The organism is Cupriavidus sp. H19C3 (assembly GCF_049393815.1).
In the GTDB taxonomy this organism is placed as follows: domain Bacteria; phylum Pseudomonadota; class Gammaproteobacteria; order Burkholderiales; family Burkholderiaceae; genus Cupriavidus.
Genome location: NZ_CP184985.1, coordinates 3657065 through 3713640 on the forward strand (window position 1 = coordinate 3657065; position 56576 = coordinate 3713640).

Annotated in this window: 50 protein-coding genes and 2 pseudogenes (1 of these 52 cut by a window edge); 30 read left to right on the forward strand and 22 right to left on the reverse strand. The window is 67.3% G+C overall.

The genetic code is table 11. The annotated features are described in order from the left end of the window. Positions 1 to 126 precede the first annotated feature (126 nt). Entirely contained in the window at positions 127 to 1107 is a 981-nt protein-coding gene (thiL, locus tag DFLDMN_RS16935) for a thiamine-phosphate kinase (protein ID WP_423196028.1), read from the reverse strand. Between the two features lie 235 nt (positions 1108 to 1342). On the opposite strand from thiL, the gene DFLDMN_RS16940 reads away from it, so the two are divergent. The 3 genes from DFLDMN_RS16940 (at position 1343) to DFLDMN_RS16950 (ending at position 5069) form a co-directional block, all read left to right on the forward strand. Continuing rightward, positions 1343 to 3667 carry an NADP-dependent malic enzyme gene (locus tag DFLDMN_RS16940; RefSeq protein ID WP_423196029.1) on the forward strand — a complete coding sequence of 775 codons (2325 nt, stop codon included), beginning with the start codon at positions 1343 to 1345 and terminating at the stop codon, positions 3665 to 3667. 383 nt (positions 3668 to 4050) lie between these two features. Further along, complete coding sequence (locus tag DFLDMN_RS16945; RefSeq protein WP_423196030.1) at positions 4051 to 4464, forward strand: ribonuclease; 414 nt, start codon at positions 4051 to 4053, stop codon at positions 4462 to 4464. Then, a complete protein-coding gene (locus DFLDMN_RS16950) occupies positions 4461 to 5069 on the forward strand; it encodes a barstar family protein (RefSeq protein ID WP_423196031.1) in 609 nt (202 codons plus the stop codon). The genes DFLDMN_RS16945 and DFLDMN_RS16950 overlap by 4 nt, the downstream gene beginning before the upstream one ends. Before the next feature lie 167 nt (positions 5070 to 5236). Here DFLDMN_RS16950 and DFLDMN_RS16955 read toward each other — a convergent pair whose 3' ends face one another. The 4 genes from DFLDMN_RS16955 to DFLDMN_RS16970 all read right to left on the reverse strand — a co-directional run bounded on the left by DFLDMN_RS16955 (position 5237) and on the right by DFLDMN_RS16970 (position 8106). Then, positions 5237 to 5869: a YidB family protein gene (locus DFLDMN_RS16955; protein WP_423196032.1), complete on the reverse strand. Its 633-nt coding sequence runs from the start codon at positions 5867 to 5869 to the stop codon at positions 5237 to 5239. Positions 5870 to 5898: 29 nt separating this feature from the next. Beyond that, the gene (locus tag DFLDMN_RS16960; protein WP_423196033.1) at positions 5899 to 6642 is read right to left on the reverse strand and encodes a 16S rRNA (uracil(1498)-N(3))-methyltransferase; all 744 of its coding nucleotides are present in this window, start codon (positions 6640 to 6642) and stop codon (positions 5899 to 5901) included. Beyond that, positions 6642 to 7064, reverse strand: coding sequence for a VOC family protein (locus DFLDMN_RS16965; protein ID WP_423196034.1), 423 nt, complete (start codon positions 7062 to 7064; stop codon positions 6642 to 6644). The genes DFLDMN_RS16960 and DFLDMN_RS16965 overlap by 1 nt, the downstream gene beginning before the upstream one ends. 175 nt (positions 7065 to 7239) lie before the next feature. After that, on the reverse strand, positions 7240 to 8106 hold the full coding sequence (locus tag DFLDMN_RS16970) for a spermidine synthase (protein WP_423196035.1): 867 nt from the start codon (positions 8104 to 8106) through the stop codon (positions 7240 to 7242). Between the two features lie 109 nt (positions 8107 to 8215). Here DFLDMN_RS16970 and tkt point away from each other — a divergent pair, with 109 nt between their 5' ends. Continuing rightward, positions 8216 to 10252 (forward strand): transketolase, encoded by a 2037-nt coding sequence (gene tkt, locus DFLDMN_RS16975; protein WP_423196036.1) that lies wholly within the window; start codon positions 8216 to 8218, stop codon positions 10250 to 10252. A 75-nt stretch (positions 10253 to 10327) separates the two neighbouring features. Then, complete coding sequence (gap, locus tag DFLDMN_RS16980) at positions 10328 to 11329, forward strand: type I glyceraldehyde-3-phosphate dehydrogenase (protein ID WP_423196037.1); 1002 nt, start codon at positions 10328 to 10330, stop codon at positions 11327 to 11329. A gap of 133 nt (positions 11330 to 11462) precedes the next feature. On the opposite strand, the gene DFLDMN_RS16985 is transcribed toward gap, so the two are convergent. After that, positions 11463 to 12086 (reverse strand): flavin reductase family protein, encoded by a 624-nt coding sequence (locus tag DFLDMN_RS16985; protein ID WP_423196038.1) that lies wholly within the window; start codon positions 12084 to 12086, stop codon positions 11463 to 11465. A gap of 282 nt (positions 12087 to 12368) precedes the next feature. On the opposite strand from DFLDMN_RS16985, the gene DFLDMN_RS16990 reads away from it, so the two are divergent. Then, positions 12369 to 13361: a LysR family transcriptional regulator gene (locus DFLDMN_RS16990; protein WP_423196039.1), complete on the forward strand. Its 993-nt coding sequence runs from the start codon at positions 12369 to 12371 to the stop codon at positions 13359 to 13361. Between the two features lie 127 nt (positions 13362 to 13488). Here the strand turns inward: DFLDMN_RS16990 and fur are convergent, their stop codons facing one another. Next, entirely contained in the window at positions 13489 to 13920 is a 432-nt protein-coding gene (fur, locus tag DFLDMN_RS16995) for a ferric iron uptake transcriptional regulator (RefSeq protein ID WP_423196040.1), read from the reverse strand. A gap of 245 nt (positions 13921 to 14165) precedes the next feature. Between fur and DFLDMN_RS17000 the strand changes: the two genes are divergently transcribed. The 9 genes from DFLDMN_RS17000 to DFLDMN_RS17040 all read left to right on the forward strand — a co-directional run bounded on the left by DFLDMN_RS17000 (position 14166) and on the right by DFLDMN_RS17040 (position 24277). Next, positions 14166 to 14897 carry an outer membrane protein assembly factor BamE gene (locus tag DFLDMN_RS17000; RefSeq protein ID WP_423196041.1) on the forward strand — a complete coding sequence of 244 codons (732 nt, stop codon included), beginning with the start codon at positions 14166 to 14168 and terminating at the stop codon, positions 14895 to 14897. Between the two features lie 135 nt (positions 14898 to 15032). After that, complete coding sequence (dapB, locus tag DFLDMN_RS17005) at positions 15033 to 15830, forward strand: 4-hydroxy-tetrahydrodipicolinate reductase (RefSeq protein ID WP_423196042.1); 798 nt, start codon at positions 15033 to 15035, stop codon at positions 15828 to 15830. Positions 15831 to 16011: 181 nt separating this feature from the next. Continuing rightward, a complete protein-coding gene (gene leuS / locus DFLDMN_RS17010; protein WP_423196043.1) occupies positions 16012 to 18633 on the forward strand; it encodes a leucine--tRNA ligase in 2622 nt (873 codons plus the stop codon). Positions 18634 to 18691: 58 nt separating this feature from the next. After that, a complete protein-coding gene (gene lptE / locus DFLDMN_RS17015; RefSeq protein WP_423196044.1) occupies positions 18692 to 19198 on the forward strand; it encodes an LPS assembly lipoprotein LptE in 507 nt (168 codons plus the stop codon). A gap of 8 nt (positions 19199 to 19206) precedes the next feature. Then, a complete protein-coding gene (holA, locus tag DFLDMN_RS17020) occupies positions 19207 to 20265 on the forward strand; it encodes a DNA polymerase III subunit delta (protein ID WP_423196045.1) in 1059 nt (352 codons plus the stop codon). Between the two features lie 151 nt (positions 20266 to 20416). Further along, positions 20417 to 21697 (forward strand): glutamate-5-semialdehyde dehydrogenase, encoded by a 1281-nt coding sequence (locus tag DFLDMN_RS17025; RefSeq protein WP_423198453.1) that lies wholly within the window; start codon positions 20417 to 20419, stop codon positions 21695 to 21697. A gap of 47 nt (positions 21698 to 21744) precedes the next feature. Next, complete coding sequence (locus DFLDMN_RS17030; protein ID WP_423196046.1) at positions 21745 to 22167, forward strand: CopD family protein; 423 nt, start codon at positions 21745 to 21747, stop codon at positions 22165 to 22167. Positions 22168 to 22174: 7 nt separating this feature from the next. Beyond that, the gene (locus DFLDMN_RS17035; protein ID WP_423196047.1) at positions 22175 to 22780 is read left to right on the forward strand and encodes a 2-hydroxychromene-2-carboxylate isomerase; all 606 of its coding nucleotides are present in this window, start codon (positions 22175 to 22177) and stop codon (positions 22778 to 22780) included. 141 nt (positions 22781 to 22921) lie between these two features. Beyond that, complete coding sequence (locus DFLDMN_RS17040; protein WP_423196048.1) at positions 22922 to 24277, forward strand: THUMP domain-containing class I SAM-dependent RNA methyltransferase; 1356 nt, start codon at positions 22922 to 22924, stop codon at positions 24275 to 24277. Here DFLDMN_RS17040 and DFLDMN_RS17045 read toward each other — a convergent pair whose 3' ends face one another. From DFLDMN_RS17045 to DFLDMN_RS17065, 5 genes are all read right to left on the reverse strand, one after another. Next, on the reverse strand, positions 24278 to 25321 hold the full coding sequence (locus tag DFLDMN_RS17045; RefSeq protein ID WP_423196049.1) for a response regulator: 1044 nt from the start codon (positions 25319 to 25321) through the stop codon (positions 24278 to 24280). Positions 25322 to 25635: 314 nt separating this feature from the next. After that, positions 25636 to 27105: an NAD(P)(+) transhydrogenase (Re/Si-specific) subunit beta gene (locus DFLDMN_RS17050; protein WP_423196050.1), complete on the reverse strand. Its 1470-nt coding sequence runs from the start codon at positions 27103 to 27105 to the stop codon at positions 25636 to 25638. Next, positions 27105 to 27431 carry an NAD(P) transhydrogenase subunit alpha gene (locus DFLDMN_RS17055; RefSeq protein ID WP_423196051.1) on the reverse strand — a complete coding sequence of 109 codons (327 nt, stop codon included), beginning with the start codon at positions 27429 to 27431 and terminating at the stop codon, positions 27105 to 27107. Before DFLDMN_RS17055 ends, DFLDMN_RS17050 begins: the two co-directional genes overlap by 1 nt. A gap of 114 nt (positions 27432 to 27545) precedes the next feature. Then, on the reverse strand, positions 27546 to 27908 hold the full coding sequence (gene panD, locus DFLDMN_RS17060) for an aspartate 1-decarboxylase (protein ID WP_423196052.1): 363 nt from the start codon (positions 27906 to 27908) through the stop codon (positions 27546 to 27548). 142 nt (positions 27909 to 28050) lie between these two features. Beyond that, positions 28051 to 29172, reverse strand: coding sequence for a Re/Si-specific NAD(P)(+) transhydrogenase subunit alpha (locus DFLDMN_RS17065; RefSeq protein WP_423196053.1), 1122 nt, complete (start codon positions 29170 to 29172; stop codon positions 28051 to 28053). A 326-nt stretch (positions 29173 to 29498) separates the two neighbouring features. Here DFLDMN_RS17065 and DFLDMN_RS17070 point away from each other — a divergent pair, with 326 nt between their 5' ends. The 5 genes and pseudogenes from DFLDMN_RS17070 (at position 29499) to mnmA (ending at position 33609) form a co-directional block, all read left to right on the forward strand. After that, on the forward strand, positions 29499 to 30368 hold the full coding sequence (locus DFLDMN_RS17070; protein ID WP_423196054.1) for a TorF family putative porin: 870 nt from the start codon (positions 29499 to 29501) through the stop codon (positions 30366 to 30368). 194 nt (positions 30369 to 30562) lie between these two features. Continuing rightward, entirely contained in the window at positions 30563 to 30946 is a 384-nt protein-coding gene (locus DFLDMN_RS17075; RefSeq protein WP_423196055.1) for a hypothetical protein, read from the forward strand. Continuing rightward, positions 30933 to 32021 (forward strand): 4-hydroxy-tetrahydrodipicolinate synthase, encoded by a 1089-nt coding sequence (dapA, locus tag DFLDMN_RS17080; protein WP_423196056.1) that lies wholly within the window; start codon positions 30933 to 30935, stop codon positions 32019 to 32021. The genes DFLDMN_RS17075 and dapA overlap by 14 nt, the downstream gene beginning before the upstream one ends. Further along, positions 32002 to 32533 (forward strand): annotated as a pseudogene (locus tag DFLDMN_RS17085) (NUDIX hydrolase). The gene dapA and the pseudogene DFLDMN_RS17085 overlap by 20 nt, the downstream one beginning before the upstream one ends. Beyond that, positions 32530 to 33609, forward strand: coding sequence for a tRNA 2-thiouridine(34) synthase MnmA (gene mnmA / locus DFLDMN_RS17090; RefSeq protein ID WP_423196057.1), 1080 nt, complete (start codon positions 32530 to 32532; stop codon positions 33607 to 33609). Before DFLDMN_RS17085 ends, mnmA begins: the two are co-directional and overlap by 4 nt. Before the next feature lie 17 nt (positions 33610 to 33626). Here the strand turns inward: mnmA and DFLDMN_RS17095 are convergent, their stop codons facing one another. Next, positions 33627 to 34241, reverse strand: coding sequence for a glutathione S-transferase family protein (locus DFLDMN_RS17095; protein WP_423196058.1), 615 nt, complete (start codon positions 34239 to 34241; stop codon positions 33627 to 33629). A gap of 538 nt (positions 34242 to 34779) precedes the next feature. On the opposite strand from DFLDMN_RS17095, the gene purB reads away from it, so the two are divergent. Both purB and DFLDMN_RS17105 read left to right on the forward strand, forming a co-directional pair. After that, a complete protein-coding gene (purB, locus tag DFLDMN_RS17100) occupies positions 34780 to 36156 on the forward strand; it encodes an adenylosuccinate lyase (RefSeq protein WP_423196059.1) in 1377 nt (458 codons plus the stop codon). Positions 36157 to 36420: 264 nt separating this feature from the next. Then, the gene (locus DFLDMN_RS17105; RefSeq protein ID WP_423196060.1) at positions 36421 to 37173 is read left to right on the forward strand and encodes a GntR family transcriptional regulator; all 753 of its coding nucleotides are present in this window, start codon (positions 36421 to 36423) and stop codon (positions 37171 to 37173) included. A gap of 68 nt (positions 37174 to 37241) precedes the next feature. On the opposite strand, the gene DFLDMN_RS17110 is transcribed toward DFLDMN_RS17105, so the two are convergent. From DFLDMN_RS17110 to DFLDMN_RS17125, 4 genes are all read right to left on the reverse strand, one after another. Continuing rightward, positions 37242 to 38690 (reverse strand): CoA transferase, encoded by a 1449-nt coding sequence (locus tag DFLDMN_RS17110; RefSeq protein ID WP_423196061.1) that lies wholly within the window; start codon positions 38688 to 38690, stop codon positions 37242 to 37244. A 19-nt stretch (positions 38691 to 38709) separates the two neighbouring features. Continuing rightward, positions 38710 to 39630, reverse strand: a complete 921-nt coding sequence (locus DFLDMN_RS17115) for an SMP-30/gluconolactonase/LRE family protein (RefSeq protein WP_423196062.1) — start codon at positions 39628 to 39630, stop codon at positions 38710 to 38712. Positions 39631 to 39645: 15 nt separating this feature from the next. Continuing rightward, positions 39646 to 40632 (reverse strand): Bug family tripartite tricarboxylate transporter substrate binding protein, encoded by a 987-nt coding sequence (locus tag DFLDMN_RS17120; RefSeq protein WP_423196063.1) that lies wholly within the window; start codon positions 40630 to 40632, stop codon positions 39646 to 39648. A gap of 82 nt (positions 40633 to 40714) precedes the next feature. Continuing rightward, positions 40715 to 41494, reverse strand: a complete 780-nt coding sequence (locus DFLDMN_RS17125; RefSeq protein WP_423196064.1) for an enoyl-CoA hydratase/isomerase family protein — start codon at positions 41492 to 41494, stop codon at positions 40715 to 40717. Positions 41495 to 41839: 345 nt separating this feature from the next. Between DFLDMN_RS17125 and DFLDMN_RS17130 the strand changes: the two genes are divergently transcribed. The 7 genes from DFLDMN_RS17130 (at position 41840) to DFLDMN_RS17160 (ending at position 49043) form a co-directional block, all read left to right on the forward strand. Continuing rightward, positions 41840 to 42430 carry a cytochrome b gene (locus DFLDMN_RS17130; RefSeq protein ID WP_423196065.1) on the forward strand — a complete coding sequence of 197 codons (591 nt, stop codon included), beginning with the start codon at positions 41840 to 41842 and terminating at the stop codon, positions 42428 to 42430. Positions 42431 to 42615: 185 nt separating this feature from the next. Continuing rightward, the gene (locus DFLDMN_RS17135; protein WP_423198454.1) at positions 42616 to 43128 is read left to right on the forward strand and encodes a YceI family protein; all 513 of its coding nucleotides are present in this window, start codon (positions 42616 to 42618) and stop codon (positions 43126 to 43128) included. A gap of 66 nt (positions 43129 to 43194) precedes the next feature. Then, entirely contained in the window at positions 43195 to 43791 is a 597-nt protein-coding gene (locus tag DFLDMN_RS17140; protein WP_423196066.1) for a YceI family protein, read from the forward strand. A gap of 349 nt (positions 43792 to 44140) precedes the next feature. After that, on the forward strand, positions 44141 to 45532 hold the full coding sequence (locus tag DFLDMN_RS17145; RefSeq protein ID WP_423196067.1) for a class I SAM-dependent methyltransferase: 1392 nt from the start codon (positions 44141 to 44143) through the stop codon (positions 45530 to 45532). 25 nt (positions 45533 to 45557) lie between these two features. Continuing rightward, entirely contained in the window at positions 45558 to 46889 is a 1332-nt protein-coding gene (locus tag DFLDMN_RS17150) for a sensor histidine kinase (protein WP_423196068.1), read from the forward strand. A gap of 7 nt (positions 46890 to 46896) precedes the next feature. Continuing rightward, positions 46897 to 48039, forward strand: coding sequence for an ATP-binding protein (locus tag DFLDMN_RS17155; RefSeq protein ID WP_423196069.1), 1143 nt, complete (start codon positions 46897 to 46899; stop codon positions 48037 to 48039). Beyond that, the gene (locus tag DFLDMN_RS17160) at positions 48036 to 49043 is read left to right on the forward strand and encodes a response regulator (protein ID WP_423196070.1); all 1008 of its coding nucleotides are present in this window, start codon (positions 48036 to 48038) and stop codon (positions 49041 to 49043) included. Before DFLDMN_RS17155 ends, DFLDMN_RS17160 begins: the two co-directional genes overlap by 4 nt. A gap of 145 nt (positions 49044 to 49188) precedes the next feature. Here the strand turns inward: DFLDMN_RS17160 and secF are convergent, their stop codons facing one another. The 5 genes from secF to queA all read right to left on the reverse strand — a co-directional run bounded on the left by secF (position 49189) and on the right by queA (position 54991). Then, positions 49189 to 50160, reverse strand: a complete 972-nt coding sequence (secF, locus tag DFLDMN_RS17165) for a protein translocase subunit SecF (protein WP_423196071.1) — start codon at positions 50158 to 50160, stop codon at positions 49189 to 49191. 24 nt (positions 50161 to 50184) lie between these two features. Next, positions 50185 to 52053, reverse strand: a complete 1869-nt coding sequence (gene secD, locus DFLDMN_RS17170) for a protein translocase subunit SecD (protein WP_423196072.1) — start codon at positions 52051 to 52053, stop codon at positions 50185 to 50187. A 182-nt stretch (positions 52054 to 52235) separates the two neighbouring features. Next, positions 52236 to 52562 (reverse strand): preprotein translocase subunit YajC, encoded by a 327-nt coding sequence (yajC, locus tag DFLDMN_RS17175; protein WP_423196073.1) that lies wholly within the window; start codon positions 52560 to 52562, stop codon positions 52236 to 52238. A gap of 213 nt (positions 52563 to 52775) precedes the next feature. Continuing rightward, positions 52776 to 53906, reverse strand: a complete 1131-nt coding sequence (gene tgt / locus DFLDMN_RS17180) for a tRNA guanosine(34) transglycosylase Tgt (protein WP_423196074.1) — start codon at positions 53904 to 53906, stop codon at positions 52776 to 52778. Between the two features lie 32 nt (positions 53907 to 53938). Further along, positions 53939 to 54991, reverse strand: a complete 1053-nt coding sequence (gene queA / locus DFLDMN_RS17185) for a tRNA preQ1(34) S-adenosylmethionine ribosyltransferase-isomerase QueA (protein ID WP_423196075.1) — start codon at positions 54989 to 54991, stop codon at positions 53939 to 53941. Between the two features lie 197 nt (positions 54992 to 55188). Here queA and recG point away from each other — a divergent pair. Further along, positions 55189 to 56576: pseudogene (gene recG / locus DFLDMN_RS17190) on the forward strand (ATP-dependent DNA helicase RecG); it runs 912 nt beyond the window's last position.

A 56576-nucleotide genomic window follows, 5' to 3' on the forward strand; every position in this document is an offset into this window, starting at 1 on the left:
ATTTCTCGGTACGGCTTCGGTGGTTCCGTGTTCTTGTCGTGGCGCGGCGGACGCTGGGCCAGCCACGCATGGCGGCATCATGACACGGCTCGCGCCGGCGTGTCAGTCAGACTTGTCGGGGAGGACTCAAGGCGTGGCGAAATGATCGAAGCCGGCGCCTTCGAAGCGGAACGGGTTGCCGTCCCGGTCGACCAGCCGCAGGCCCGCTTCCGGAGTGATGGCGCCGACACGCGCAAGCGGCAGGCCAAGCCGCTCGCCGATCGCGGCGATGGCCTCGCGGGCCGTGGCCGGCGCCGTAAAGCAGAGTTCGTAGTCGTCGCCGCCGGTCAGCACGCAGGTGTGCTGGCAGGCCAGCGGCTGGCTGGCGAGGATGGCCGAGCGCGGCAGCGCATCGACGTCGATCCAGGCGCCGGTCGCCGAGCGCGTCAGGATATGGCCGAGGTCGCCAAGCAGGCCGTCGGACACGTCGAGCGCCGCATGCGCGACGCCGCGCAGCGCCATGCCAAGCGCCACGCGCGGGGTCGGGGTGTCCATGCGCGGCCGCACCGCGCTGAAGTCGGGTTCGGGCAGGAGCCATTCGCCGCGGCAGTCGCCGAGCGCCAGGCGCGCATCGCCGAGCGTGCCCGAGATCCAGATATCGTCGCCGGGCCGGGCGGAATCGCGGCGCAGCGCCTGGCGCGGCGGCACGTCGCCGAACACCGTCAGCGAGAGCGTGAGCGGGCCGCGCGTGGTGTCGCCGCCGATCAGCTCGCAGCCATGCGCGTCCGCCAGCGCCAGCATGCCGGCGGCAAACGCCTCCAGCCACAGCGGGTCGGCCTCGGGCAGCGCCAGCGCGAGCGTAAAGGCACGCGGCTCGGCGCCCATCGCGGCGAGGTCGGACAGATTCACGGCCAGCGCCTTGTGGCCCAGCGCCTCGGGCGGCACGTCGGGAAAGAAATGCCGGCCGGATACCAGCATGTCGGTACTGATGGCCAGCTGCTGGCCAGGGCGGCCCTCGATCAGCGCGCAGTCGTCGCCCACGCCGAGCGCGGCCTTGCGCACCGGGCGCGTGAAGAAACGGCGGATCAGGTCGAATTCGGAGAGGGCGGCAGGCGCGGGAGCTGACATCGGAGGGGGCGGCAGGGCGGGAGCAGGTAGGACGGATCAACCCCGGCTGGTCAAGCCCACCGGCATGCGGCATATTGTACCGAAACGCAAAGCTGCCCCGCGCAAAACGCTTATTGTGAAATAATATTTCACAATATAAAATGCGGGGCTCCATTCAGAGAGACAGCGGGTACGGAGCCGGCCCGCCTCGGTCCCGTTACGTCCAGAGCGGCTCCACCGATCGGAAGATGCGCAGATGACAAGTCCTCAGCAGTCCCCGTCCCAAGACGACCTGAAACAACAGCAGCGTGAGGCGCTGCGCAAGGCCGCGCTCGAGTATCACGAGTTTCCGACGCCGGGCAAGATTTCCGTTACCCCCACCAAGCCGCTTTCCAACCAGCGCGACCTCGCGCTGGCGTATTCGCCGGGCGTTGCCGCCGCGTGCGAGGAAATCGTCGCCAACCCCGCCGACTCGTTCCGCTACACCGCGCGTGGCAACCTCGTGGCCGTGATCACCAACGGTACCGCGGTGCTGGGCCTCGGCGATATCGGCGCGGCCGCGTCGAAGCCGGTGATGGAAGGCAAGGCAGGTCTGTTCAAGAAGTTCGCCGGCATCGATGTGTTCGACATCGAAGTCGACGAGAAGGACCCCGAGAAGCTGGTCGACATCATCGCCTCGCTGGAGCCGACCTTCGGCGGCATCAACCTCGAGGACATCAAGGCGCCCGAGTGCTTCTACGTGGAGCGCAAGCTGCGCGAGCGCATGAAGATTCCGGTCTTCCACGATGACCAGCACGGCACCGCGATCGTGGTCGGCGCGGCCGTGATCAACGGCCTCAAGGTGGTCGGCAAGGACATCTCGAAGGTCAAGCTGGTGGCATCCGGCGCCGGCGCCGCGGCACTGGCCTGCCTGGACCTGCTGGTGGACATGGGCCTGCGGCTCGAGAACATCTGGGTGACCGATATCGCCGGTGTGGTCTACGAAGGCCGCGCCGAACTGATGGACCCGGAGAAGGCACGCTTTGCGCAGAAGACCGACAAGCGCAAGCTGGCCGAAGTGATCGGCGGCGCCGACATCTTCCTGGGTCTGTCCGCCGCGGGTGTGCTCAAGCCCGAGATGGTCAAGGAGATGGCCGACAAGCCGCTGGTGCTGGCGCTGGCCAACCCGAATCCGGAAATCATGCCGGAACTGTGCAAGGAGGTGCGCCCGGACGCGGTGATCGCCACCGGCCGTACCGACTACCCGAACCAGGTCAACAACGTCCTGTGCTTCCCGTTCATCTTCCGCGGCGCGCTCGACTGCGGCGCGACCACCATCACGCGCGAGATGGAGATCGCCGCGGCCAACGCCGTGGCGGAACTGGCGCGGCAGGAACAGAGCGACGTGGTGGCGACCGCGTACGGCATCCAGGACCTTTCGTTCGGCCCTGAATACCTGATCCCCAAGCCGTTCGATCCGCGCCTGATCGTCACCATCGCGCCGGCGGTGGCCGAGGCTGCCGCCAAGGGCGGCGTGGCCGCGCGTCCGATCGAGGACATGGACGCGTACCGCCTGCAGCTGCAGCAGTTCGTCTACCACTCGGGCACGCTGATGAAGCCGATCTATGCGGCTGCGCGCAAGGTGGACATGGAGAAGAAGCGCATCGTCTTTGCCGAGGGCGAGGAAGAGCGCGTGCTGCGCGCGGTGCAGGTGATCGTCGACGAAAAGCTGGCCAACCCGATCCTGATCGGTCGCCCCGCCGTGCTCGCGCACCGCATCGAACGCTTCGGCCTGCGCCTGCGCATGGGCGTCGACTTCACGGTGGTCAACCCCGAGCACGACGAGCGCTTCCGCGACTATTCGGATACGTACTACAGGATGATGGCCCGCCAGGGCATCACCCCGCAGTACGCCAAGCTGGAGATGCGCCGCCGCACCACGCTGATCGGCGCCATGCTGATCCGCAAGGGCGAGGCCGACGGCATGATCTGCGGCACCGTGAGCAACACGGCGGCGCACCTGCGGTATATCGATCAGGTGCTGGGCGGCACGCACTGCGTCTACGCGGCGATGAACGGCCTGGTGCTGCCGGGCCGCCAGATCTTCCTGGTGGATACGCACGTCAATATCGATCCGAGCGCGGCCGAACTCGCCGAGATCACCATCATGGCGGCCGAGGAGCTCAAGCGCTTCGGCATCGAGCCGAAGGTGGCGCTGCTGTCGCACTCGAACTTCGGTTCGTCGGATTCGCCGTCGGCGATCAAGATGCGCGAGACGCTGAAGATCCTGCGCGACCGCGCGCCGGACCTCGAGGTGGATGGCGAGATGCATGGCGACAGCGCGCTCGACCAGAAGCTGCGCGATACGCTGGTGCCCGATGGCGCGCTGAGCGGCGAGGCCAACCTGCTGGTGTGCCCGAACATCGACGCCGCCAATATCTCGTACAACCTGCTCAAGGTGGCGGCGGGCAACAACGTGGCGATCGGGCCGATCCTGCTGGGCGTCAATGCGCCCGTGCATATCCTCACGCCGTCGGCTACGGTGCGCCGTATCGTCAACATGACGGCGCTGGTGGTGGTCGACGCCGCGGCCAAACGTTAAGCCGGCGCCATCTGCGGCAATTGCCGTCATTGAGTCAGCCGTATGAAAAAGCCGGGTCCGCCCGGCTTTTTTATTGCGCCTCGCGCAGATAGTAAGTATGCGCACACATCGCAATAACATGTTGAAACAATTGAGGAATTCGGGCTGGCCTGAGAGCGGGGATTGATTAATTGGCGGCAGACGCGTAACCTTACGCCTTTGAATGCAGACGTTCGTCACCGGGCGTCATACGCTGCTCTTCCTTCCAACCTTATTCAAGCAACGTGGGTCACCAGAAATCCCCGAGCCAGTCACAGCGGCAGCCCCTACGGAAGTCCCTGAGCCTGGCCCGGCGTCTGGCTGGTGGACTGCCCCGCATCCTGCCCCGGGTCCTGGGCAGCGGGATGGCCGGCGTGGCGATCGGCATGACCGTCGCCGCCACCATGGCGATGGCGCCACACGACGCACTGGGCAGACAGGCGCCGTCGTATGCCGAAGGCGCTGTCCAGGGATCGGGCGCGGCAAAGGGCATGGCGGGAACCATCGCCGTGCCGCAGTTGCCAAACGAGGCGCAACGTACGCTGGAGCGCATTCAATCCGGCGGGCCTTACCCGTATGAGAAGGACGGATCGCGATTCGGCAACTACGAACGCATCCTGCCGCAGCAGCCACGCGGCTATTACCGCGAATACACCGTAAAAACAAATAGCCGGAATCGGGGAGCAAGGCGGATCGTATGCGGTGGTGATCAACGCGCCGCCAACGACTGCTACTACACGGAAGACCACTACAACAGCTTCAAACGGATAACCAAATGACGACTGACATTTTCGGACTGGGCGACGCCCTTGCCGCCCGCGAGGAGCGCGGCGCCGGAGATGGCTGGCACCGGGCACACCATCAGGCCCAGAACCTTTACGACAATGTGCTGATGATGCCGCGCCAAGAGCTCACGCACAGACTACCGCCCGCATGTGCGCCGATCGTGGTGCCCGGGTCCGAAGACGGCACCAACGAGGGAGCCATGAACCTGTTCAAGACGGTGCGCCCGAACATCGTCCAGTCGATCCGCGCGTTCCGCGTCCGTGAACTGGCCCAGGCGGCCGCCGCGCTCGACCAGCATTTTCTGTATGCAAACTGCGCGCATTGCCAGAGCAAGGCGGAAATCCTGGATACCATCGCCACCGAGTTCCTGTTCCCGAAGCACTTCGGCAAGAACTTCGACGCACTGTCCGATTGCCTGACCGACATGATTCACAAGGCCGGCCCGCAGCCGGGTTTCGTGATCGTGCTGGAAGGCCTGCCGATCGCGCAGAAGTTCGACAAGGAAGCGCGCGAGGTCCTGCTCGATGTATTCCGCGATGCGGCCGAGTTCTGGGCCGAGCGCAAGGTCCAGTTCCGCGTGTTCTACTCGTTTGCATGAGTTGACCTCACGAGTTTGCCCTCATGCGGTCGACCCCACGAGTTTGACTTCATGAGTTTGACCCCGCAGTGAAATCACCGCGGCACCAGGCCACAAACAGCGACGCCCGCATCCAGCGGGCGTCGCTGTTTTCAGCGTCATGTTGAGCGCCACGCGACGGCGCTGGCTTACTCCGCGCCCGGTACCCGCCCCTGGGGCGTAAGCCGGTCGATCAACTCGGGCAGTCCTTCGCTGAGGCTTGCGGCCACGTCCTCGTGCGTCATCCCGGTGGTCTCGGCGAGCGAGTCGAGGGCGCCGCTGCCGCCCAGCGCGGTGGACAGTTGCGCGGGGCTGACCGGCTCGTTGGCACCGGTGCCGATCCACGAGTCCACCTGCTGCCCCAGGCCCGCCTGAGCCAGCACCTCGCGCAAGGCGCCAATCCCGCCCGCGGCGGCACCCATGGCCTGCGCGCTGCCCGCCGCCTCGCCCTGGCCACCGAGCAGCCCGCCCAGCAGCGAACCCAGATCGAGCCCGCCCGGCGCCGGTGCGCTGCCGCCGCCGAGCATCCCGCCCAGTACGCCACCCAGGCCACCCAGGCCACCCAGGCCACCCAGGCCGCCTGCGCTGTCGGGCGCGCCCGCATCATCGGCACCGGTTGCTGGCGCACCGTGGCCACCCTTGTTGCGCATGGCAAGCATCGCCAGCAGTCCCAGCGCCATCATGAGCTTGGGATTGAGGCCGCCGGCCGCGGCCTGCCCATCCTGCTGCTGGCCGCCGAGTTGGCCGAGCACACCGCCCAGCATGCTATCCAGTAGTCCCATGGTCGCTCCTTCAAAAAGGGGTAAGGCTGTCAGAATCCGCCGAGTACGGCGTTCAAGGTCGCCAGGCATGCCAGCCCGGCGGTTTCGGTACGAAGGATGCGCGGGCCGAGTGACACCGCGGTAAAGCCGGCCCGCAGCGCGGCATCTTCCTCGTCGGGCGCGAGGCCGCCCTCGGGTCCGATCAGCAGCGTGATGCCGGTGTCGAGCCAGGCGTCGCGCCGCGCCGCCGCCAGCGCCGGCAACGACACCGTGGCGCGCGGCGATACCAGCAGCCCGGCGCCGGCAGTCGGCGCGCTGGCCAGCCACGTTTCCAAGGTAGCCACCGGCGCCAGCGCCGGCAAGCGGTTGCGCCCGCACTGCTCGCACGCGGCCGCGATCAGCGCCTGCCAGTGCGCCTCGCGCCTGGCCGCGCGCTCGCCGGACAGGCGCACCACCGAGCGCTGTGCCTGCAGCGGCTGGATGGCCGCCACGCCAAGCTCCACTGCCTTCTCGACCAGCCAGTCCATCTTGTCGCCCCCGGCCAGGCCCTGCGCGAGGGTGACCCGGAACGGCGGTTCGGCCTCGCTGGCATCGTGCGCGCCGATCTGCGCCAGCGCATGGCGCTTGCCGAGTTCGACCAGCGTGGCGGCATGGCTGCCGCCACGGCCGTCGAACAGCGTGATGGCATCGCCGGGACCCAGGCGCAGGACCTGCGCATGGCGTACCACGGTGTCGGGCAATTCCAGAATGGCGTCGGCGGCGAGGGCCGCTTCGACGTAGAAACGCGGGGGCATCAGGGAGCGGTGGGTTTGTCGAGAGATTTGCCGAAGCCCCAACGGTAACCGTCGGGATCCTGCACCATGCAATACCGGTCGCCCCAGAACTGGTCGGCGGGCGGCATCAGGCTGGTCGCGCCGGCGCCGAGCGCGCGCGCATACATGGCGTCGACGTCGTCGCAATATACATAGAAGGTCTGCGGCGCTTCCACGCCGAGCGAGCGCGGCGTGCGCGCCGTGCTGCCCCACGCGCCCTCGGGCGCGAACATCACCACCAGTTGGCCCTGGTAGTGCATCTCGGCGTGGGTGGGCACGCCGTTCTCGTCGACCACATGGCCGGCGGTGAAGCCGAATGCGCGGCTATAGAAGTCCAGCGCGGCACGTCCGCTGGCGACCGTCAGGTAGGGGGTGAGCCAGGGAGTGTTGGGCGGTCTGCTCATGTCGTTCTCCGCATGCGGGTCGGTCGCGAACCTGTTGCGAATTGTCGCGAACCGGCCGCGCGTCTGTGGCGAGTCTGTGGCGAGTCTGTGGTGAATCTGTGGTGAATCTGTGGTGAATCCGTGGTGAAGCTGTCGGGCGGCTGCCGGCAGTGCGCTGCCCGGCAAGCGTGTCAGTTTAAGCGGCAGCGCCGGTGCTGTCGAAAATCGCCTCGATATGCCGAGGCTGCACGAACAGCGAGGGGTGCAGCGCGGCGTGATAGCAGCGCAGCGCGCCCGCAAGCCGCCACTGCTCGAGGCGTGCCGCGATCAGCGCGGCCGGGCAGGCGGCGATATCGAGCATGTCGCTCGCGAGCGCGATGCCCCAGAGCGCGCCATAGGCCGGCACGAACACGGTTAGCGGACTCACGTGGGCAAACTGCCGGCGCAGGCGGCCGAGCAGCAGGCGCGCCGTGTGCGGCCGGTGCAGCGGGGGGCCGAGATGCAGCGAGAGGGCTCCGCCCGGCGCCAGGCAGCGGCGCGCAATCTGCAGCCCGTGCGCGGAGAAGAGGGCGGCCGCGGGGCTGCCATCGTCGGCGTCGGTGAGATCGAACACGATCAGGTCGAACTGCCGTCCGGAGCGGGCGCAGGCTTCCATGAAGCCGAGCGCGTCGCCGATGGCAAGGTGCAGCCGCGCATCGCCGGGCTCGTCGAGGGCGCCGCAATGGATGCCGCGCAGCCATTCGCGCGCCAGGCGCACCACCTCGGCATCGAGCTCGGCCACCACGACCTCGCGCATGGTGGGGATGCGCAGCAGCTCGAACGCGGAGCCACCGTCGCCGCCGCCCACCACGAGCGCGCTGCGCGGCGCGCCATGGGCCGCCGCGAGCGGGTGCACCATCAGCTCGTGCTGGATGAAGGCGTCGGCTTCCGTGCTCATGATGCGGCCATCGAGGCGAAAAATGCGCCCAAATTGCGCGTTCTCGCCGATTTCCACCTGCTGGTGGGGCGAGCAGGCGGCCGCCACCAGCGCAATGTCGCCGAGCGTGGTGCCGATCCCGGGCACCAGCCATTCGGTCCATGTCTGTGTGCCGCGCCGGTTCGCCTCGGCGCGGTCAGGAATACCGCCTCCTTCTGCTAAAATTGCGGTTTTCCCGCCGTCAGGTTCTCGCCGCATGTCTGCCCTCGCCCATCCCGCCACAAGTCCATATGCTTCCCAGCCTGCATCGCTGATGGCCAACGCGATCCGCGTGCTCGCCATGGATGCCGTCCAGCAGGCCAATTCCGGCCACCCAGGCATGCCGATGGGCATGGCGGATATCGCCGTCGCGTTGTGGAGCCGCCACCTCAAGCATAACCCGGCGAATCCGCACTGGGCCGACCGCGACCGCTTCGTGCTGTCCAACGGCCACGGCTCGATGCTGCTCTACGCGCTGCTGCACCTGACCGGCTACGACCTCCCGATCGGCGAGCTCAAGAACTTCCGCCAGCTCCACAGCAAGACCGCCGGCCACCCCGAATACGGCATTACCCCGGGCGTGGAAACCACCACCGGCCCGCTGGGCCAGGGCATCACCAACGCGGTAGGCATGGCACTGGCCGAACGCCTGCTGGGCGAGGAATTCAACCGCCCCGGCTTCGACATTGTCAATCACCATACCTTCGTCTTCATGGGCGACGGCTGCCTGATGGAAGGCATCAGCCACGAGGCCTGCTCGCTGGCCGGCACGCTGAAGCTCAACAAGCTGATCGCGCTGTGGGACGACAATGGCATCTCGATCGACGGCGACGTGGTGCACTGGTTTGCCGACGACACGCCCAAGCGGTTCGAAGCCTACGGCTGGAACGTGATCCGCGCGGTCGACGGCCATGACGCCAACGCGGTCGACGCCGCCATCGCACGCGCCAAAGCCAGCGACAAGCCGACCCTGATCTGCTGCCGCACGGTCATCGGCAAGGGCGCGCCCAACAAGGCCGGCGGCCACGACGTCCACGGCGCGCCGCTGGGCGGCCAGGAAATCCTCGCCACGCGCGAGGCGCTGGGCTGGACCCACGCCCCGTTCGAACTGCCGGAAGAGGTCTACGCGGCATGGGATGCCAAGGCCAACGGCGGCGCGCTCGAGAAGGCCTGGAACGCACTGTTCGACGCCTACGCCGAAGTCCACCCGTACGAAGCCGGCGAATTCCGCCGCCGCATGCGCGGGGAGCTGCCCGACAGCTTCGACGCATGCGTGAATGCCTTTATCGCCAAGTGCGAGGAAAAGGCCGAGACCATCGCCACGCGCAAGGCCAGCCAGAACACGATCGAGGCCTTCGGCCCGGTGCTGCCGGAGTTCCTCGGCGGCTCGGCCGACCTGACCGGCTCGAACCTGACCAACTGGTCGGGCAGCAAGGCGGTGCGCGGCGACGCGTGGGGCAACCACATCAACTACGGTGTGCGCGAGTTCGGCATGAGCGCGATCATGAACGGCATCGCGCTCCATGGCGGCTACATTCCGTACGGTGCCACCTTCCTGACGTTCTCGGACTACAGCCGCAATGCGCTGCGCATGGCGGCGCTGATGAAGATCCGCTCGCTGTTCGTGTTCACCCACGACTCGATCGGCCTCGGCGAGGACGGCCCGACGCACCAGTCGATCGAGCATGTCGCCAGCCTGCGCCTGATCCCCAACATGGATGTCTGGCGTACCGCCGACACCACCGAGACCGCCGTGGCCTGGGCCGAGGCGATCCGCCGCGAGGACGGCCCGAGCTGCCTGATTTTCAGCCGCCAGAACCTGCCGTTCCAGCGCCGCGACGACGCCACGCGCGCCAGTATCGCGCGCGGCGGCTACGTGCTGCGCGATGGCACCAACCCGCGTACCAGGCGTCCCGACGCCGTGATCCTGGCCACCGGCTCGGAAGTCGGCCTGGCGGTCGGCGCGGCCGAGCAGCTGGCCGCCGACGGCCTCCACGTGCGCGTGGTATCGGTCCCCGCCACGACGGTGTTCGACAAGCAGGACGCCGCCTACAAGGCGAGCGTGCTGCCGGCCGGCGTGCCGCGCGTCGCGGTCGAGGCGGGCGTGACGGACTTCTGGTGGAAGTACCAGGTCCAGGCCGTGGTCGGCATCGACACGTTCGGCGAGTCGGCCCCCGCCGGCGTGCTGTTCAAGCATTTTGGTTTTACCGTGGACAACGTCGCCAACACGGTGCGTGCCACGCTGGCCCAGTAATTCTCCCGCCCGGCAGCCGGTGCGACGCGCCGGCCGCCGGCGGCCCCGGTTTCAACGAGTCACTAGGAGATAGACATGACCATCAAGATCGGCATCAACGGCTTCGGCCGTATCGGACGCATGGTGTTCCGCGCCGCCGTCGCCAATTTCAAGGACGTCGAAGTCGTCGGCATCAACGACCTGCTGGAGCCGGACTACCTGGCCTACATGCTGAAGTACGACTCGGTGCACGGCCGCTTCGACGGTGAAGTCTCGGTGGATGGCAATACGCTGGTCGTCAACGGCAAGAAGATCCGCCTGACCGCGGTCAAGGATCCCGCCGAACTGAAGTGGGGCGAGCTGGGCGTGGACGTGGTGGTCGAGTCGACCGGCATCTTCCTGACCAAGGAAGGCGCGCAGAAGCACATCGACGCGGGCGCCCGGAAGGTGATCATGTCGGCGCCGTCGAAGGACGACACCCCGATGTTCGTGTACGGCGTGAACCACGACACGTATGCCGGCGAAGCGATCGTCTCGAACGCCAGCTGCACCACCAACTGCCTGGCACCGATCGCCAAGGTGCTCAACGACAAGTGGGGCATCAAGCGTGGCCTGATGACCACCGTGCATGCCACCACGGCAACGCAGAAGACCGTCGACGGCCCGTCCAACAAGGACTGGCGCGGTGGCCGCGGCATCCTGGAAAACATCATCCCGTCCTCGACCGGCGCCGCCAAGGCCGTGGGCAAGGTGATCCCGGTGCTGAACAAGAAGCTGACCGGCATGTCGTTCCGCGTGCCGACCTCCGACGTGTCGGTGGTCGACCTGACCGTCGAGCTCGACAAGCCCGCCACCTACGAGGAAATCTGCGCCGAGATGAAGTCGCAGAGCCAGGGCGCGCTCAAGGGCATCCTGGGCTATACCGAGGACAAGGTGGTGGCCACCGATTTCCGCGGTGATGCACGCACCTCGATTTTCGACGCCGAAGCTGGTATCGCGCTGGACTCGACCTTTATCAAGGTCGTGAGCTGGTACGACAACGAATGGGGCTACTCGAACAAGGTGCTCGAGATGGCCCGCGTGGTAGCCAAGAAGTAAGCGCTTCCGCTATCTTGCTGTGTCCGCCCCGGTGCCAGGCGCTGGGGCGGGGCGCTTTTCACTGAGCGTCCCCCGTCGTTTCCTGCCGTCTCCTGCCGTCTCTGCCATCTCTGCCGCCATCTCTGCCGCCTGCTCAGGCGCCATCGGTGCCATCGGTGCCATCAGGTGTCAGCGGCCTGGCGTCGATGGCGTCGCCATCGACCAGAAAGTGGCCCCCGGCCACATGATGAATCGTCCGTAGTGCGTCCTGGCCCTCGAAGTGCCAGCGGCCTGCGCTGAACACCCGCGTATCCGCGTGTGCGGCGACCACCTCCCCAAGAAACAGATCATACGATTGCTGAATGCCGGCCTCCGGCAGCAAGCGGCATTCGAGCCATGCGGCACAGCCTTCCAGCAACGGCGCGCCGACCACCTGCCCGGCAAACGTCTGCAAGCCATAGGCGGCGAACTTGTCGATTCCCTGCTGCTCCGTGAGCGCGAGCCCCGAGCTCGACCCCAGCGCCTGGGTCAGGTCGACCTGGCTGACGGTGGGGACGTGCAGCGCGAACTCGCCGCTGGCTTCGAGCAGCTGGCGCGTCCAGGTCGATTTGTCGAGCACCACCGCCACCTTGGGCGGTGCGAAATCGAGCGGCATGGCCCACGCCGCCGCCATGATGTTGCGCCGGCCACCGTGGGCGGCGCTGACCAGAACGGTCGGACCGTGGTTCAAAAGGCGGTAAGCTTTTTCCAGTTCGACGGGAGCGCGAAAAGTAGTCATGACGGTCGGAAAGTTCGGGGCCGGGTCGCCCCTCTAAAGCAGGGCGTTTACTATAGCCACCAGACAAAAACCGCGTCATAAAGCAGGTCTCGGACATTATCTGTCGCGATAAAGTCTAATTCAGATCAAAATGCGCCCAGACAGAGTGCAAGAAATGCTGAATTTGCTTTCCGAGGTAGTTTTTTCCTCTTACACTAGAAGAATCTGTTGACATCTGATGTGCAGCCAGTGCAAGTGGTGGGGCCATCGACGAAGCACGTAAAAAACTGACCGGGCCTGATCATGGTGAACGTGGATACCAAGCTGCTCGTGATTTTCACCGAGCTGCTAAGCAAGCGAAACGCCACATACGTGGCGGAAAAGATGCACATGACGGCGCCCGCGGTCTCGCACTCGCTGGGCCGCCTGCGCGAGATCTTCGACGATCCGCTCTTTATCCGTGTGCCGCATGGCCTGACGCCGACGCCGCGCGCGCTCGAACTGGGGCCGAAGATCCGCGACATGCTGGACCTGTGGTCGTCCATTAATGAGGGCGACGCCGACAATTTCGATCCGGCCGTCGCCACCGGCACGCTCAATATCGGTTTTGCCGCGGAGCTCGGCGATACGGTGTTCAACCGTTTCGTGCTTCGCATCAAGCAGCTCGCGCCCGACCTGCATATCCGCCTGCTCGAGTCCCATTCGTGGGAAGCGGATGTGGCATCGATGCGCGCCAACGAGCTGGACCTCGCGTTCTCGCCGTTCCCGACCCGCCATCCCGAGATCGTCGAGGAGATGGTGACGTCGTTGAACCTGTGGGTGTGCGCGCGCAAGAGCCACCCGGTGCTGCAGGCGGAATGCACGCTCGAACAGTATCTCGATTGCAGCCATATCTTCATGGCCCACTCCGGCGGCGCAGGCCGGCCGGCGCCGGCGCTGATTCCGCTCGACTACGCGCTGCAGCAGCGCGGCCTCAAGCGCAACGCCACCCTGACCGTGCATTCGTGGCGCGCGCAGGCCGAGCTGGCGGCGCAGACCGACATGATCTTCACGGTCAACGCGCTGACCAAGGACATGGCGTGCGAAACCTATGGCCTCAAGGCGTTTCCGCTGCCGGGCGAGCTCAATACGATGCTGGGCCTCAACATGTTCTGGCACCGCAGCCGCAATACCCATCCGATGCTGGTATGGGCGCGCGGCCTGTTCCGTCAGGTCGTGGGGGAGTTCGTCGGGCTACCGCAGGTTTCGCGCGCGCAGCGGGCGATGATCGAGCAGGACATCGTCGAGGAACCCTGAGCGGGGCGGCTTCGCACGGAAGCGACAAGGGCCGACGCGGGACCTACGTTCTCGGCCATGAAAAAACCGGCGCCATGGCGCCGGTTTTTTTATGGCGGGGCCGCCCGGCTGTGGCCGGGGGCAGCGCTTATCGTTTGGGTTTGTGGGGACACTCGTGCTTGGTGCAGTTGCCATAGAGCGACAACGCGTGTTCCTGCAGCGCAAAGCCGCGCTCGCGCGCGATGCTCTGCTGGCGATGCTCGATCTCGGAATCGAAGAACTCCTCGACGCGGCCGCAATCGAGGCACACCAGGTGATCGTGGTGCTTGCCCTCGTTGAGCTCGAAGATGGCCTTGCCCGATTCGAAGTTGTTGCGCGACAGCAGGCCGGCCTGTTCGAACTGGGTCAGCACGCGATAGACCGTGGCAAGACCGATATCCATATGCTCGTTGAGCAGGATACGGTAGACGTCTTCCGCGCTCAGGTGGCGCTGCTCGCTGGTCTGGAAGATCTCGAGGATCTTCAGGCGGGGGACGGTCGCCTTGAGGCCGATATTTTTGAGGTCCGCCGGACTCGGCATGGGCGTGACTCCCTAGAGTACAATGTCTGGATAGCTGAATCATAAGGGTTTTGGCGACAAAAGTCGCCTTGGTACCCGGCCGGCCCCGGCAGGCCCCTGCGGGATCCCGTAGCCGCGTACCGTGCCGAACCCGCCGCTTCCGCCGCGCCCCCAGGCCGTCTATCGGCCGCCCGGGGAAACCTCGGCTGGACCACTCGGCGCGGACTCCGGACAATGCCTACCCCTCCTTTTTTGAAGCGAGAGACATGCGTTCAAACCGTTCGACCGCCATGCGCCCGGCGCTGGTGACTTCCCTGCTGGCAGCCGCACTGCTGGCCGGCGCCTGCTCGGCTTACGACAGCACCTCGCGCAAGGTGGCCAACGCCATCACGCCGTACCGTATCAATATCGTGCAAGGCAACTTCGTCTCGCGTGAAGCCGCCTCGCAATTGCGGGAAGGCATGACGCGCGACCAGGTGCGCTTCCTGCTCGGCACGCCGCTGCTGACCGACGTGTTCCACGCCAATCGCTGGGATTATGTGTTCTCGTTCCGCCGCGGCAGCACGCCGGTGGTGCAGCAACGCCGCTTTACCGTATTCTTTGACGGCGACAAGCTGGCCAGGTTTGGCGGCGACGAACTGCCGTCCGAGTATGAGCTGATCGCCGAAATCGACGGTTTCAAGGCGGTGCAGAAGAACCAGACCGCGACCAAGATCCTGACCGGCACCAACGACGATGTGCCGAAGACGCAGCCGGCGGCAGCCAGCGCGCCCGCCAGCGCGCCCGCCGCCGCGCCGGCCAGCGCTGCGACCGCCACCCAGCAGGCCTCGGCGTCCCCGACCCCGACCGCGGCGACGTCCGCCACGTCCGCCCCCGCGCCGGCCGCGGATGCCTCGGCGCCGGCGGCCACCCCCGCCGCCCCGGCTGCCGCCGCGCCGCAGACGCCGGAGGCCCCCGCTGCCGAGGCGCCCGCCCCGACGGTCAAACCGGTCAATTGACCTGCGCGGACCTGCGCGCGCCGACGGATCCACGCCGGCCAATCCGCGCCACCCGCTTCGCACGATCTGATTCCCGCTTCCGGGCCGGCCCGTTGCGGATCGGCCCCGTTACCTTCCACCACGACTGATACCGACATGAACATCGCCATCGCAGGCGCTTCCGGCCGCATGGGCCGCATGCTGATCGAATACATCCTCGATACCGACGGCGTCACGCTGGCGGGCGCGCTCGACGTGCCGGGCGCGATGGCACTGGGCCAGGACGCGGGGCTGTTCCTCGGCCGGCAGACCGGCGTGACGATCACCGCGGATCTGGAGGCGGGCCTGAGCGGTGTGGATTGCCTGATCGACTTCACCCGTCCGGCGGGCACGCTGGCCCACCTGGCCGTGGCGCGCCGCATGGGCGTGAAGATGGTGATCGGCACCACGGGCTTCGACGCCGCCGGCAAGGCCGCGCTCACCGAGGCGGCGCAGGATGTCGGCATCGTCTTCGCGTCCAACATGAGCGTGGGCGTGAACGCGACGTTCAAGCTGCTGGAAGTGGCGGCCAAGCTGCTGTCGACGGGCTATGACGTCGAGATCATCGAGGCGCACCATCGCCACAAGGTCGATGCGCCGTCCGGCACCGCGCTGACCATGGGCGAGGTGGTGGCCAAGGCACTGGGGCGCGACCTGGACCAGTGCGCGGTCTATGCACGCGAGGGCCATACCGGCGAGCGCGATCCGCAGTCGATCGGCTTTGCCACGGTGCGCGGCGGCGATATCGTCGGCGATCACACCGTCATGTTCGCGGGCATCGGCGAACGCATCGAGATCAGCCACAAGTCGTCGAGCCGCCGGTCCTACGCCGACGGCGCCGTGCGCGCGGCGCGCTTCCTGGCCGGCAAGCCGAACGGCCTGTACGACATGCAGGACGTGCTGGGCCTCAAGTAAGCCGTCCGGAACCGTATAATCGTTGCTTTGGCTTCACCCATCGTGGCGGTGGCCGGCGCGCACGCTCTGGTGTTGGCGCGCGCCGGGCTGCCGACCGGCCGCGGCCCTGAACCCGCGGTCCTGAAGCTGCCATCCCGAATCGCCGTCCTCTGAATCGCTGTCCTGAATCGCTGTCCTGATCATGCAAGACAAATACCTTCCGTCCGCCGTTGAACAAGCCGCCCAGCAGCACTGGCAAGCCACCGATGCCTATCGGGTATCGGAGCATGCGGCCGGACCCGACGGCAAGGAGAAGGCCAAGTTCTACGCCTGCTCGATGCTGCCGTATCCGTCGGGCAAGCTGCATATGGGACACGTGCGCAACTACACCATCAACGACGTGATGGCGCGCTACCTGCGCATGAACGGTCATAACGTGCTGATGCCGATGGGTTGGGACGCGTTCGGCATGCCGGCCGAGAATGCGGCCATCAACAATGGCGTGGCGCCCGCCGCATGGACCTACGACAACATCGCTTACATGAAGAAGCAGATGCAGTCGATGGGCCTGGCGATCGACTGGTCGCGCGAGGTCGCGACCTGCAGCCCCGACTACTATCGCTGGAACCAGTGGCTGTTCCTCAAGATGCTGGAGCGCGGCATCGCCTATCGCAAGACCGGCACCGTGAACTGGGACCCGGTGGACCAGACCGTGCTGGCCAACGAGCAGGTCATCGACGGCCGCGGCTGGCGCTCGGGTGCGATCGTCGAGAAGCGCGAAATCCCGATGTACTACCTGCGCATCACCGATTACGCGGAGGAGCTGCTGGGCGACCTCGACGGCCTCGGCTGGCCCGAGCGCGTCAAGGTGATGCAGCAGAACTGGATCGGCAAGAGTGTGGGCGTGCGCTTTGCCTTCCCGCACAAGATTGCCGGTGCCGACGGCCAGCCGATCCAGGACGGCAAGCTGTATGTGTTCACCACGCGTGCCGACACCATCATGGGCGTGACGTTCTGCGCGGTAGCGGCCGAGCACCCGCTGGCCACGCATGCGGCCGCGTCGAACCCGGCGCTGGCGGCGTTCATCGAGGAATGCAAGCAGGGCTCGGTCATGGAAGCCGACATGGCGACCATGGAGAAGAAGGGCATGCCGACGGGGCTCAAGGTCACGCATCCGCTGACCGGCGACGAGGTCGAGGTGTGGGTCGGCAACTACGTGCTGATGACCTATGGCGACGGCGCCGTGATGGGCGTGCCCGCGCACGACGAGCGCGACTTCGCGTTCGCGCGCAAGTACGGCCTGCCGATCCGCCAGGTGGTGGACGTCAAGGGCCAGCCGTACGACACCGATGCCTGGCAGGAGTGGTATGCCGACAAGGAACACGGCGTCTGCATCCATAGCGGCAAGTACGACGGACTGGGCTACCAGGCCGCGGTGGAGGCGATTGCCGCCGATATCGGCGCGCTTGGCCTGGGCGAGAAGAAGACCACCTGGCGCCTGCGCGACTGGGGGATTTCGCGTCAGCGCTACTGGGGCACGCCGATCCCGCTGATCCATTGCGACAGCTGCGGCGTGGTGCCGGTGCCCGAGCAGGACCTGCCCGTGGTGCTGCCCGAGGACCTGGTGCCGGACGGCAGCGGCAACCCGCTGGCCAAGGACCCGCGCTTCCTGAACTGCACGTGCCCGTCGTGCGGCAAGCCCGCGCGCCGCGAGACCGACACGATGGATACGTTCATCGACTCGTGCTGGTACTACATGCGCTATACGTGCCCGGACGCCGCCAGCATGGTCGACGCGCGCAACGATTACTGGATGCCGATGGACCAGTACATCGGCGGCATCGAACACGCGATCCTGCACCTGCTGTATGCGCGCTTCTGGACCAAGGTCATGCGCGACCTGGGCCTGGTCAAATTCGACGAGCCGTTCACCAACCTGCTCACGCAGGGCATGGTGCTCAACGAGACGTACTATCGCGAGGACGCCAGCGGCAAGAAGACGTGGTACAACCCGGCCGAGGTCGATGTGAAAACCGACGAGCGCGGCCGCCCGGTGGGCGCGACGCTCAAGGCCGATGGCCAGCCGGTGGTGATCGGCGGCGTCGAGAAGATGTCGAAGTCCAAGAACAATGGCATCGACCCGCAGGCGCTGATCGACCAGTACGGTGCCGATACCGCGCGCCTGTTCGTGATGTTTGCCGCGCCGCCCGAGCAGCAGCTCGAGTGGAGCGGTTCGGGCGTGGAGGGCGCGTCGCGCTTCCTGCGCCGCGTGTGGGCCTATGGCCATGCCAACGCCGACGCCATCCGCGACGGCGCCGGCACCGCGCCGGTGGCCGACGATGCCGCGCTGCGCCGCGAGCTGCATGGCGTGCTCAAGCAGGCCAACTACGATTACCAGCGCATCCAGTACAACACCGTGGTGTCCGCCACCATGAAGATGCTGAACGCGCTGGAAGACGCCAAGGGCGCGTCGCCGGCCGCGCGCCGCGAGGGCTTCGGCATCCTGCTGCGCGTGCTGTATCCGGTGGTGCCGCATATCGCGCACGGCCTGTGGCAGGCGCTCGGCTATGCCGCCGAAGCGGGCGAACTGCTCGACGCGCCGTGGCCGCAGGTCGACGACGCCGCGCTCGTGCGCAGCGAGATCGAACTGGTGCTGCAGGTGAACGGCAAGGTGCGCGGCAGCCTGACCGTGCCGGCCGATGCCGACCGCGCTGCAATCGAGGCGATGGCCGCCGCCAGCGAGACGGTGGCGAAGTTTGCCGCCGGGGCCACGCCCAAGAAGATCGTGGTGGTGCCCGGACGCCTCGTCAACGTCGTGGTGTAACCCTGGCACACCCACTGTATCGCCCGTCTAGCCCGTATAGCAGAGGACCCCAGCAGCCATGACCCGACCGAACCTGCGCCGCCGCACGGTACTTGCCACGATGCTGGCCGCCGGCCTGCTGGCGGGCTGCGGCTTTCACATGCGCGGCACCGCCGACTTCGCGTTCAAGAAACTCTATATCGGCATGCCGGCCAACTCGCTGATGGGGGCCGACCTGCGCCGTACGGTGCGCGGCGGCTCCGATACGGTGGTGGTCGAGGACCCGAAACAGGCCGACGCGCTGCTCGACGTACTCGGCGACACCCGTGGCCGTTCGATCCTGTCGATCACGACCGAGGGCGTGGTGCGCGAATACCGCCTGACCCAGCGCTTTACCTTCCGCCTGCGCAATGCCGCGGGCAAGGAACTGATTCCGCCGTCGACCATGGTCCTGACGCGCGATATCACGTACAACGAGTCCGCCACGCTGGCCAAGGACTACGAGGAACAGCAGCTCTATCGCGACATGCAGCGCGATATCGTGCAGCAGCTGATGCGTCGCCTGTCCGCGGTCAAGGCGGTCTGACGCACGCCATGCAGCTGCGGCTCGATGGCCTCGACGCACACCTGAAGCAGGCCCAGGCCAAGGGCCTGGCGCCGCTCTATGTGGTGCACGGCGACGAGCACCTGCTGGTGCTGGAGGCCGTGGACCGGCTGCGCCGCGCCGCGCGCGAGGCCGGCTTTACCGAGCGCGACGTGCTGGTGGCCGAGCGCGGCTTTCACTGGAGCCAGCTGGTCGAGGCGCAGCAGTCGATGTCGCTGTTCGGCGACCGCAAGATCGTCGAGGTTCGCATTCCCACCGGCAAGCCCGGCAAGGACGGCGGCGAGGCGCTGCGTGCCGTGGCGGCGCAGCCGTCGCCCGACGTGCTGATGCTGGTGACGCTGCCGCGGCTCGACTTTGCCACCGCCAAGTCGGCCTGGTTCCAGGCGCTCGAAGGTGCGGGCGTCTCGATCAAGGTCGATACGGTGGACCGCACGCGCCTGCCGGCGTGGGTGGGCGAGCGGCTGGCGCTGCAGCAGCAGCGGGTGGAGGCGGGCGAGCCGGGCCGCCGCGCGCTGCAGTTCATTGCCGACAAGGTGGAGGGCAATCTGCTGGCGGCGCACCAGGAAATCCAGAAGCTCGGATTGCTCTATCCGCCCGGTGCACTGAGTTTCGACCAGGTCCATGACGCGGTGCTCAACGTGGCCCGCTACGATGTATTCAAGCTGTCCGAGGCGATGCTGGCCGGCGATGTGCCGCGGCTCGTGCGCATGCTGGCAGGACTGCGCGGCGAGGGCGAGGCCACGGTACTGGTGCTGTGGGCGCTGACCGAGGAAATTCGCGTATTATCCAAGGTCCGGCAAGGGCTGGCCGAAGGCAAGCCGGCACCGGTGCTGATGCGTGAGTTGCGGGTCTGGGGACCGCGCGAGCGGCTGGTGCCGCAGGCCGCGCAGCGGCTGTCGACGGCGCAGCTCGAGGCCGCGCTGGCCCTGGCCGCGCGGCTGGACCGGCAGGTCAAGGGCCTGGGCGATTTGCCGGGGCCGTCCGGCATGCCACTGCCCGCCGAGCCCTGGGATGGCCTGCAGCAGCTGGCGCTGACGATCGCGCGTTAGTGGTGCGCAGCAGCGAACCGCATCGGCCATCGGCGGCTTTGACCGGCGGCGGACCGGCACCGGACCGGCACCGAACCGGCACCGGACCGGCACCGAACGCCACCGGCCCCACAAGACAGCAAGCATGCCGGGACGCTTCCCGGCCACGATCATGACCGAGTTCGACCTCAACCAGTACATGGACCGCGTCGGCCAGCAGGCCCGCGCGGCTTCGCGCGCGATGGCGCGTGCCTCCACCGCCGACAAGAACCGCGCGCTGCTGACCATTGCCGCCGCCATCCGCCGCGACGCCGACCGGCTCAAGGCCGTCAACGCGCGCGATGTCGAGCGTGCCCGCGCCAACGGGCAGGACGCCGCCTTCGTCGACCGCCTGACGCTGTCGGACAAGGCCATCGCCACCATGGCCGCCGGCCTCGAACAGATTGCCGCGCTGCCCGACCCGATCGGCGAGATCACCAACATGAAGTTCCGCCCGACCGGCATCCAGGTCGGACAGATGCGCGTGCCGCTCGGCGTGATCGGCATCATCTACGAATCGCGCCCCAACGTGACCATCGACGCGGCGGCGCTGTGCCTGAAGTCGGGCAATGCGACCATCCTGCGCGGCGGCTCGGAGGCGATCGAGTCGAATACCGCGCTGGCTGCACTGGTGGCCGAAGGGCTGGCCGACGCGGGGCTGCCGGCGCAAGCCGTGCAGGTCATCGAGACCACCGACCGCGCCGCCGTGGGACGCCTGATCACGATGACCCAGTATGTCGACGTGATCGTGCCGCGTGGCGGCAAGAGCCTGATCGCGCGACTGATGGAAGAGGCGCGCGTGCCGATGATCAAGCATCTGGACGGGATCTGCCACGTCTACGTGGACGACGACGCCGATCTCGACAAGGCGGTGCGCGTGTGCGACAACGCCAAGACGCAGCGCTACGCGCCGTGCAATACGATGGAAACGCTGCTGGTGGCCCGCGGCATCGCCGCGCAGGTGTTGCCGCCGCTGTGCCGCATCTACCAGGAGAAGGGTGTCGAGCTGCGCGTCTGCGCCGACACGCGCGCCACGCTGGAGGCGGCCGGCTTCCGCGGCCTCGTCGATGCCAACGAGGAGGACTGGCGCCTGGAATACCTGGCTCCGGTGCTGGCGATCCGCACGGTCGACGGCCTCGATGCGGCCATCGCCCATATCAACACCTACGGTTCGGCGCATACCGATTCCATCATCACCGAGAACTACTCCACCGGCATGCGCTTCCTGCGCGAGGTCGATTCGGCCAGCGTGATGATCAATGCGTCGACGCGCTTTGCCGACGGCTTCGAATACGGCCTTGGCGCGGAGATCGGCATCTCCAACGACAAGCTCCACGCGCGCGGGCCGGTCGGGCTGGAAGGGCTGACCTCGCTCAAGTATGTGGTGTTCGGGCACGGCGAGATCCGTACCTGAATCCGGCCGCTGCCTTCCGACACATAAATCGATCACAATCGTCCGCCATGCTCTGGATCAAGTCGCTGCATATCGTCTTTGTGGTTTCGTGGTTCGCCGGGCTGTTCTATCTGCCGCGCATCTTCGTCAATCTGGCGATGGAGACCGATACGGCGGCCACGCAGCGGCTGCTGCTGATGGCGCGCAAGCTGTTCCGCTTCATGACGATACTGGCGGTGCCGGCCGTGGTGTTCGGCCTGTGGCTGTTTCTCGGCTACGGCATCGGACGCGGGCCGGGACAGGGGTGGATGCATGCGAAGCTCGCGCTGGTGGTGGTGCTGATCGGCTATCACCATGGCTGCGGCGTATTGCTGCGCAAGTTCGAAGCGGGCCGTAATACGCGCTCGCACACGTTTTATCGCTGGTTCAACGAGATGCCGGTACTGGTACTGCTGGCAATCGTGATCCTGGTGGTGGTCAAACCGTTCTGAGGAAAAGATGAGCAAGCAGGTCGAATATTTCCTGGCGCCCCAGTCCCCGTTCGTCTATCTGGGGCATGCGCGCTTCGTGGAGATCGCGGCGCGCCACAACGCGCAGGTCCTCCTCAAGCCGTGCGATCTCGGCAAGGTCTTCTCGGTTTCGGGCGGTCTGCCGCTCGCGCAACGCCCGCCGCAGCGGCAGGCGTACCGGCTGGTGGAGATCGTGCGCTGGGGCGAATACCTGGGCGTGCCGATCCACCCGCAGCCGACCTTCTTTCCGGTCTCCGGCGACGCCGCCGCGCGCCTGATCATTGCCGCGCAACTGGCCCACGGCACGGCGCGCGCGCTGGTGCTGACCGGCGCCATCTGCCGTGCCGTGTGGGCCGAGCAGCGCAATATCGCCGACGCGGCCACGCTGGCCCAGATCGCGGACGAGAACGGCTTTGACGGCGCGAGCCTGCTCAAGGCCAGCGAGGCGCAGGCGGTGCAGGCGGCCTATGCGCAGAACACGCAGGACGCGATGTCTGCGGGCGTGTTCGGCGCGCCGTGGTTCGTGGTGGATGGCGAGTCGTTCTGGGGCCAGGACCGGCTTGAATTTGTCGACCGCGCGCTGGCGGCGCGCTGAGGCCGGCACGATCGTATCGCGGTATCCCGTCCGCCACGGCGGACGTTTTTGTTTGCGGCGGCGGCTTTGCCCGTAGCCGCCTGTGTGGTCCGCTTGTTGCCCCTTTGTTGTCCCCTTGTTGTCTCATTGTTGCCCGATGCCATGACCGAAGCCTTCTTTGCCCCTTGCCCGCGCGGCCTCGAGAGCGCGCTTGCCGAAGAGCTGCGCGAGATCGCCCAGATGCCGGTGGTGGTCGCCACGGCGCCGTTCAATGTCCATGGCGAGATGCCGGGCGGCGTGCCGTTCTCGGGCGGCATGGCGGCCGCCTATGCGGTCAACCTCCATTCGCGCATTGCCAGCCGCGTGCTGCTGCGCGTGGCGCAGAAGGGTTGCCGGCATGAGGACGATGTCTACGCGCTGGCACGCGCGCAGCGCTGGGAGACCTGGTTCTCGCCCGACGAGTCGTTGCGTATCGATGTCACCTCGCACAAGTCGCCGCTGCGCAGCCTCAACTTTGCCGCGCTGCGCGTCAAGGACGGTATCTGCGACGCCATGCGCGAGCGGCTCGGTGCGCGGCCGAGCGTGGATACGGTCAGCCCCGATGTGCGCGTGTACGCGCACCTGACCGAGTTCGACTGCACGCTCTACCTCGATACCACCGGCGAGCCGTTGTTCAAGCGCGGCTGGCGCATGGAAAAGGGCGAGGCGCCGCTCAAGGAGAACCTTGCCGCCGGCATCCTGCGGCTGGCGGGCTGGGTGCCCGGGCACACCGCGCGGCCGTTCTACGACCCGATGTGTGGCAGCGGCACCTTCCTGGTGGAGGCGGCCCAGGTCGCGCTGGGCATGGCGCCGGGCGCGGGCCGCACGTTTGCGTTCGAATGGCTCAAGGGCGCCGACACACGGGCCTGGCAGACGCTGCGCAGCGACGCCCAGCGCGCGCGCGAACTGGCCCAGGCGGCCAATCCCGATACGCTGCGGGTGGCAGGCTCCGATATTTCGACGGACATGCTGGCCAAGGCGCAGGCCAACTGGCAGCGCGCGGGCCTGCCGGGCGAAGCGCGCCTCAAGCAGGTCGATGCGCGCTTTGTCCAGCCGCCATCGTTTGCGGACGTGGGTGCCGAGGCGGGGGCGGGTACGGCGGAGTCGGCCGAGCCGGGCATGCTGTTGATGAATCCGCCCTACGGCGAGCGTATCGTCGTGCGCGGCGAGCGGCGCCAGCCAGCCGAGGCCGCGCCGCGCGACGAAGCCGAGGAGGCCGCCGCCAACCAGTTTGCGAGCGCGTTTGCCACCACGCTCAAGCAGCATTTCGCGGGCTGGCAGGCGTGGGTCTTCACGGGCGACATGACCATGCCCCGGCGCATGCGGCTCAAGGAATCGCGGCGCACGCCGCTCTACAACGGCAATATCGAATGCCGGCTGTTCCGCTTTGACATGGTGCGTGGCGGCAACCGGCCTGCCGCGGACCGTTCGTCGGACACCAGCCCGGGCACCGCGCCGGACACCGGTCCGGCGGCCTGATCAGGCCTTGCGGTGGGTGAGCGCCTCGCGATTGCGGGCGAACTCGCTCAGGAAGCTCTGCAGACTGACCACCGGCTCCTGCAGCAGATGGCGCGGCAGGTCGAACAGGGCATAGAAATATTCCTCGCGGCCTTCGCAGCGCTCCGCCGGCAGGCAGTACTGCTCCCAGTCGATGCAGGCCGGCGTGTACATGCCGTTGCCGGGCCAGAAGAACGGCACGATGCGGCCCTCGCGCAGGCCTTCGATCAACGCGGCCGGCGCCTCGTAAGCTTCCGCCGATTCCACCTGGTTCATCAGCCCGGCGCGGGTCTCGATCACCATCAGGGTGGCGTGGCCTTGTGCCGTCAGCAGCAGGATGCCGACCGGATTCGGGTAGAGGTAGTACTCGACGAAGTTGTAGCGCGCGGCGGTCTGGCGCACCCGTTCCGCCATGACCGGATCGGACAGGAACGAGTACGAATGGCGCGTCAGCAGGTCGCGCAGCGTGCGTGACAGCGTGGCGAAGTACTGTTGCTGCAGTGCGTCGATCTCCTGATCGAGGCGCGCCACCATGTTGGGGTCGTGCTTCTTGACGTAGCGGTCGATCAGCCCGTTGTTGAAACCCTGGATCGCGATGCTCTCGTCGGCGGTGCCGGTCAGCAGGATGGTCTTGCAGGGCAGGTCCGACAACGCCTGGCAGAACTCGAGGCCGTCCATCTGCGGCATCGAATAGTCGACCACGATCACGCCCGGCTGGAGAAAGCGCTGCACGTCGTGAATCTGGCGGTGAATGCGGTCGACGTCGAGCTGCACCGTGCGCCGCTCGCTGAGGAAGGTCAGGTCGTCGTGCGTCACGCGGACCGGCAGGAAGCCCGGGTAGCGCGTGTCGTACGACTGGCGGATCCAGGTCAGTGCCTCGCGCGGATCGGTAAAGCTGACCACCGCGCGCGACGCATCCATCTGGAAGGCCAGACTATCGATGAACGACTTGCTGTCATCCACAAGCACCGTCAGGATGGGGTGATGGAAGACCGACAGGCTTCTGTCGTGCGGGCTGAAAGTCATGATGCGTTCGGATCGGCAGCGGACGGTGAATGAGTCTCGGGTGCGGGGCGGATACGTCGAAGGCGGCGGCGCGTAGGTGCCACAGTGCGACAGTGGCACAGTGCCACAGTGCCACATGGGCTGCCACGCCGGCTGGCTGTCGCCACGCTTTGGCTCTCGCGTGGCGCCAAGGTTCGGGGCCAGTATAGCGCGCCAACGGGGCCGCGCAAGCCGCGCGCCGCAAAGCAAACGGCCGGCGTTGTCCGCTGGCCGCATGACTTCGAAAACTTTGATTTCAGGTATTCACCGCACTTTATTCGGCGCCCGATCTGCCGTTATTCAACGGCCTTGACCATGTCTTCGACCACCTTCTTGGCGTCGCCGAACACCATCATCGTCTTGTCCATGTAGAACAGTTCGTTGTCGAGTCCAGCATAGCCGGCCGCCATCGAACGCTTGTTGACGATAATGGTCTTGGCCTTGTAGGCCTCGAGGATCGGCATGCCGGCGATCGGCGATTTCGGATCGGTCTTGGCGGCCGGGTTGACCACGTCGTTGGCACCCAGCACCAGCACCACGTCGGCCTGCCCGAATTCGCTGTTGATGTCCTCCATCTCGAACACCTGGTCGTACGGTACCTCGGCCTCGGCCAGCAGCACGTTCATGTGCCCGGGCATGCGGCCCGCCACCGGATGGATCGCGTACTTCACGGTCACCCCGGCGTCGGTCAGCTTCTCGGTCAGCTCCTTGAGCGCATGCTGCGCGCGCGCGACCGCCAGGCCGTAGCCCGGCACGATGATCACGGTCTCGGCATTGCCCATCAGGAACGCGGCGTCGTCGGCCGAACCCGACTTGACGTTGCGCTGGGCCTGCGTGCCCGCGCTGGCGCCGCCGGCCTCGCCGCCAAAGCCGCCCAGGATCACGTTGAAGAACGAGCGGTTCATCGCCCGGCACATGATGTACGAGAGGATGGCACCGGACGAACCCACCAGCGAGCCCGCGATGATCAGCATCGGGTTGTTGAGCGAGAAGCCGATACCGGCCGCGGCCCAGCCCGAGTACGAGTTCAGCATCGACACCACCACCGGCATGTCGGCGCCGCCGATCGGGATGATGATCAGCACGCCGAGCACGAAGGCGATCGCGAGCATGATCAGGAACGGCAGCCACGCCTGCGTCAGGAAGAAGATGATGCCGAAGCCGACCATCGCGATGGCCAGCAGCAGGTTCAGCCAGTGCTGGCCGGCAAACACCACCGGCGCGCCCTGGAACAGGCGGAACTTGTAGCGGCCGGCCAGCTTGCCGAACGCGATGACCGAACCCGAGAACGTGATCGCCCCGACGAAGCAGCCGATGAACAGTTCCACGCGGTTGCCGGTCGGGATCAGGTGCGAACCCGGGGCCGAGATGCCGAAGGCGTCCGGCTCCGCCACCGCAGCCACCGCGATGAACACGGCGGCAAGACCGATCAGCGAGTGCATCGCGGCCACCAGTTCCGGCATCTTGGTCATCTCGACCTTGCGCGCCACATAGGCGCCGATGCCGCCGCCGACCACCAGCGCGGCAAGGATCAGGCCGATGCCGGTACCGACCGATTCCTGCGCCACGCCGGCCGCGAGAAATTCGTTCTTGAGCTTGACGATCAGGACCAGCGTGGTCACCACGGCGAGGGCCATGCCGATCATGCCGAACGCGTTGCCCTTGCGCGCGGAGGCCGGGTGCGACAGGCCCTTGAGCGCCTGGATGAAGCAGATCGAGGCCACCAGGTAGAGCAGGGTGACGAGGTTCATGCTGATGAGCGCCATTACGCAGCCTCCTTCGCAGCCTCGGTCCTGGCCTTCGGTTCCTTCTTCTTGAACATCTCCAGCATGCGCTGGGTCACGAGGAAGCCGCCGAACACATTGACCGCCGCGAGTGCCACCGCGAGCGTACCCATCACGCGGCCCACGCCGCCTTCGGTGAGGCCGGCCGCGAGCATCGCGCCGACGATGATGATGGCCGAGATCGCATTGGTCACGGCCATCAGGGGGGTGTGCAGCGCCGGTGTGACCGTCCACACCACGTGGTAGCCCACGTATATCGCCAGCACGAAGATGATCAGGTTGATCACCGTGTGGTTCACCATCTCCATCGACTTCTCCTCCGTTGCTTGAATCCTGTGATTCCGGTAACCGGGTCGACTTCCCTGCAAACCTGCGCCATGTCCGTGCCGCGCGGCACGGGCATGGTACCTCCTCCCGGGAGGTCAGAGCTGTTTGATTTCCTTGATGCCGTTATTGCCATCCACCAGGATGATCTTCGGCTTGTACGTGCGGATTTCCTCGTCGCTCATCGGCGCGTAGGTGCAGATGATGAGCTGGTCGCCCAGATGCGCGCGGCGCGCCGCGGCGCCGTTGAGCGAGATCTCGCCGCTGCCGCGCACGCCCTTGATGATGTACGTGGAAAAGCGCTCGCCATTGTTCACGTTGTAGAGCTCGATCTTCTCGAACTCCTTCATGTCGGCGGCTTCGAGCAGGTTCTCGTCGATGCCGCACGAGCCCTCGTAGTTCAGGTCCGCCTGTGTCACGGTGACACGGTGGAGCTTGGCGCGAAGCATGATGCGTTGCATGGGTAATACGTCCTTCAGGAATAAAACGTGCGGCGCCGGTGCGAAGCCGGCGCCGTCGGTGGGTAAAGCTGGCAAAGCGGACCAAGCGGACCAAGCGGACCAGGCGGACCAGGCGGACCAAGCGGGTACACCGCGCCCGGCGTCAGGCGGCCTGCCTGATGAGCTGGCCGTCGCGGCACATCAGGCACGCAGCCACGATGTCGTCCTCGAGGTTCAGCGTGTAGCGCGCGTCCTTGTCGACGATCAGCTTGAGGAAGTCGAGCACGTTGCGCGCGTAGAGCGCCGACGCATCGGCGGCCACCATGCTGGCAAGGTTGGTATGGCCGACGAAGATCACGCCGTGCCGCTCCACCACTTCGTCGGCGACGGTCAGCGGACAGTTGCCGCCCTGCGCGGCGGCAAGGTCCACCACCACCGAGCCCGGCTTCATCTGGCGCACCGTGTCTTCCTGCAGCAGGACCGGTGCCTTGCGGCCCGGGATCAGCGCGGTGGTGATGACGATATCGGCCTGGCGCGCGCGCTCGTGCACGAGCTCGGCCTGGCGGCGCATCCAGTCGGGCGGCATCGGGCGCGCATAGCCGCCCACGCCTTGCGCGATCTCGCGCTCCTCGTCGGTGATGAACGGCACGTCGAGGAACTTGGCGCCGAGCGATTCGATCTGCTCCTTGACCGCGGGGCGCACGTCCGACGCCTCGATCACGGCGCCCAGGCGCTTGGCCGTGGCGATCGCCTGCAGGCCAGCCACGCCGGCGCCGAGGATCAGCACGCGCGCGGCTTTCACCGTGCCGGCCGCGGTCATCAGCATGGGCATGAAGCGCTGGTAGTGGTGCGCGGCGATCAGCACGGCCTTGTAGCCGGCGATATTGGCCTGCGACGACAGCACGTCCATGCTTTGCGCGCGCGTGGTTCGCGGGGCGGCCTCGAGCGCGAAAGCGGTGATCGAGGCGGCGGCCATGCGCGCGTTGTTCTCGACATCAAAAGGATTGAGCATGCCCACCAGGATCGAGCCGGGCTTCATCTGGGCGCGCTCGGCGTCGTCCGGGGCGCGCACCTTGAGCACCAGCTCGGCGCCAAGCGCGTCGGCAGCGCTGCCGATGCGCGCGCCGACCGCCTCGTAGGCCGAGTCCGGTTGGCTCGCCCGTACGCCCGCGCCCGTCTGCACCGTGACCTGATGGCCCTGGGCGACATACTTCTTGACGGTCTCGGGGGTGGCGGCGACGCGAGTTTCGCCTGCCCGCGTTTCCTGCGGGATGCCGATATGCATCGTCAATTTCTCCTTTTGATGGCGTCGTTACTCACATTTTGTATTTGGGCCGGGCGGACGTCTGCGCCCGTGGGGAACCCGTCCGGATACCCCAAGTTTTGTGCAGCTTACCCGAATATCCTGGCGCATGGTGACCATGCGGTCGGCTTTTGTGCCGTCGGGCGCCACTTATTTTGAGCGCGCATGAAAGGCGAGATTTGATGCGCGAGCCCCGCTTCTTGACACCGATTTGATGCCCCGCTCCGTATCGTGGCGGGCACGCCGCATCCGGGCCACCCGCATCCCAGGGGGCCCGGGTGCGATCCTCCACCCAGTCAAGAACCGCCATGATCGCTTTACGTCCGACGACGTCCGTACTGTCCCGTCTTCCCTCCTGCCTGCCCTCGCTACGCGCGCTGCTGCCGGCCGCGGTCCTGCTGGCCGCGCCCGGCGCCGCCGTGCTGGCCCAGCAGGCGCCGGACGCGCCTTCGTCCGCCAGCGCAAACGCGAACGCAAACGCAACGGCGTCCGCGGCGTCGCCTCATAGCTTCACCGCCAACCTCACGCTCGCCACCGAGTACCGCTATCGCGGCCTGATGCAGACCAATCGCCGCCCGGCCATCCAGGGCGGATTCGACTACTCGCACGAGAGCGGGCTCTACCTCGGCAACTGGAACTCGAACATCAGCTGGCTCTCCGACAGCAACGCGCAGGTGTCGGCGCCGATCGAGATGGATTTCTACGGTGGCTTCCGCAACCGCGTCGACGTGGCGGGGGCGGAGATCAACTACGACGTGGGCGTGCTCGAGTACTACTATCCGGGCGACTATCCCACCGGCTTCACGCGGCCATATACCACCGAGATCTATGCGGGCGTGGGCTATGGTCCGGTCTTTCTCAAGTACTCGCATGCGCTGACCAACCTGTTCGGTTTTGCCGACAGCAGGAACAGCTACTACATCGACCTCTCGGCCAATGTCCCGCTCAACGTGTGGGACCTGACCTTCAACGCGCATGTGGGCTACCAGGGCGTGGCGCACTTCAGCGAGGCCTCGTACACCGACTGGAAGGCCGGTCTGACCAAGGACTTCGGCCACGGCCTGACGGTGTCGCTGGCCTATCTCGACACCAATGCCGCGCGCGGCGTCTACACCAACGCGCATGGGCGCTACATGGGCAAGGCCACCGCGTTCGCATCGGTCACCAGGACGTTCTGAGGCGCCGGCATACGGCGGGGCGGGGCGGCGTCGTTGACGCGCTTTTGATGTCCGGGCCCCGCTTTGCTGCATCAAATTGAGGCGCGCGTCCCTAGCATGTTCACATGTTCCACAGACGACCCGCCGCGCGCGGGTCCACCTTCATGAGACCGTCCAGCCTTGCCCTCGCCTTTGCAGCCGTGCCCCGACGTCGGATGGCCCGTGCACGATCGGCGCCGCCGCGCGGCGCGGGGAACGCCGCGCTGGCCCTCGCCCCTGCCGCCGGTCCCGTCGGCGCCCGACGCGGCGAGGCCGTGGTGCGGCCGCACGCGGGCAGCGGCGCGGGTCACTGGATCCGGCTCCGGCTGGCGGTGGCCTCGGCCCAGGTATTCGCGCTGCGGCAGACGTTGCATCGCGCGCTGGGCGAGGTGGCACGCATCTACGTGGTGGAGGTCGATCACCGTCACGGCGAAACCATCCTCCATATCGAAGTGGCCCGCGGTGGCCGCGATGCGGCCATGCACGCGATCATGCGCGCGCTGCCCGCCGCCGAGTTCGGCGTGACGACGTTGCTCGGGAGCGAGCATGGCACGCACTGACGCGCTGGCCGGTGCGCGCAACCCGCGCGGGCGCGGCATGGCCACCGTGGGCACCGTCGGCAGCATGGACACCGGCGCGGTGGCGCGCGCCGCAATCGGGCCCGGCCTGTGGCTGCCGCTGGTGACGCCGATGCGCGCCGGCGCCCCCGATCTCGCCGTGCTGCAACGCCTGGCCGCGTGGTACGCGGACGCCGGGGTGGACGGGCTCATCGGGCTGGGCACCACGGGCGAGGGCGGCCTGCTGACCGATGCGGAACGGCTCGCGGTGATCGCGGCCGTGACGGAAGCCGTGCATGGCAAGGTGCCCGTGATGGCGGGCGTAGGCGCGGTCGATACGCGCGCCGTGTGCGAACAGGTACGCCGGCTCGAACGCCACGACCTCGCCGGCTACCTGGTGCCGCCGCCCTACTATCTGCGCGTGTCGGACGAAGGCATCGCCTGGCATGTGCGCCGCGTGGCCAGCCAGACCGCGCGGCCGCTCATGCTCTATAACGTGCCGCGCCGCACCGGCGCGACCATTTCGCCGGACCTCGCGCTGCGGCTGGCCGCGCAGGGGCAGGTGTGCGCCATCAAGGAGTGCGATCCGGCCGGCATGCGGGCGCTGGCCGGGCAGGACGGCATCGCGGTGTATTGCGGCGACGATGCGTCGATGTTGGACCATCTGCTGGCCGGCGGTGCCGGGGTGGTGCCGGCCGCCGCGCATGTGCGGCCCGATCTGTTCGTGCAACTGCTGCGGCGGGTACGCGCCGGCGACGAGGCCGGTGCCCGCGCGCTGTTTGCGCGGCTGGTGCCGTTGATCGCGCTGCTGTTCGCTGAGCCGAACCCGGCGCCGGTCAAGGCGGCGCTGGCGCTGTGCGGCCTCGCGCGCGACGAGGTACGCCTGCCGTTGACGCCGGCCAGCGCCGCGCTGGTGGCCCGGCTCGAGATGACGCTGGCGCGGCTGCCGCCGCCGGTCGCCGCGCCAGCGGGGGCGCCGGCCTTGCCGCCCGTGCCGGGCGCGCGTAACGCGATGCACGATCGGGCCGCAGCCGGTAAAATGCCGGATTGCCTAAAAAATGTGCATCATGTCACGTGACTGGAACGCCAGCGTCACCGTCGCCGCCGTCATCGAACGCGGCGGCCGCTTCCTGCTGGTCGAAGAGGAAACCCCCGGACGGCCTGCGGCTCAACCAGCCCGCGGGCCACCTGGAAGCGGGCGAGAGCCTGATCCGCGCCGTCATCCGCGAAACGCTGGAGGAAACCGCGCACACCTTCGAGCCGCGCGCGCTGCTCGGCTGCTATATGAGCCGCGGCCGGTCCTCGCGCGACCATGGCGATACCACCTATGTCCGTTTTGCCTTTACCGGCGACCTCGGCGCGCTCGACGAGGGCCGCCAGCTCGATACCGGCATCGTGCGCACGGTATGGATGGGCGCGGACGAGTTGCGGGCCTGTCCCGAGCGCCATCGCACGCCGCTGCTGATGGCGTGCGTCGACGACTATCTGGCGGGCAAGCGCTTTGCGCTCGATGTCCTCTACACCCACCCGAACGCGCTGGCGCAGCCGGCGGCGGACGCCATCCCGGCCGACGCGGAGGGCCAGCCATGAGCGGGCGCCGCGTGGTGGTCGGCATGTCGGGCGGCGTGGACTCGTCGGTCACCGCCTGGCTGCTCAAGCAGCAGGGGTACGAGGTGATCGGCCTGTTCATGAAGAACTGGGAGGATGACGACGACAGCGAGTACTGCTCGACGCGCCAGGACTGGCTCGACGTGGCCTCGGTGGCCGATGTGATCGGCGTCGACGTGGAAGCCGTCAATTTTGCCGCCGAGTACAAGGACCGCGTGTTTGCCGACTTCCTGCGCGAATACTCGGCCGGCCGCACCCCCAACCCCGACGTGCTGTGCAATGCCGAGATCAAGTTCAAGGCGTTTCTCGACCACGCGATGTCGCTCGGCGCGGACCTGATCGCCACCGGCCACTATGCGCGCGTGCGGCAGGGCGCCGACGGGCGTTTCGAGTTGCTGAAGGCGCTCGACCCGACCAAGGACCAGAGCTACTTCCTGCACCGGCTGAACCAGGCGCAGCTGTCGCGCACGCTGTTTCCGCTGGGCGACATGCCGAAGACGCGCGTGCGCGAGATCGCGGCCGAGATCGGTCTGCCCAACGCGAAGAAGAAGGATTCCACCGGTATCTGCTTTATCGGCGAGCGGCCGTTCCGCGACTTCCTGAACCGCTATCTGCCGACCCACCCGGGGCCGATGAAGACCGACGACGGCAAGGTGGTGGGCGAGCATATCGGGCTGGCGTTCTATACGCTGGGCCAGCGCAAGGGAATCGGGCTGGGCGGCAGCCGCGAGGGCAGCGGCGATGCCTGGTACGTGGCGCGCAAGGACATGGCGAGCAACACGCTATACGTGGTGCAGGGCCACGATCATCCGTGGCTGCTGTCGTCCACGCTGGACGCGGCCGATCTGTCGTGGGTCGCCGGTGAAGCGCCGGCGCGCGGGCTCGAGATTGCCGCCAAGACGCGCTATCGGCAGAGCGATGCCGCCTGCCGCGTGGACCAGGCCGACGGCGATGCGCTGGCGCTGGCGTTTGCCGAGGCACAATGGGCGGTGACGCCCGGCCAGTCGGCCGTGCTCTACGACGGCGACGTCTGCCTGGGCGGCGGCATCATCCAGTAAGGGCGGCGCTTACGCGCTTACGCCTTGGGAATCTGCGTATCGACAAACGACTGGCGCTTCTCGATCTTTTCCTGGAACGCGGCGAGGTTGGGATGCCGTGTGCGCCATGGAATCTCGGGGAAGCGGAAGTCGAGGTAGGCCAGCGCGCAGCCCATCGCCACGTCGGCCAGCGTGTAATGGATGCCGGTGCACCACGGGCGGTCGCCGAGGCCGTTGGCCATCGCCACCAGCGCCGCATCGATCTTGCCGCGCTGGCGTTCGACCCAGCTCTGGCTGCGCTCGTTCTCGGTGCGCAGGGTGTGCTCCATGCGCACCAGCAAGGCCGCGTCGAGCAGGCCGTCGGCGAGCGCTTCCCAGCAACGGACTTCCAGGCGCTCGCGACCGCTTTGCGGAATCAGCCGGCTGACCGGCGAGAGCGTGTCGGCATACTCGACGATGACACGCGAATCGAATACCGCGCCGCCGTCTTCCATGACCAGGCAAGGCACCTTGCCGAGCGGATTGAATTGGCCGATGCGAGTGTCCGGCGAATAGACGTTCTCCTCGATCATCTGGTAGTCGATCTTCTTTTCCGCCAGCACGACGCGCACCTTGCGCGCGTACGGGCTGGTCAGCGATACATACAGCTTCATATTCTCCCCTTGAGCTTGTTATGAAGTGCATCGGCGCTCCGTGGCAGGCGGCTGGCGCAGGCTGGGCGCGGCCTCCATGCCCGATGCACTTCATAACAGGCTACCGGAAGGGCGTGCGCGAGTATACCCGCGCCAACGCCCGAATGCCGCCCCATTGCGGGCTTGCGCACGGATGCGCGGGGCCGTCGGCCGATGCCCCGCACAGGGCCGGGGCGCGATGGTAAAATCGCGCGTTACGCGATGCCAGACCGCCTGCCGAGGTGCCTGTGACATCCCTGCGGACGATCCCGGAGGACGGTCCCCCGAGGACCATCCCCAAGGACCATCCTCGAGGATGATCCCCGAGGACCGTCTCCGCAGACGATTTGCGGGCAGCAGGCAGGCAGGCAGGCAGGTCCGGGCCGTGCGGCGCATTGGTCGCATCTGCGGTCCGACGCCCCGATGTCGTCGATGTCGTCGATGCCGCCGACGCCGTCGATGCCCGGTTTCCTCCATCGCATTCCCTTTCTTCGTTGCTTATTTCCTCCCGGTTGCCAGCATGTCCACGCCACTCCTATCGCCGCTTACCGCCTTGTCCCCGATCGACGGCCGCTACGCCTCCAAGGCCGATGCGCTGCGCGAATGGCTCTCCGAAGCGGCCTTCATGCGCAACCGCGTCAAGGTCGAGGTCCACTGGCTGATCGCGCTGTCCCAGGCCGGCCTGCCCGACATACCGAAGTTCTCGGCCGACTCCGAGGCCAGGCTGCTGGCGCTGGTGGACAACTTCAGCGAAGCCGACGCCGCGCGCATCAAGGACATCGAGGCCGTGACCAATCACGACGTCAAGGCCGTCGAGTACTGGCTCAAGGAGCAGGTCAAGGGCAACGCCGAACTCGAGGCCGCCAGCGAATTCATTCACTTCGCCTGCACCTCGGAAGACATCAACAACACCTCGCACGGCATGATGCTCAAGGGCGCGCGCGAGGCCGTGATCGTGCCGACGCTGCGCCGCGTGCAGGCGCGCCTGGTGGAGCTGGCCAAGGCCAACGCGCGCCAGCCGATGCTGTCGCGCACGCACGGCCAGCCCGCCAGCCCGACCACGCTCGGCAAGGAAATGGCCAACGTGGCCGCGCGCCTGGCACGTGCCATCGAGCGCATCGAGCGCGTCGAACTGCTCGGCAAGATGAACGGCGCGGTCGGCAACTTCAACGCGCACCTGTCGGCGTATCCGGCGTTCGACTGGGAGTCGTTCTCGAAGCAGGTCATCGAGACCCGCCTGGGCCTGACCTTCAATCCGTACACGATCCAGATCGAGCCGCACGATTACATGGCCGAGCTGTTCGATGCGGTGGCGCGGGCCAACACGATCCTGCTCGACCTGGACCGCGATGTGTGGGGCTACATCTCGCTCGGCTACTTCAAGCAGAAGACCAAGGCCGGTGAAATCGGCTCGTCGACCATGCCGCACAAGGTCAACCCGATCGACTTCGAGAACTCCGAAGGCAACCTCGGCCTGGCCAATGCCGTGCTGCGCCACCTGTCGGAGAAGCTGCCGGTGTCGCGCTGGCAGCGCGACTTGACCGACTCGACCGTGCTGCGCAATATCGGCGTGGCGTTCGGCTACAGCCTGCTCGCCTACGAAGCCTGCCTGCGCGGCCTCGGCAAGCTGGAGACCAATCCCGAGCGCCTCAACGAGGATCTCGACAACTGCTGGGAAGTGCTGGCCGAACCGGTGCAGACCGTGATGCGCCGCTTTGGCGTGCCCAACCCGTACGAGCAGCTCAAGGAGCTGACGCGCGGCAAGGGCATCTCGCGCGAGGCGCTGCAGACCTTCGTGGCCGGGCTGGCAATTCCCGACGACGCCAGGCAGCTGCTGCTCCAGATGACGCCGGCCAGCTATATCGGCAAGGCCGTGGAACTGGCCGAGAAGATCTGACCGGGAAGATCTGACTCTCATCGCCGCGGGTTGGCGCCAGGCAGTTCAATGGTGCGAACCAATCGGCGCCGCTACCCAGGCACGAAGTGGGGCGCGGATTGGGCTCAAAGCGGGGCTCAAAGCGGGCCTCAAAGCGGGCCGCATGGCAAGCCCCGCTGTGGCACGGATGCGGCACGGATGAGGGTTTATCTTGGCCTGCGCGCCGAAATCGCTCAAGTACAATCCTACCCACTGGTAACCGGACTGACTGGGGCGAGGAGACATATGGAAGCGCGCTACGCGACACTGGCCAGGCAGATCGTCAGCGATATATCTTCGGGCAGGATCGCAGTGGGGGCGCAGTTGCCGAGCGAGGTGGAGCTCGCCAGCCAGTACGAGGTGAGCCGCGCCACGGTGCGCTCGGCACTGGATGTGGTGGAAGAGCTCGGACTGATCTCGCGCAAGCGCCGCGCGGGCACGCGCGTGGAAAGCGCAAAGCCGACGCGCGACTATACCGGCTCGGTGATGACGGTCGGCGAGCTGATGCAGTACGCGGCGGAGACCGAGCGCCATGTGCGGCAGGTCGAGGACATCGTCTGCAGCGCCGCGCTGGCGCGGCAGCTCGGTTGTGCACCGGGCAAGGCGTGGACCAACGTGCAGATGCTGCGTACCGAGCCGTCACCGGAGGGCACGCGCGGCGGCCGGCCGATCTGCTGGACCGACGTTTACCTTGAGCCCGACATCGGCCACGCCATCGGCGACCGGGTGCATGTCTCGCACGGCCTGATCTGCGAAATGATCGAGCAACAGTGCGGCCGCTTTATCTTCGAGGTCAAGCAGAGCATTCGTGCGGTGCTGCTGCCCGAGCCGCTGGCCGACGCGCTCGGCGCCGCTGCCGGCACCGCGGCGCTCGAAATCACGCGGCGCTATCTCGATCGGCTCGGCGGCATGGTGCAGGCATCGGTCAGCGTGCATCCGGCCGACCGCTTTACCTATCAGTTTTCACTGCGCCGCGACGGACCCGCGCACGCGGGCTGAACGCGAGTACGCTCGCTCGCCCGCCGGGCCGGTGCGCTGGCCGCCGGCGCATGGCGCCGGCGGCGTCCTCACCGTGCCAGCCACGCGGCCGCGTCGCCGCCCAGCCTGGGCGTCGGCCGCTGCCACCGGGGCGGCGTTTCCGACAGGCCCAGTGCCGGGCCGAGCGTACGCAGTTCGCCGTACACGCTGGACTCCTGCACCAGCCATGGCCGCAGCGTGTCTTCGTCGAGCCGTCCCGGCGCGGCGGCAAATCCTTCCACCATCCCCTGGCGCTGCACCAGCATGGCCGCACCGGCGAGCGCAGTCCGCACGCGATAGCCGCCGCCGGTGCCGGCGCGGCGCGCCAGCGCGAGCAAGGTGCCATACGCGGCGAGATATCCGGTGGTGTAGTCGCACACGGGCGCGAACACCAGCCTGGGCTGGCCCGCGCCGAGCGCGCGGCCCTGCGTCTCGCACACCCCGGTCACCGCCTGCGCCACCTGCTCCCAGCCCGCACGGTCCGCCCACGGACCGCCCGCACCGAAACAGCTCACCGACACATGCACGAGGTCCGGCCGCAGCCGCCGCAGCGTGGCGTCGTCGAACCCCAGCGCGGCAAGCCGGCCGGGACGATAGCCGTCGACCAGGACATCGGCCTCCGCGATCAGCGCGCGCATGCGGCGCGCATCGTCGGCCTGGCGCAGGTCCAGAAAGCAGCTGCGCTTGCCATGGCTGGTATCGCGGACATGCTCGGGGGTCTGCGGCAGATGCGGGGCGGTGACCATCAGCACATCGGCGCCGAGCTCGGCCAGCGTGCGGCCGGCTACCGGGCCGGCCAGGATACGCGTGAGATCGAGCACGCGGATGCCGGCCAGCGGCTGCGCGGCGTGCGGGGTCCATGCCGGCGCGGGCGCGTCGCCGCTGCGGTCGACCTCGACCACCGGACGGCTGGCCAGGTACCGGCCCTGCGGATGCGCAAGCCATTCCTCGCGCGTGCGGATCTTGCCGCCGCAGGCGCGCGCGGCCGCGATGGCGTCTTCGAGCGCGTCGGCATCCCATTGCGCCACCGCGGCGCGCACCGCGTCGGGCGTGCTGTCGCATTGCAGGACGTCGAGCACGCGCCGCGACAGGTGCGGCAGGTTCAGGTGCGGCAGGAACCAGCGGCCGTCGCGCGTGGGCCAGGGCTGCGTGACGGTGAGCATATGCGCCATCGCCGGCGGGATCGGTACGTGCTCGAAGCCGCCTGCGGCATCGCGGGCGCGTGTGTAGTCGACGGTGCGGACCGTCGCGGCGGCGTGCCGCACGTCGACGGTCACCTGCTGACGCCGGCCGGTGCGCATCTGCCAGATATCGTTGGCCGCCACGCCCACCGCCGCGAGCACCGCCGCCGTGGTCTCGCCGACGCGGAACGGCGTCGGGTGAAACGGATCGTGGCCGGCGATCGATACCTCGCCGCCGGCGACGGCGTCGCGGCCGCGCAAGGTCATCATTTCATCGAACGCGCGCGGTGCCGTCGGCGGGGCGGCAGGCGGTTGCATGGGCGGGGTCGGCATGACTTCAGGCATGCGAGTAGAGCGGCGCGCCCGCTGCCGGCAGCTCCGCTTCCAGCACCGTGCCGCTGGCCGATTCGGTCAGCACCAGCTGGCGCGTGCCGGGCCGGAATGCGACGTTGGTGACCGTGCCGCCCAGCGGGCTGCGGACAAAATGCGTGCACCAGCCATGCGCGTCGAGCACGAAGGCCCCGCCCAGGCTGGCGTGCGCGACCACCAGGCGGCCCTCGGTGTCCATCGCGAGCCCATCGGGGCCGCTGGTCCCGAAGAAGGTCTGGAACGCGCCGGCCTTCGACACCGAACCGTCGGGCAGCAGCGGCATGCGCCAGACCGCGTTGGCGCGCGTGGCCGCCACCAGCAGGAAACGCTGCGCGGGGTCGAGCACGACGCCGTTGGGACTCGGCACGTTGGCCAGCAGCAGGTCGAGCTGGCCCGACGGCCGCAGCCGGTAGACGCGTCCGGTGGGATCGTGCAGCCCGGTCTGGCCCTGGTCCGTGAAGTACAGGTTGCCCTCGCCGTCGAACGTCAGGTCGTTGAGTCCGCGGAAGCTCTCGGAGTTGCGATGCCCGCGCACGACTTCCACGTCGCCGCAATCCGGCTCGATGCGCAGCAGGCCGCAGCGGTAATCGGCCACCCACAGGCTGCCGTCGCGATGCAGCGCGATGCCATTGGGCCAGCCCGCGGTCTCGGCAAACGGCTCCCAGCGCAGGTCCGGCGTAATGCGGAAGATGCGGCCATGCGGAATGTCCGTGACGTAGAGATTGCCGGCCCGGTCGAAGGTCGGCCCCTCCAGGAAGCTATCGACGATCTGTCCGGGTTTGTTGGCGTCGGCCCACTCGCTGCGGCGGGCGATACGCAGTGCCGCGGGCATGCGCGTGAGCACGCGGGCCTCGATGATCTGCGGCGGCGTGAAATTGACGTTCCACATACGTTGTCCTGTGCCTCAATCAGCCTTGATGCCCGCTGCCTTGATCACCGCGCCCCAGCGCTGGATCTCGTCGTTGAGCAGTCTGGTTGCCTGCGCCGGCGTGCTACCCACGGGGTCGAGGCCCTGGTCCTGCAGGCTCTTGCGGATCTCCGGCGTGTTGACGGTATCGACCATCTCCTTGTTGAGCTTGTCGACGACCGGCTGCGGCGTGCCGGCCGGCACCGAGAAGCCGACCCAGAATTTCATCACCATGCTGGGCATGCCGACCTCGGGCGCGGCGGGTACGTCGGGCAGCACCGGCGAGCGCACATCGTTGGCGAGCATCAGTGCGCGCAGCTTGCCGGTCTTGATATAGGGCAGGGCGGTCGGCAACGAGGTGATCAGGGCCTGTACCTGGCCACCCAGCAGATCCTGCAGCGCGGCGCCGGCGCCGCGATACGGCACGTGCACCAGGTTGACGCCGGCCAGGCTGTTGAACAGCGCGCCGCCGAGGTGGGTGTTGGTGCCGTTGCCGCCCGAGCCGTAGTAGTACTTGCCGGGATTGGCCTTGGCGAGCGCGATGAACTCCTGCACGGTCCTGGCCGGCACGCTCGGGTTGACCACGAGCACGTGTGGCATCGACGCGGCCACCGTCACCATCTGGAAGCTTTTCTTCGGGTCGAACGGCAGCTTGGGCAGCAGCGTGGCCGCGATCGCGTACGACATCTCCGTCGTCAGCATGGTGTAGCCGTCGGGCGTGGCGCGCGCCACCGTACCCCAGCCGATCACGCCGCCGCCGCCGGTGCGGTTGTCCACCAGCGCGCTGGTGCCGCGCGCGCTCATGCCGGTGGCGACCAGGCGTGCCACGAGGTCGGTGGAGCCGCCCACCGAGAACGGCACGATGATGGTGATCGGCTTGGACGGGAAGGCGTCGGCCGCCAGCGCGGGCGCGACCGGACCGGCGGCGAGGGTGGCGGCGGGGATCAGTGCGGCAAGGGTGCGAAGAACGGTACGGCGTTGCATGGTGTCTCCTGATGCGATATGGACGGGCAAGGCATGCTCTGCGGCATGTCGGGACGGGAAGGGCGCGGCACGCGCACGGTACTCAGGCGCCCTGGCCCGGATGGCGGCCGCCGGCGGCAAAGCGGGCCAGACCCGCCGCGGCTGCATCGGTACGCGCGCGAATCCGGGCGTTGACGGTCTGGCCAAAGGCCATGGCCGCGCGCGGCTGCGTGATCTCGGCGGGAATCTTCTCCAGCGCGGCCTTGGTCTCGGCCAGCGCGGCGGCGTCGAAGCCGGCCAGTCGCGCCGCCAGCTCGGCCGCGCGCGCGGCGAGCCGCTCCGGCGCCACCACCTCGTTGACGAGGCCCCAGCGCTCGGCCGTGGCGGCGTCGATGCGCTCGGCGGTCAGCAGCATCCAGGCCGCCCGCTTGCGCGTGAGCAGCAACTGCGAGGTGGGACCGGCCATGCTGGCGTAGGTGGCAAAGCCGATCTCCGGGCAGCCCAGCGCGGCGGTGGTGGCCGCGATGGCGAGGTCGCACATATTGACGAGCGTGACGCCGCCGCCGAGCGCCAGTCCGTTGACGGCGGCAATGAAGATGGCGGGGTGCGCGCGCATGGCCAGGTTGAGTTCGATGGCTTCCTCGCCCGCCGTATCGGGCCGGCCCGCGGCCCGCTCGGCCTCGCGTTCCCTGATATCGAGGCCGGCGCAGAAGCTGGCGCCGCTGCCGGTCAGCACGATCGCGCGGGCGTGCTCGCGCAGCGCGTCGAAGGCTTCGCGCAACGCCTGCCGGGTGGCGCGATCGAGCGCATTGCGCCTGGCTTCGCGCGCGATGCGGACCTCGGCCCAGCCGTCGTGGCGGGTCACCTGGACGGTACTGTCCATCGTGTGTCTCCTGCTGCCGGACGCCGGTGGTCCGGCGCGCTATGCTTGGTAGTCGTTCTATAAGTCAGAACGTTGTTCTAATTATCATCCGGTTGGCCGCTACGATTGTCAAGCCCGGGCGTGCGCAATGGCCGGGCAACGGCGCCGGGCGACACCGTGCCCTGCGGGCATCGGGTCACTTCAAATGTTTTGAACGACTTCATTAAGATCGGCTCCGCATCGCGCACATTGGTCCCTCAATAATGCGAGAATCGGATGCCATGCAGGAAGCCGGTCGGTCAGCCTGGCCCGCTCGTGCGCGTGCATCGCCTCCAGACAGAACCAGCGTGAAGGAATAGGAACGACATGACATCGCCAGGGACTTCGCGGACCCGTTTTGCGTCCGGCACCCCGGCCGCCTGCCCGGCCACCTACACGGCTACCGCCATCGGCCTGCACTGGCTGATCGCGTTCGGCATTTTCGCGGCCTTCGGCCTGGGTCTCTATATGACCGGCATTCCGGGCCTGACGCCGACCAAGCTCAAGCTGTTCTCGTGGCACAAGTGGCTCGGCGTGACGATCTTCGCGTTCGCGCTGCTGCGCGTGCTGTGGCGCGTCACCCATGCGGCGCCGCCGGTCGCGGCGGGCACGCCCGCGTGGCAGGCGCGTGCCGCCGCGGGCGTGCACCATCTGCTCTACGTGCTGATCCTGGTGGTGCCGGTGACCGGCTACCTCTATAGCTGCGCGGCCGGTGTGCCGGTGGTCTACCTCGGCCTGTGGAAGCTGCCGATGCTGATCGGACCCGACGACACCGCGCGCGACATCCTCAAGGTCACCCATATCTGGCTCAACTATGCGATGGCCGCCATCGTGGTGATGCACGCGCTGGCCGCACTCAAGCACCAGCTGGTCGACCGCGACGGCACGCTGGCGCGCATGGTGCCGTTCCTGCGCTGACGGCGGCCGCGCGTTGTGATGGTGCACGCGCGCCGGGCCACGGACATGCCATCCCGGGCCCATGCCCGGACAACAACAGTACCGATCTCTCCAAGGAGTCTCTGATGACAAGCAAATTCCGTCGCGGCCCGCGGCCGCTCGCTACCGCCGTGGCGGTCCTGGCCAGCGCGGCCGCGCTGGCCGGCATGGCCAATCTCGCCTGGGCCCAGGTGGATGCGGGCAAGAGTTCGGTCACGGCTACCGCGCGCCAGATCGGCGTGCCGATGGAAGGCAAGTTCAGGAAGTTCGATGCCACCGTCGACTTCGATCCCGCCAGGCTGGCGAGCTCGTCGGCCAAGGTCGAGATCGACGTGGCCAGCTTCGAGATCGGCGATGCCGAGACGACCCGCGAAGTCAGGGGCAAGGACTGGTTCGACGCCGCGAAGTTTCCCAAGGCGGTGTTCCAGTCGACCAGCATCCGCAGCGGTGCCGCCGGCAAGTTCGAGGTGGCCGGCAAGCTGACCATCAAGGGCAAGACCGTGGATGTGGTGGTGCCGGCGACCTATCGCCAGGACGCCGCCGGACAGGTGTTCGATGGCGTGCTGCCGATCAAGCGGACCGCCTTCAACATCGGCGAGGGCGAGTGGAAGGACACTTCCGTCGTCGCCGACGATGTGCAAATCAAGTTCCATATCGTCACCGCGGCGAAGAAGGGCTAGCAGGGCCGAGGCCCGCCGCCCCCTGCGAATGACGAATTCCTTTTCCAACCTTTCGTGAGATTTCCCATGCAAATGCGTCACCTGCTCGCCACCGCCGCCGCCCTGGTCGCGGCCTCCGCCACGTTTGCCGGCGCCGCCTCGGCCGCCGTCAGCACCTACAACCTCGACCCGACCCATACGTATCCGAGCTTCGAGGCCGACCACCTGGGCGGCCTGTCGGTGTGGCGCGGCAAGTTCGACAAGTCGAGCGGCGTGGTGACGCTGGACCGCGCGGCCAGGACCGGCACCATCGACGTGAAGATCGACCCGGCCTCGGTGGACTTCGGCAACGCCAAGCTGAACGAGCACGTCAAGGGTCCGGACATGTTCGACGTGCAGGCCTTCCCGGAAGCCACGTACAAGGGCAAGTTCTCGAAGTTCAAGGGCGACGTGCCGACCGAGGTCGACGGCGTGCTGACGCTGCGTGGCGTCTCCAAGCCGGTCAAGCTCGAAATCCGCCAGTTCAAGTGCATGGAGCACCCGATGCTCAAGCGCGAAGTGTGCGGCGCCGATGTGGTGGGCCAGTTCAATCGTGCCGACTTCGGCGTCGATTATGGTGCGAAATACGGCTTCAAGCAGGACATCAAGCTGGCCATCCAGGTGGAAGGCGTGAAGGCGGAGTGACGACGTGCGCGGCTATCGCGCGCGCGGAAAGGCCGGCAAGCACGCCGGCCTTTTTTTTTGTTCCGGACCAATACCACTGCCCGCCCTAGGGACATACCCCACCTTTTACGATGCTCGGTCGGTTGTACGCCGCGGGAATGCCACAGTACAATGGCCCGGCTGCAGTCCCATTCACCGGCTAACCGCCTAACCGCGCGATCGGTCACGCGTATCGAATATGAGCATCGGCTGCATTCCCTGATCCAGGCTATCCGCCGCGATTCCTCTTGCCCGAGCTGTACCCGGCCTGCCGTTCCCCATTGCGGCGCCCTGGCGCGCAGCGTTTCTCGGATTTCCCTGGCGCGATACCGTGTACTCCAAAACGCAAATCGATCCGGTCGTTAGTTTCCGCAACTCGCAGGGCGAACAGGTGCGCGGGACGATCATCAATCTCCAGAGAAAATCTCTGGTGATGGAAATCTACAATCCTTACTCGATCGTGCAGGTCAGTGAGGTATTGAGCGAACTCAGTGTCCGCATGGGCACCAAGAACGCGTATCTCGGCAAGGCCGTGGTCATGAGTCTGGTGAATACGGGCCTGACCGCGGTGGTGTCGCTGACGCTGATCGACGAGTGGCGCGAACTGACCGACGTCAATAACGAGCCCAAGTCCGTCGCGCGCGAAGCCGAGATGTTCGTGAAGGACTGGGACACGCGTTTCAATATCCGGCGCGACTACCAGATCGTGGTCAACGAGATGCGCGCGTATCTGTCGGAAGTGTCGCGCTGGGTCGAGCAGGTGGACCTGACCGAGTCGCTGCCCAAGCAGGAGGGCCGTCTGCGCGAGGACGTCTTCTACGAACTCGCCACGCCGCTGATGACCAAGGTCAAGACCTACCTCGACTGGCTCGAGGGAGAGGCGCAGCGTGTGGATCCGGAGATCGCGCCGGTGCACCGTACCTATGCGCAGGCGGCCCTGCATCCGCTGCTGCTGCGTGCGCCGTTCGTCTACCGCACGTTCACCAAGCCGCTCGGCTATGCCGGCGACTATGAGATGGTGAACCAGATCCTGAGCGATCCGCAGCAGGGGCCGACCACTTACTTCCAGATCGTCAACACCGCGTTCCTGAAGGCGGCGGTGGCCACCGCGCACCGTAACCGCATCGACCTGCTGGTGGACTTTCTGACGCGCCAGGCGGAACGCGCGCGCGCCGCCGGCCGGCCGTTCCGCGTGCTCAACGTCGGCTGCGGGCCAGCGTTCGAGATCCAGCGCTTTGTGCGCGAGTATCCCAATCCGGAGCTGCTGTCGTTCCAGCTGGTCGACTTCAGCGAGGAGACGCTCGAATATACGCGCGAGTCGATCGAGCGGTCGGCCGCGTCGGCGGGACGCAAGGTCTCGGTGGAAATGGTGCACCAGTCGGTGCACGAACTGCTCAAGCGGCGCATTGCGCCCGACGAGCCCGACTGGCGCGCGTTCGAGGCGGTCTACTGCGCGGGCCTGTTCGACTACCTGTCCGACAAGGTGTGCGCGCGCCTGCTGACCTATTTCGCCTCGCGTACCAAGCCCGGCGGCGAGTTGCTGGTCACCAATGTCCATTCCGACAATCCCGAGAAGTTCGGCATGGAACATCTGCTCGAGTGGTACCTGATCTATCGCGACGAGGCCGGCATGGCTTCGCTGCTGCCGGAGAACTCGCATGCCCACCGACTCTATGTCGATGAAACCGGCGTCAATGTCTTCGCCGAAGCCACTATCCAGTGAGCCTGCCGCGCTTCCGGCCCAGACCATGAGTGCCAACCAGCTCTACGCGGGATACCAGTCCGAGCTCGCGGACTTTCGTCTCGCGTTTTCGCGCGGCGGGGCCTATACCGCGATCGTGCTGGTACTGCTCGGGGTCGGGCTCGACTACGGCCAGTATCCGTCGCAGCAGCTGCCGTTTGCGATCGCACGCGTGCTGGTGTCGCTGCTGATCGCCGGGGTGGTGATGCTGCTCTACAGTGCCTCGGGGCGCCGCTTCGCGCCCTGGCTCACGCTGACATGGCTGCTGCTGCCGCAGGTCATGATCGCCTGGATGATCTCGCAGACCGAGGGCGTGCAGTCGCCGTACTACGTGGGCCTCAACCTCGCGATCTTCGCCTCGGGCATCGCGCTGCCGTTCGGCCTGTGGCAGAACGTGGTGTTCGGCATCCTGTCGTATCTGCTGTATGCGGCGGCGTGCCTGGTTCATCCGGGCGGCATCGAGCCGGTGGGCACCTTTATCGTCAATTCGCTGTTCCTGCTGTTCGCGGCCGCCGCCAGCGGGGTCTACACGTTCTTCAACGAGCGCGCACGCTTTATGCTGTTCCGCCTGAAGGCCGAGGTGGCCGAGAAGAACGTCGAGCTGGAGGACATCAACCGCCAGCTCGTCGACATCAAGGGCCAGATGCTGCAGCAGGAAAAGATGGCCGCGATCGGTACGCTCGCCGCGGGCCTGCTGCACGAAGTGAACAATCCGGTGAACTTCTGCCTGATGGCGATCGAGGTGGCCATGGAAGAGCCGGCGGCGAAGAACGCGCCCGCGCTCGAGGAATGCCTGGTCGATGCCAAGCAGGGCATGCAGCGCATCCAGCATATCGTCTCGGACCTCAAGACATTTGCGTACCGCAAGCCGGGTGCCGAAGTCGAGGGCACGCCGTTCCTGTTCGAGAAGGCGCTCGATTCGTCGGTCCGTCTGACCGCGCATGAACTGCGCGGGGTGAAGATCACCCGCGAGATGCCCGACGATACGCTGGTGTTCGGCGACGAGGCCGCCATCATCGGCGTGCTGATCAACCTGTTTTCGAATGCCGCGCTCGCGATGCGCAAGGCCGGTACCACGGGTCCGGCCATCCACACCACCGTCAAATGGCAGGATGGTCGCCTCCATGTGCGGGTTCAGGACAACGGCCCCGGCATCGCGGCCGAACACCTCGCGCGGGTATTCGAGCCGTTCTTCACCACGCGCGAGGTCGGGCAGGGTCTGGGCCTGGGGCTGTCGATCAGCTACGCGGTGATCGAGCGGCACGGCGGCGTGCTGTTTGCCGAAAGCGAAGTGGGCCACTGGGCGGCCTTCAGCTTCGACCTCCCGCGCGCGGAATGAGCCTGCCATGAGCCATACGCCCGATACGCCGCAGTCCCGGCCGACCATCGTCTACGTCGACGACGAGGAGATGGCGTGCAAGTATTTTGCCCGCGCGGTCGGCAGCGAGTACGAGGTGTTGGCCGTCACGAGCGCCGACGAGGCCATCGAGATCCTGCGCACCCAGGGCACGCGCGTGAGCGTGCTGGTGACCGACTACCGCATGCCGGGGCGCGATGGCGGCTCGCTGCTGCGGCAGGTGGCGCAGGACTACCCGCAGATCGTGCGGATCCTGGTCACCGCGTACGCGGACAAGGACATGCTGCTGGAGACGGTCAACAACGGCGAGGTGTTCCGCATCCTCGAAAAGCCGCTGGCCGTGGGCCATGTACGCGAGGTGTTGCGGCAGGCCGGCGAGCGCCATCGCGAACGCGCGGTGCGCCAGCAGCGGCTGATGGCGATCGACGAGACGCTGGCGTTCCTCGCGCACGAACTCAACACGCCGCTGGCCGCGATCGCCAATTTCGCGCGCGGCATCGAAACGCGCGTGGAGGCCGACGATGGTCCGCAGCGGCTTGGCGAGATCGGTCAGGCCGCCGGCAAGATGCACGACAACGCGCAGTATTGCCTGGCCGTGCTGTCGTCGTTCCTGCAATCGGTGCGCAGCAGCGCGGGCGGTACCGGTCCGCGCCAGGCGAGCGGCGAGGCGGTCAGCGCGGGGTCGCTGGTGGCGTCGCTGCTCGATACCTATCCGTTTGCCGATGCCCAGCGCAACTGGGTGCAGGTGGAGCTGCACGGCGATTTCCCGGTGGCGACGCTGCCCAACTGCGTGGCGCTGGTGCTGTCCTCGCTGATGAGCAACGCGCTGCGCGCGCTGGCCGATGCGCCGCAGCCGGTGCTGCGCTTTGTGGTGGTGGCGGGCGAGCATCCGGAGATTCGCATCTCCGACAACGGCCCCGGCATTCCCCCGGAGGTCATGGAGCGCCTGCTGGTCGATCCGGTCACCACGCACGCGGGTGCGGGCGGCAGCGGGCTCGGCATGATCTTCTGCAACCGCGTCATGCAATCGTTTGGCGGTGGCATCCGGATCGCCTCGGCGTCCGGCGTCGGCACGACCGTGACCCTGGATTTTCCCAATTTCAAGAATCGTATGCACAGGAGTGAACGATGAGCGAACTGAATACTACGCAGGCACCCCCGGCGATTCTGTTCGTGGATGACGAGGCAACCGCCGTCAAGTATTTCCAGCGTGCCATCGGCCAGCTGGCGCCCGTGGTGACGGGTGGTTCGGTCGAGGAGGGCAAGGCCCTGCTCGATGCGCATGGCGACAGCCTGGCGGTGCTGGTGTCGGACCAGCGCATGCCGGGCGAGTACGGCAACGAACTGCTGCGCTACGCGCGCGAGCGTTACCCGCATATCGTGCGCATCCTGACCACCGCCTATTCGGAACTCGACCAGACCGTCGAGGCCGTCAACCAGGGCCAGATCCATCGCTATATCAAGAAGCCGTGGGACATCACGGCGCTGCGCATGGAACTCAAGCAGGCGCTCGAACTGTCGGGCTTGCGCCGCGAGCGCGACCAGCTCGTGCGCGAGAAGCTCTCGGTGCTGCAGAAGCAGACCGTGGCCACGCGCGTCGGCATGATCCATGCGCTCGCCGCCAGCCTGATCGGGCCGGGACGCTTCCAGCCGGTGGAGACTTACCTGGCCGGTGCCGACCTGGCTGGCGCGCGCAATGCCGAGCCCGACTGGCAGCGCATGGATTACGCCGACCTGGTCGGTGCCGAGAGCCAGCGCAGCGGCAGCTTCGGCCATGCGGTCGGCATGCGCCTGGCAGAATTGCGCACGCGCCTGGCCGGCCGCGGCGCGGCGGATGCCGCCGCCGTCCTGGCCGAACTGCTCGGCGACGGCACCGTCCGCCGCGACGGCGATGTGGTGACCTGGACTGCGCCGGCCACGCTGGCCGAGTTTATCGAACGCCCGGTCAGCGAGGCGGTGTCTGCCGCCCACGTGAGCTGGCTGGCGGCGCTGCTATGGCTCGAGGAAGTCGGCGGCGCGCTCCAGCTCGCGCACGAAGGCGATACCATCGCCGGCCGCGCGGGCACCCGCAACGAGTCGTTCGCCGCGGACCGGCTGGCGGTATGGATCGAGAAGCTGTCGGAGGAGACGCTGTAGTCGCCTGCCGAGCTCGTCTTGAGCGTGGAGGAAGCGTAAAAAAAGCCGCCCCGGTTGCCCTGGGCGGCTTTTTTGTCCTGCCTTGCGCGTGCGCCAGGCCTGTGCCCCAGGCCTGTGCGCTAGGCTTGTGCGCTAGGCTTGTGCGCTAGGCTTGTGCGCCATAGTTAGGATCGTTACGGTCGACGTTGTCGCCCTTCTTGTCCGACTTGACGAGGTCCTCGCGCTTGACGCCGAGCCACATCGCCAGTGCCGCGGCCACGAACACCGACGAATAGATACCGAACAGGATACCCACCGTCAGCGCGAGCGCGAAGTAGTGCAGCGTGGGGCCGCCGAAGAAGAACATGGACAGCACCATCATTTCGGTCGAGCCGTGCGTGATGATGGTCCGCGAGATCGTGCTCGTGATCGCGTTGTCGATGATCTCGTGCGTGCTCATCTTGCGGTACTTGCGGAAGTTCTCGCGGATCCGGTCGAAGATCACCACCGACTCGTTCACGGAGTAACCCAGCACCGCGAGAATCGCCGCCAGCACGGACAGCGAAAACTCCCACTGGAAGAACGCGAAGAAGCCCAGAATGATCACCACGTCGTGCAGGTTGGCGATGATGCCCGCCACGGCAAACTTCCACTCAAAGCGGAACGACAGGTAGATCATGATGCCGGCCACCACGCACAGCAGCGCGAGCATGCCGTCGGTGGCGAGTTCCTTGCCCACCTGCGGGCCGACGAACTCGACGCGTTGCAGCTTGACGTCGGGCGTGGCGGCCTGCAGCGCGGTCATCACCTGCTCGCTCTGCTGGGCCGACGTGATCTGCTTGCCGTCCGGACCTTTCTGCAGCGGCAGGCGAATCATGACGTCGCGCGACGTGCCGAAGTTCTGCACCTGCACGTCGCTGTAGCCGAGCTTGCCGACCTGGCCGCGGATCTGCTCGAGATTGGCGGCCTGCTGGTAGTTGACCTCCATCACGGTGCCGCCGGTGAATTCGATCGACAGGTGCAGGCCCTTGTGCCAGAGGAAGAAGACAGCGGCGGCAAACGTCAGGAAGGAAATCACGTTGAAGACCAACGCGTGCTTCATGAACGGAATGTCGCGCTTGATGCGGAAAAATTCCATGATGTTGTCCTCTGTGTCCTTGCCTTACTTGACGGCGGGCGGCGTCTGCGTGCCCGGCTTCCAGATCTGGCCGATGGCCACGCTCTGCAGTTTCTTCTTGCGGCCGTACCAGAGGTTGACCAGGCCGCGGTTGAAGAACACCGCCGAGAACATCGAGGTCAGGATACCGAGGCAGTGCACCACGGCGAAACCGCGCACCGGGCCCGAGCCGAACGCGAGCAGCGCGAGGCCGGCGATCAGCGTGGTCACGTTGGAGTCGAGAATGGTGGCCCAGGCGCGGTCGAAACCGGTGGCGATGGCCATCTGCGGCGACGCTCCCGCGCGCAACTCCTCGCGGATCCGTTCGTTGATCAGCACGTTGGCGTCGATGGCCATGCCGAGCACGAGCGCGATGGCGGCGATGCCGGGCAGCGTCAGCGTGGCCTGCAGCATCGACAGCACCGCGATCAGCAGCAGCAGGTTGACGCCCAGCGCGGCCACCGAAAAGACGCCGAACAGCATGTAGTACAGCACCATGAACACCGTGATGGCGCCAAAGCCGTAGGCCACCGAGTCGAAGCCCTTGCGGATGTTGTCGGCACCGAGCGACGGGCCGATCGTGCGTTCCTCGATGATGTCCATCGGCGCGGCCAGCGAGCCGGCGCGCAGCAGCAGCGCGAGGTCGTTGGCGGCCTCGGTCGAATAGGAACCCGTGATCTGGAAGCTCGAACCCAGTTCCGACTGGATGGTCGCCACCGTCAGCACCTCGCCCTTGCCCTTCTCGAACAGCACGATGCCCATCGGCTTGCCGATGTTCTCGCGCGAGACGTCCCGCAGCACGCGGCCGCCCTGGGCGTCGAGCTTGATGTTGACCGACGGACGCTGGTTCTGGTCGAAGCCGGCCGAGGCGCTTTCGATGCGGTCGCCGGTAAAGATCACCTGCTTGCGCAGGATGACCGGGGCGCCGTTGCCTTGCGTGAACAGCTCGTCGCCGAACGGCACCGGATCGCCCGGACGCGGGTTGCGCGGGGCGTCCGGATCGGCCAGGCGCGCTTCCAGCGTGGCGGTGCGGCCGATGATGTCCTTGGCCTTGGCGGTGTCCTGCACGCCCGGCAGCTGCACCACGATGCGGTCCGCACCCTGCTGCTGGATCACCGGTTCGGCCACGCCGAGTTCGTTGACGCGGTTATGCAGCGTGGTGATGTTCTGCTTGACGGCGGCGTCCTGCACCGCGCGGCGCGCGGCGTCGGTAAAGGTGCCGACGATGTTGTTGCCGTCGGCCGCGAAGGCCAGTTCGCGCAGGTTGTCGGCCAGCAGGCCGCGTGCGCGGTCGGCGTCGGCGGCGTTGTTGAAGCGCACGGTCAGGCGCTCGCCATCGCGGTCGATGCCGCCGTGGCGGATGTTCTTGTCGCGCAGCAGCGTGCGCGCGTCGCCGGCCAGGCTGTCGAGCTTCTTGTCGACGGCACCCTTCATGTCCACCTGCAGCAGGAAGTGCACGCCGCCGCGCAGGTCGAGGCCGAGGTACATCGGCAGGGCGTGCAGCGCGGTCAGCCATTGCGGCGAACCCGACAGCAGGTTCAGCGCGACCACGTAGGTGGGATCGCTGGGGTCCGGATTGAGCGCATGGGTCAGGATGTCCTTGGCCTTGAGCTGGTCGTCGGTGGAGCGGAAGCGCGCCTTGACCGAGCCCGACTGGCCGGAGACGTCGAAGAACACGCCGTCAGGCTGCAGCTGGTTCTGGGCCAGCACTTCCTCCACGCGTTTCTGCATGGACAGGTCGACCTTGACCGTGGCCTTGCCCGAGGACACCTGGACCGCGGGGGCCTCGCCGAAGAAGTTCGGCAGCGTGTAGATGATGCCGATGGCAAGGGCCACCAGGATCACGATGTATTTCCAAAGCGGATAGCGATTCATCTTTGGCCAGCAGTAACGGTCCGCACCGGACCGGTTGGCAAACAGCCGCCTGGCAGTCCCGGCCGGGTCGCGGAGCGACCCGTGGGCTGGTCAGGCGGCTGCGGGGGCATGCGCGCGACACCGTGGTATCGCGCGCGCGCCGGGCAAGGCTTGCCGGAGGGAAGAAAGCCGATCGGACGGGATCAGAGCGACTTCAGCGAACCCTTCGGCAGCACCGTCGTGACGGCGTTCTTCTGCACGGTGACTTCCGTGCCTTCGGCAATCTCGATCGAGACGTACTGCTCGCTTACCTTCGTGACGCGGCCGAGGATGCCGCCCGCGGTAACCACTTCGTCATTCTTGGCCAGGGCTTCCAGCATGGCCTTGGCTTCCTTCTGGCGCTTCATCTGCGGGCGGATCATGATGAACCACAGCACCGCGAACATCAGGATGATGGGCAGGAAGCTCATCAGGCCACCTGCCGCGCCGCCGGCACCGGCGGTCTGGGCAAAAGCACTCGAAATCAGCACGTTACTTCTCCGTCACAAAAGTCATTCAGGGAATCGGGCATTCTATCACCCGCTGTTGTCCCGCCTGTGCATTCTAGGGCGATTTGCGGGTTTGTTCGGGGGCGTTCCGGGGGACTTCCGGCCAGGTCATGCCAAGGCCGCCCCGGCCACCGGACGCCGCCGGGGGATTCGACCGCGTGGCGCCAGAAAGTTCGGCGCCACCGCGGCGGCGCCTCACCGGGTACCGCGCGCGCGTTCCTCGGCAAAGCGGCGCCGGAACGCCTCGAAGCGGTGCTGCTCGATGGCCTCGCGCATTTCGCGCATCAGTTCCAGGTAGTAATAGAGGTTGTGGACGGTGTTCAGGCGTGCGCCCAGGATCTCTCCGACGCGGTGCAGGTGGTGCAGGTACGCGCGCGAGAAATTGCGGCAGGTATAGCAGCCGCACTGTGCGTCGAGCGGGCGCGGGTCGTTGCGGTGCGCCGCGTTGCGGATCTTGACGTCGCCGAAACGCGTGAACAGCCAGCCGTTGCGCGCGTTGCGCGTCGGCATCACGCAGTCGAACATGTCGACACCCGCGGCCACGCCGGCCACGAGGTCTTCCGGCGTGCCCACGCCCATCAGGTAGTGCGGCTTGTGGGCCGGCAGCCGCGGCGCCACGTGCGCCAGCACGCGCATCATGTCTTCCTTGGGCTCGCCGACCGAGAGGCCGCCGATCGCATAGCCATGGAAGTCCAGTTCCGACAGCCCGGCCAGCGACTCGTCGCGGAGGTCCTCGAACATGCCGCCCTGGACGATGCCGAACAGCGCGTTGGGGTTGGCCAGGCGCTCGAATTCGTCGCGCGAGCGCCGCGCCCAGCGCAGGCTCATGCGCATCGAGCGCGCCGCCTCGTCGTGCGTGGCGGGACGGCCGTCGATCTCGTACGGCGTGCACTCGTCGAACTGCATGACGATGTCGGAGTCGAGCGTGCGCTGGATCTGCATCGAGATCTCGGGCGACAGGAACAGCTTGTCGCCGTTGACCGGCGAGGCAAAGGTCACGCCGTCCTCGGTGATCTTGCGCAGCTCGCCCAGCGAGAACACCTGGAAGCCGCCCGAGTCGGTGAGGATGGGCTTGTCCCAGCCGATAAAGCGGTGCAGGCCGGCATGCGTGTCGACCACGTCGAGGCCGGGACGCAGCCACAGGTGGAAGGTGTTGCCGAGGATGATCTGCGCGCCGATCTCGCCCAGCTCGAGCGGCGACATCGCCTTGACCGAGCCATAGGTGCCCACCGGCATGAAGATCGGCGTTTCCACCACGCCGTGGTTGAGGGTGACGCGGCCGCGCCGGGCGGCGCCGTCGGTCGTGATCAGTTCGAAATCGAGCATGGTTGAGTTCCGGATGGGCTGGGTGCCGTGCGTCACGCCTGGCGGGTCAGCAGCATGGCGTCGCCGTAGCTGAAGAAGCGATAGCGCTGCGCTACCGCGTGGCGATAGGCGGCGCGGATCGCTTCCACGCCGGCCAGCGCCGAGACCAGCATCAGCAGCGTGGACTTCGGCAGATGGAAGTTGGTGATGAGCGCGTCGACCAGGCGGAAACGGTAGCCGGGCGTGATGAAGATGTCGGTGTCGCCGCTGCCGGGTGCGAGCGTACCGTCCTCGCGCGCGGCGGCTTCCAGCGCGCGCAGCGAGGTGGTGCCGACCGCGATCACGCGTCCGCCGCGCGCGCGCGTCTCGCGCACCGCGTCGGCCAGGGCGGGCGCGATGGCGTACCACTCGGAATGCATGCGGTGCTCGGCCAGGTTCTCGGTACGCACGGGCTGGAACGTGCCGGCGCCGACGTGGAGCGTGAGGAAGGCGCGGCGGATGCCGGCGGCGTCGAGCCGCGCGAACAGCGCCTCGTCGAAATGCAGCCCGGCGGTGGGCGCGGCCACCGCGCCCGGGTTGCGTGCGTAGACGGTCTGGTAGCGCGTCTCGTCATAGGCATCGGGGTCGTGCGTGATATACGGCGGCAGCGGCAGGCGGCCGTACTGCTCGATCAGGTCCAGCGCCGGCGCGGGAAAGCGCAGCGTGAAGAACTGGTCCACGCGCGGGCCCACGGTGACCCGGAAGGCGTCATCGGCAAGGTGCAGCGCGCTGCCTTCGGGCGGCGTCTTCGAGGCGCGCACCTGCGCCAGCACGGTGTGGGTGTCGAGCACGCGCTCCACCAGCACCTCGACCTTGCCGCCGCTGGGCTTGTGGCCGAAGAAGCGGGCCTTGATCACGCGCGTGTCGTTGAACACCAGCAGGTCGTCCGGGCGCAGGTAGTCGAGGATATCGCTGAAGGCGCGGTCGACCAGGCGCACGGCCTCGGCCGTATCCGCCGGCGCGATGCGGTCGACCACCAGCAGCCGGCTCGCGCTGCGGTCGGGCAGCGCGGATTGTGCGATCAGCTCGGGCGGCAACGGGAAATCGAAATCGGACAGCGTCAGCATGGTGGGAACGGCGAGGTAAAAAGCGCGGCGGGTGACCCGGTCGGGACCGGTCCGGCGAAGCGGCGCCGGTGGCGACGGCCGGGTGCCGCGGGCGGCATGGGTACAATCGGCGAATCCGACATTGTAAGGCCCCGCGCGCCACGCACCACGCACCAAGCCGCGTACGGGTCTTCGTGATGCCGACTATTTCCGCCCAGATGCCAGGCACCGCCACCAAATCGCGCAGGACCCCCCCTCCCGCCGCCGCTGCCGCCGACGTGCCCGCGGTGCCCGACGCGCCCGTCGGGCCAGTTGCCGCGCCCGACGGCGCGCCGGACCGCCCGCCCGGCCGTGCGCGCGCTGCGGCCGGGCGGGCGCCGGCCGCCGGCGCCAAGCCGTCCACGGCCGCCGCACGCCTGGCCAAGCTCGGCCTGCGCCGCAGCGTGGACCTCGCGCTCCATCTGCCGATGCGGTACGAGGACGAGACCGCCATCCTCACCATCCGCGAGGCCATCGCGCGCGCCGGCGTCGGCCTCGCCGCACAGGTCGAGGGCGAGGTGATCGCAAACGAGGTGACGTTCCGCCCGCGCCGCCAGCTGGTGGTCAAGATCGCCGACGAGACCGGCGAGCTGACCCTGCGCTTTCTCAATTTCTACGGCAGCCAGACCAAACAGATGGCGGAAGGCGTGCGCCTGCGCGTGCGGGGCGATGTGCGCGGCGGCTTCTTCGGTGCCGAGATGGTGCACCCGACGGTGCGCCCGGTGGCGCCTGGTGAGGCGCTGCCGGACCGCCTGACGCCGGTCTATCCGGCCACGGCGGGCATCTCGCAGGCCTACCTGCGCAAGGCCATCGGCGGCGCGCTGGCGCGCACGCCGCTGCCGGAGACCGTGCCGCAGCCGTTGTTACGGGGCCCGCTGGCGCGCCTGAAGCTGGCCCCGCTGGCGGATTGCCTGCGCCTGCTCCACAACCCGCCGCCGCAGGAAGACGAAGCCGCGCTGGCCGACCGCTCGCACCCGGCCTGGCAGCGCATCAAGTTCGACGAACTGCTGGCGCAGCAGATCTCGCTGCGCCGCTCGCAGGCCGCGCGCCGCGAGAAGAACGCCCCCCGATGGCGCGCCGCGCCGACGGCCTGCTGACGCGTTTTGTGGGCGCGCTGCCGTTCCGGCTGACCGGCGCGCAGCAGCGCGTGGTCGAGGAAATCGCCGCCGACATGGCGCGTCCGCATCCGATGCACCGGTTGCTGCAGGGCGACGTCGGCAGCGGCAAGACCGTGGTGGCCGCGCTGGCGGCCTGCCAGGCCATCGATGCGGGCTACCAGGCGGCGCTGATGGCACCGACCGAAATTCTTGCCGAGCAGCACTATCGCAAGCTGTCGGCGTGGCTGGCCCCGCTGGGGGTGCCGGTGGTCTGGCTGGCCGGCAGTCTCAAGGCCAGGGAGAAGCGCGAGGCCGTGGCGCGCGTGGAGTCGGGCGAGGCGCAACTCGTGATCGGCACGCATGCGCTGATCCAGGACACCGTACGCTTTGCGCGGCTGGGCCTGTCGGTGGTCGACGAGCAGCACCGCTTTGGCGTGGCGCAGCGGCTGGCATTGCGCGGCAAGGCAGGC

Bases quoted from the DNA above. Each gene is read 5' to 3' on its own strand.
- thiL (WP_423196028.1), bottom strand. From the start codon at position 1,107: ATGTCAGCTCCCGCGCCTGCCGCCCTCTCCGAATTCGACCTGATCCGC.
- DFLDMN_RS16940 (WP_423196029.1), top strand. From the start codon at position 1,343: ATGACAAGTCCTCAGCAGTCCCCGTCCCAAGACGACCTGAAACAACAG.
- DFLDMN_RS16945 (WP_423196030.1), top strand. From the start codon at position 4,051: ATGGCCGGCGTGGCGATCGGCATGACCGTCGCCGCCACCATGGCGATG.
- DFLDMN_RS16950 (WP_423196031.1), top strand. From the start codon at position 4,461: ATGACGACTGACATTTTCGGACTGGGCGACGCCCTTGCCGCCCGCGAG.
- DFLDMN_RS16955 (WP_423196032.1), bottom strand. From the start codon at position 5,869: ATGGGACTACTGGATAGCATGCTGGGCGGTGTGCTCGGCCAACTCGGC.
- DFLDMN_RS16960 (WP_423196033.1), bottom strand. From the start codon at position 6,642: ATGCCCCCGCGTTTCTACGTCGAAGCGGCCCTCGCCGCCGACGCCATT.
- DFLDMN_RS16965 (WP_423196034.1), bottom strand. From the start codon at position 7,064: ATGAGCAGACCGCCCAACACTCCCTGGCTCACCCCCTACCTGACGGTC.
- tkt (WP_423196036.1), top strand. From the start codon at position 8,216: ATGTCTGCCCTCGCCCATCCCGCCACAAGTCCATATGCTTCCCAGCCT.
- gap (WP_423196037.1), top strand. From the start codon at position 10,328: ATGACCATCAAGATCGGCATCAACGGCTTCGGCCGTATCGGACGCATG.
- DFLDMN_RS16985 (WP_423196038.1), bottom strand. From the start codon at position 12,086: ATGACTACTTTTCGCGCTCCCGTCGAACTGGAAAAAGCTTACCGCCTT.
- DFLDMN_RS16990 (WP_423196039.1), top strand. From the start codon at position 12,369: ATGGTGAACGTGGATACCAAGCTGCTCGTGATTTTCACCGAGCTGCTA.
- fur (WP_423196040.1), bottom strand. From the start codon at position 13,920: ATGCCGAGTCCGGCGGACCTCAAAAATATCGGCCTCAAGGCGACCGTC.
- DFLDMN_RS17000 (WP_423196041.1), top strand. From the start codon at position 14,166: ATGCGTTCAAACCGTTCGACCGCCATGCGCCCGGCGCTGGTGACTTCC.
- dapB (WP_423196042.1), top strand. From the start codon at position 15,033: ATGAACATCGCCATCGCAGGCGCTTCCGGCCGCATGGGCCGCATGCTG.
- leuS (WP_423196043.1), top strand. From the start codon at position 16,012: ATGCAAGACAAATACCTTCCGTCCGCCGTTGAACAAGCCGCCCAGCAG.
- lptE (WP_423196044.1), top strand. From the start codon at position 18,692: ATGACCCGACCGAACCTGCGCCGCCGCACGGTACTTGCCACGATGCTG.
- holA (WP_423196045.1), top strand. From the start codon at position 19,207: ATGCAGCTGCGGCTCGATGGCCTCGACGCACACCTGAAGCAGGCCCAG.
- DFLDMN_RS17025 (WP_423198453.1), top strand. From the start codon at position 20,417: ATGACCGAGTTCGACCTCAACCAGTACATGGACCGCGTCGGCCAGCAG.
- DFLDMN_RS17030 (WP_423196046.1), top strand. From the start codon at position 21,745: ATGCTCTGGATCAAGTCGCTGCATATCGTCTTTGTGGTTTCGTGGTTC.
- DFLDMN_RS17035 (WP_423196047.1), top strand. From the start codon at position 22,175: ATGAGCAAGCAGGTCGAATATTTCCTGGCGCCCCAGTCCCCGTTCGTC.
- DFLDMN_RS17040 (WP_423196048.1), top strand. From the start codon at position 22,922: ATGACCGAAGCCTTCTTTGCCCCTTGCCCGCGCGGCCTCGAGAGCGCG.
- DFLDMN_RS17045 (WP_423196049.1), bottom strand. From the start codon at position 25,321: ATGACTTTCAGCCCGCACGACAGAAGCCTGTCGGTCTTCCATCACCCC.
- DFLDMN_RS17050 (WP_423196050.1), bottom strand. From the start codon at position 27,105: ATGGCGCTCATCAGCATGAACCTCGTCACCCTGCTCTACCTGGTGGCC.
- DFLDMN_RS17055 (WP_423196051.1), bottom strand. From the start codon at position 27,431: ATGGAGATGGTGAACCACACGGTGATCAACCTGATCATCTTCGTGCTG.
- panD (WP_423196052.1), bottom strand. From the start codon at position 27,908: ATGCAACGCATCATGCTTCGCGCCAAGCTCCACCGTGTCACCGTGACA.
- DFLDMN_RS17065 (WP_423196053.1), bottom strand. From the start codon at position 29,172: ATGCATATCGGCATCCCGCAGGAAACGCGGGCAGGCGAAACTCGCGTC.
- DFLDMN_RS17070 (WP_423196054.1), top strand. From the start codon at position 29,499: ATGATCGCTTTACGTCCGACGACGTCCGTACTGTCCCGTCTTCCCTCC.
- DFLDMN_RS17075 (WP_423196055.1), top strand. From the start codon at position 30,563: ATGGCCCGTGCACGATCGGCGCCGCCGCGCGGCGCGGGGAACGCCGCG.
- dapA (WP_423196056.1), top strand. From the start codon at position 30,933: ATGGCACGCACTGACGCGCTGGCCGGTGCGCGCAACCCGCGCGGGCGC.
- mnmA (WP_423196057.1), top strand. From the start codon at position 32,530: ATGAGCGGGCGCCGCGTGGTGGTCGGCATGTCGGGCGGCGTGGACTCG.
- DFLDMN_RS17095 (WP_423196058.1), bottom strand. From the start codon at position 34,241: ATGAAGCTGTATGTATCGCTGACCAGCCCGTACGCGCGCAAGGTGCGC.
- purB (WP_423196059.1), top strand. From the start codon at position 34,780: ATGTCCACGCCACTCCTATCGCCGCTTACCGCCTTGTCCCCGATCGAC.
- DFLDMN_RS17105 (WP_423196060.1), top strand. From the start codon at position 36,421: ATGGAAGCGCGCTACGCGACACTGGCCAGGCAGATCGTCAGCGATATA.
- DFLDMN_RS17110 (WP_423196061.1), bottom strand. From the start codon at position 38,690: ATGCAACCGCCTGCCGCCCCGCCGACGGCACCGCGCGCGTTCGATGAA.
- DFLDMN_RS17115 (WP_423196062.1), bottom strand. From the start codon at position 39,630: ATGTGGAACGTCAATTTCACGCCGCCGCAGATCATCGAGGCCCGCGTG.
- DFLDMN_RS17120 (WP_423196063.1), bottom strand. From the start codon at position 40,632: ATGCAACGCCGTACCGTTCTTCGCACCCTTGCCGCACTGATCCCCGCC.
- DFLDMN_RS17125 (WP_423196064.1), bottom strand. From the start codon at position 41,494: ATGGACAGTACCGTCCAGGTGACCCGCCACGACGGCTGGGCCGAGGTC.
- DFLDMN_RS17130 (WP_423196065.1), top strand. From the start codon at position 41,840: ATGACATCGCCAGGGACTTCGCGGACCCGTTTTGCGTCCGGCACCCCG.
- DFLDMN_RS17135 (WP_423198454.1), top strand. From the start codon at position 42,616: ATGGCCAATCTCGCCTGGGCCCAGGTGGATGCGGGCAAGAGTTCGGTC.
- DFLDMN_RS17140 (WP_423196066.1), top strand. From the start codon at position 43,195: ATGCAAATGCGTCACCTGCTCGCCACCGCCGCCGCCCTGGTCGCGGCC.
- DFLDMN_RS17150 (WP_423196068.1), top strand. From the start codon at position 45,558: ATGAGTGCCAACCAGCTCTACGCGGGATACCAGTCCGAGCTCGCGGAC.
- DFLDMN_RS17155 (WP_423196069.1), top strand. From the start codon at position 46,897: ATGAGCCATACGCCCGATACGCCGCAGTCCCGGCCGACCATCGTCTAC.
- DFLDMN_RS17160 (WP_423196070.1), top strand. From the start codon at position 48,036: ATGAGCGAACTGAATACTACGCAGGCACCCCCGGCGATTCTGTTCGTG.
- secF (WP_423196071.1), bottom strand. From the start codon at position 50,160: ATGGAATTTTTCCGCATCAAGCGCGACATTCCGTTCATGAAGCACGCG.
- secD (WP_423196072.1), bottom strand. From the start codon at position 52,053: ATGAATCGCTATCCGCTTTGGAAATACATCGTGATCCTGGTGGCCCTT.
- tgt (WP_423196074.1), bottom strand. From the start codon at position 53,906: ATGCTCGATTTCGAACTGATCACGACCGACGGCGCCGCCCGGCGCGGC.
- queA (WP_423196075.1), bottom strand. From the start codon at position 54,991: ATGCTGACGCTGTCCGATTTCGATTTCCCGTTGCCGCCCGAGCTGATC.